This window comes from Pseudoclavibacter sp. CFCC 14310, from assembly GCF_008831165.1.
Classification (GTDB): Bacteria; Actinomycetota; Actinomycetes; order Actinomycetales; family Microbacteriaceae; genus Pseudoclavibacter_A.
The window spans coordinates 518,409-576,079 of record NZ_WBKC01000001.1; the positions used below are offsets into that span (position 1 = coordinate 518,409).

The 57,671-nt window shown below is 66.5% G+C and carries 42 protein-coding genes, 1 tRNA gene and 2 riboswitches (2 of these 45 cut by a window edge); of the genes, 18 read left to right on the plus strand and 25 right to left on the minus strand.

The features are described 5' to 3' along the window. Window positions 1-409, plus strand: partial view of a PAQR family membrane homeostasis protein TrhA gene (gene trhA / locus F8O06_RS02310; protein ID WP_158032164.1) — the 3' portion only. The gene continues 203 nt to the left of window position 1, outside the view; 409 of the gene's 612 nt are visible here — the last part of the coding sequence; its start codon lies beyond the left edge, outside the window; its stop codon occupies window positions 407-409. Window positions 410-424: 15 nt separating this feature from the next. Here trhA and F8O06_RS02315 read toward each other — a convergent pair whose 3' ends face one another. The 12 genes from F8O06_RS02315 to xseA all read right to left on the minus strand — a co-directional run bounded on the left by F8O06_RS02315 (window position 425) and on the right by xseA (window position 18,436). After that, window positions 425-5,584, minus strand: a complete 5,160-nt coding sequence (locus tag F8O06_RS02315; RefSeq protein WP_192496803.1) for an NAD-glutamate dehydrogenase — start codon at window positions 5,582-5,584, stop codon at window positions 425-427. A 336-nt stretch (window positions 5,585-5,920) separates the two neighbouring features. Then, window positions 5,921-6,502 carry a GNAT family N-acetyltransferase gene (locus tag F8O06_RS02320; protein ID WP_158037261.1) on the minus strand — a complete coding sequence of 194 codons (582 nt, stop codon included), beginning with the start codon at window positions 6,500-6,502 and terminating at the stop codon, window positions 5,921-5,923. A gap of 41 nt (window positions 6,503-6,543) precedes the next feature. Then, window positions 6,544-8,076 carry an aldehyde dehydrogenase family protein gene (locus F8O06_RS02325; RefSeq protein ID WP_158037262.1) on the minus strand — a complete coding sequence of 511 codons (1,533 nt, stop codon included), beginning with the start codon at window positions 8,074-8,076 and terminating at the stop codon, window positions 6,544-6,546. A 274-nt stretch (window positions 8,077-8,350) separates the two neighbouring features. Next, a complete protein-coding gene (locus F8O06_RS02330; protein WP_158037263.1) occupies window positions 8,351-8,734 on the minus strand; it encodes a DUF4177 domain-containing protein in 384 nt (127 codons plus the stop codon). Between the two features lie 730 nt (window positions 8,735-9,464). Beyond that, complete coding sequence (ychF, locus tag F8O06_RS02335) at window positions 9,465-10,541, minus strand: redox-regulated ATPase YchF (RefSeq protein WP_158037264.1); 1,077 nt, start codon at window positions 10,539-10,541, stop codon at window positions 9,465-9,467. A gap of 363 nt (window positions 10,542-10,904) precedes the next feature. Further along, window positions 10,905-11,462 carry a hypothetical protein gene (locus tag F8O06_RS02340; protein ID WP_158037265.1) on the minus strand — a complete coding sequence of 186 codons (558 nt, stop codon included), beginning with the start codon at window positions 11,460-11,462 and terminating at the stop codon, window positions 10,905-10,907. A gap of 677 nt (window positions 11,463-12,139) precedes the next feature. After that, complete coding sequence (locus F8O06_RS02345) at window positions 12,140-13,441, minus strand: PhoH family protein (RefSeq protein WP_225733295.1); 1,302 nt, start codon at window positions 13,439-13,441, stop codon at window positions 12,140-12,142. Window positions 13,442-14,018: 577 nt separating this feature from the next. After that, entirely contained in the window at window positions 14,019-15,410 is a 1,392-nt protein-coding gene (locus tag F8O06_RS02350) for a class II fumarate hydratase (RefSeq protein ID WP_225733338.1), read from the minus strand. Window positions 15,411-15,477: 67 nt separating this feature from the next. Further along, window positions 15,478-16,149 (minus strand): carbonic anhydrase, encoded by a 672-nt coding sequence (locus F8O06_RS02355; protein WP_158037266.1) that lies wholly within the window; start codon window positions 16,147-16,149, stop codon window positions 15,478-15,480. Between the two features lie 44 nt (window positions 16,150-16,193). Next, a complete protein-coding gene (locus F8O06_RS02360; protein WP_158037267.1) occupies window positions 16,194-16,859 on the minus strand; it encodes a DUF4245 domain-containing protein in 666 nt (221 codons plus the stop codon). After that, window positions 16,846-17,166: an exodeoxyribonuclease VII small subunit gene (locus F8O06_RS02365; protein WP_158037268.1), complete on the minus strand. Its 321-nt coding sequence runs from the start codon at window positions 17,164-17,166 to the stop codon at window positions 16,846-16,848. The genes F8O06_RS02360 and F8O06_RS02365 overlap by 14 nt, the downstream gene beginning before the upstream one ends. A 10-nt stretch (window positions 17,167-17,176) precedes the next feature. Next, complete coding sequence (xseA, locus tag F8O06_RS02370) at window positions 17,177-18,436, minus strand: exodeoxyribonuclease VII large subunit (RefSeq protein WP_158037269.1); 1,260 nt, start codon at window positions 18,434-18,436, stop codon at window positions 17,177-17,179. Window positions 18,437-18,690: 254 nt separating this feature from the next. On the opposite strand from xseA, the gene F8O06_RS02375 reads away from it, so the two are divergent. Further along, window positions 18,691-19,704, plus strand: a complete 1,014-nt coding sequence (locus tag F8O06_RS02375; RefSeq protein ID WP_225733371.1) for a 4-hydroxy-3-methylbut-2-enyl diphosphate reductase — start codon at window positions 18,691-18,693, stop codon at window positions 19,702-19,704. A gap of 169 nt (window positions 19,705-19,873) precedes the next feature. Here the strand turns inward: F8O06_RS02375 and F8O06_RS02380 are convergent, their stop codons facing one another. Continuing rightward, entirely contained in the window at window positions 19,874-21,385 is a 1,512-nt protein-coding gene (locus F8O06_RS02380; protein WP_158037271.1) for a DEAD/DEAH box helicase, read from the minus strand. Window positions 21,386-21,567: 182 nt separating this feature from the next. Between F8O06_RS02380 and F8O06_RS02385 the strand changes: the two genes are divergently transcribed. Next, window positions 21,568-22,332 (plus strand): ferritin-like fold-containing protein, encoded by a 765-nt coding sequence (locus tag F8O06_RS02385; RefSeq protein WP_192496804.1) that lies wholly within the window; start codon window positions 21,568-21,570, stop codon window positions 22,330-22,332. 63 nt (window positions 22,333-22,395) lie between these two features. Here F8O06_RS02385 and F8O06_RS02390 read toward each other — a convergent pair whose 3' ends face one another. Beyond that, window positions 22,396-22,620 carry a DUF3107 domain-containing protein gene (locus F8O06_RS02390; protein WP_158032074.1) on the minus strand — a complete coding sequence of 75 codons (225 nt, stop codon included), beginning with the start codon at window positions 22,618-22,620 and terminating at the stop codon, window positions 22,396-22,398. 207 nt (window positions 22,621-22,827) lie between these two features. Between F8O06_RS02390 and F8O06_RS02395 the strand changes: the two genes are divergently transcribed. Together F8O06_RS02395 and F8O06_RS02400 are read left to right on the plus strand one after the other, a co-directional pair. Beyond that, complete coding sequence (locus F8O06_RS02395) at window positions 22,828-26,217, plus strand: ATP-dependent helicase (RefSeq protein ID WP_158037273.1); 3,390 nt, start codon at window positions 22,828-22,830, stop codon at window positions 26,215-26,217. After that, on the plus strand, window positions 26,214-29,510 hold the full coding sequence (locus tag F8O06_RS02400) for an ATP-dependent DNA helicase (protein ID WP_158037274.1): 3,297 nt from the start codon (window positions 26,214-26,216) through the stop codon (window positions 29,508-29,510). The genes F8O06_RS02395 and F8O06_RS02400 overlap by 4 nt, the downstream gene beginning before the upstream one ends. Window positions 29,511-29,549: 39 nt before the next feature. Here the strand turns inward: F8O06_RS02400 and F8O06_RS02405 are convergent, their stop codons facing one another. Further along, entirely contained in the window at window positions 29,550-30,842 is a 1,293-nt protein-coding gene (locus tag F8O06_RS02405) for a phosphotransferase (protein WP_192496805.1), read from the minus strand. A gap of 22 nt (window positions 30,843-30,864) precedes the next feature. Here F8O06_RS02405 and F8O06_RS02410 point away from each other — a divergent pair, with 22 nt between their 5' ends. After that, window positions 30,865-32,538: an ATP-dependent helicase gene (locus F8O06_RS02410; protein WP_158037276.1), complete on the plus strand. Its 1,674-nt coding sequence runs from the start codon at window positions 30,865-30,867 to the stop codon at window positions 32,536-32,538. On the opposite strand, the gene F8O06_RS02415 is transcribed toward F8O06_RS02410, so the two are convergent. Further along, window positions 32,507-33,619 carry a hypothetical protein gene (locus tag F8O06_RS02415; RefSeq protein WP_158037277.1) on the minus strand — a complete coding sequence of 371 codons (1,113 nt, stop codon included), beginning with the start codon at window positions 33,617-33,619 and terminating at the stop codon, window positions 32,507-32,509. The genes F8O06_RS02410 and F8O06_RS02415 overlap by 32 nt on opposite strands. Window positions 33,620-33,680: 61 nt before the next feature. Then, a complete protein-coding gene (locus F8O06_RS02420; RefSeq protein ID WP_158037278.1) occupies window positions 33,681-35,045 on the minus strand; it encodes a zinc-dependent metalloprotease in 1,365 nt (454 codons plus the stop codon). A gap of 50 nt (window positions 35,046-35,095) precedes the next feature. Between F8O06_RS02420 and F8O06_RS02425 the strand changes: the two genes are divergently transcribed. Further along, entirely contained in the window at window positions 35,096-35,908 is an 813-nt protein-coding gene (locus F8O06_RS02425) for a PDZ domain-containing protein (protein WP_192496806.1), read from the plus strand. 168 nt (window positions 35,909-36,076) lie between these two features. Continuing rightward, on the plus strand, window positions 36,077-38,962 hold the full coding sequence (locus F8O06_RS02430) for a UPF0182 family protein (RefSeq protein ID WP_318655637.1): 2,886 nt from the start codon (window positions 36,077-36,079) through the stop codon (window positions 38,960-38,962). A gap of 84 nt (window positions 38,963-39,046) precedes the next feature. Here F8O06_RS02430 and F8O06_RS02435 read toward each other — a convergent pair whose 3' ends face one another. From F8O06_RS02435 to F8O06_RS02460, 6 genes are all read right to left on the minus strand, one after another. Further along, window positions 39,047-41,422: a hypothetical protein gene (locus F8O06_RS02435; protein ID WP_158037280.1), complete on the minus strand. Its 2,376-nt coding sequence runs from the start codon at window positions 41,420-41,422 to the stop codon at window positions 39,047-39,049. A 98-nt stretch (window positions 41,423-41,520) separates the two neighbouring features. Then, window positions 41,521-41,868: a TraR/DksA family transcriptional regulator gene (locus F8O06_RS02440; protein WP_158037281.1), complete on the minus strand. Its 348-nt coding sequence runs from the start codon at window positions 41,866-41,868 to the stop codon at window positions 41,521-41,523. Between the two features lie 142 nt (window positions 41,869-42,010). Next, window positions 42,011-44,725 (minus strand): ABC transporter permease, encoded by a 2,715-nt coding sequence (locus F8O06_RS02445; RefSeq protein WP_158037282.1) that lies wholly within the window; start codon window positions 44,723-44,725, stop codon window positions 42,011-42,013. A 1-nt stretch (window position 44,726) separates the two neighbouring features. Next, on the minus strand, window positions 44,727-45,515 hold the full coding sequence (locus F8O06_RS02450; RefSeq protein ID WP_158037283.1) for an ABC transporter ATP-binding protein: 789 nt from the start codon (window positions 45,513-45,515) through the stop codon (window positions 44,727-44,729). Between the two features lie 184 nt (window positions 45,516-45,699). Continuing rightward, on the minus strand, window positions 45,700-46,494 hold the full coding sequence (locus F8O06_RS02455) for a response regulator transcription factor (RefSeq protein WP_158037284.1): 795 nt from the start codon (window positions 46,492-46,494) through the stop codon (window positions 45,700-45,702). Further along, window positions 46,491-47,744: a sensor histidine kinase gene (locus F8O06_RS02460; protein ID WP_225733339.1), complete on the minus strand. Its 1,254-nt coding sequence runs from the start codon at window positions 47,742-47,744 to the stop codon at window positions 46,491-46,493. The genes F8O06_RS02455 and F8O06_RS02460 overlap by 4 nt, the downstream gene beginning before the upstream one ends. 863 nt (window positions 47,745-48,607) lie before the next feature. Between F8O06_RS02460 and F8O06_RS02465 the strand changes: the two genes are divergently transcribed. Beyond that, window positions 48,608-48,681: transfer RNA gene (locus tag F8O06_RS02465), tRNA-Met, on the plus strand. A gap of 240 nt (window positions 48,682-48,921) precedes the next feature. Here F8O06_RS02465 and F8O06_RS02470 read toward each other — a convergent pair. Further along, entirely contained in the window at window positions 48,922-49,629 is a 708-nt protein-coding gene (locus F8O06_RS02470) for a TenA family protein (RefSeq protein ID WP_158037285.1), read from the minus strand. Continuing rightward, window positions 49,626-49,737: riboswitch (TPP riboswitch) on the minus strand. It overlaps the preceding gene by 4 nt. Before the next feature lie 67 nt (window positions 49,738-49,804). Here F8O06_RS02470 and F8O06_RS02475 point away from each other — a divergent pair. After that, window positions 49,805-50,257, plus strand: coding sequence for a hypothetical protein (locus tag F8O06_RS02475; protein ID WP_158037286.1), 453 nt, complete (start codon window positions 49,805-49,807; stop codon window positions 50,255-50,257). A 205-nt stretch (window positions 50,258-50,462) separates the two neighbouring features. Next, on the plus strand, window positions 50,463-50,966 hold the full coding sequence (locus F8O06_RS02480) for an FBP domain-containing protein (protein ID WP_158037287.1): 504 nt from the start codon (window positions 50,463-50,465) through the stop codon (window positions 50,964-50,966). 2 nt (window positions 50,967-50,968) lie between these two features. On the opposite strand, the gene F8O06_RS02485 is transcribed toward F8O06_RS02480, so the two are convergent. Then, complete coding sequence (locus tag F8O06_RS02485; protein ID WP_192496807.1) at window positions 50,969-52,225, minus strand: cation:proton antiporter; 1,257 nt, start codon at window positions 52,223-52,225, stop codon at window positions 50,969-50,971. A gap of 103 nt (window positions 52,226-52,328) precedes the next feature. Here F8O06_RS02485 and F8O06_RS02490 point away from each other — a divergent pair, with 103 nt between their 5' ends. The 7 genes from F8O06_RS02490 to F8O06_RS02520 form a co-directional block, all read left to right on the plus strand. Continuing rightward, window positions 52,329-52,637 (plus strand): DUF4342 domain-containing protein, encoded by a 309-nt coding sequence (locus F8O06_RS02490; RefSeq protein WP_158037289.1) that lies wholly within the window; start codon window positions 52,329-52,331, stop codon window positions 52,635-52,637. Between the two features lie 125 nt (window positions 52,638-52,762). After that, a riboswitch (FMN riboswitch) is annotated at window positions 52,763-52,903 on the plus strand. A gap of 103 nt (window positions 52,904-53,006) precedes the next feature. Then, window positions 53,007-53,642 (plus strand): riboflavin synthase, encoded by a 636-nt coding sequence (locus F8O06_RS02495; RefSeq protein WP_158037290.1) that lies wholly within the window; start codon window positions 53,007-53,009, stop codon window positions 53,640-53,642. Continuing rightward, entirely contained in the window at window positions 53,639-54,406 is a 768-nt protein-coding gene (ribB, locus tag F8O06_RS02500; protein WP_158037291.1) for a 3,4-dihydroxy-2-butanone-4-phosphate synthase, read from the plus strand. The genes F8O06_RS02495 and ribB overlap by 4 nt, the downstream gene beginning before the upstream one ends. Next, window positions 54,403-54,918 (plus strand): 6,7-dimethyl-8-ribityllumazine synthase, encoded by a 516-nt coding sequence (gene ribH / locus F8O06_RS02505; RefSeq protein ID WP_158037292.1) that lies wholly within the window; start codon window positions 54,403-54,405, stop codon window positions 54,916-54,918. The genes ribB and ribH overlap by 4 nt, the downstream gene beginning before the upstream one ends. A 113-nt stretch (window positions 54,919-55,031) precedes the next feature. Further along, window positions 55,032-56,333, plus strand: a complete 1,302-nt coding sequence (locus tag F8O06_RS02510; protein ID WP_158037293.1) for a Mur ligase family protein — start codon at window positions 55,032-55,034, stop codon at window positions 56,331-56,333. A gap of 5 nt (window positions 56,334-56,338) precedes the next feature. Beyond that, window positions 56,339-57,340 carry a type 1 glutamine amidotransferase gene (locus F8O06_RS02515; protein ID WP_225733340.1) on the plus strand — a complete coding sequence of 334 codons (1,002 nt, stop codon included), beginning with the start codon at window positions 56,339-56,341 and terminating at the stop codon, window positions 57,338-57,340. Window positions 57,341-57,483: 143 nt separating this feature from the next. Beyond that, window positions 57,484-57,671, plus strand: partial view of a DUF485 domain-containing protein gene (locus tag F8O06_RS02520; protein ID WP_192496756.1) — the 5' portion only. It continues 181 nt past the right edge of the window; only the first 188 of its 369 coding nucleotides appear in the window; its start codon is at window positions 57,484-57,486; its stop codon lies off the right edge, out of view.

Below are 57,671 nucleotides of genomic sequence, written 5' to 3' on the forward strand. Positions count from 1 at the left end.
CCACTCGAACATCCTGCTGCTGATCGCAGGTACGTACACGCCGCTCGCAACGATGACGCTGCCGCCGACGCAGGCGAGAACGCTGCTGCTGATCGTCTGGAGCGCGGCGCTCGCCGGCATCCTCTTCAGGGTGTTCTGGATCGGCGCGCCCCGCTGGCTCTATGTGGTGATCTACCTGCTTCTGGGCTGGGGCGCCGTCATGTACGTGCCGGCGTTCTACCGGGCGAACCCGGCGACGATGATCCTCGTGATCGTGGGCGGTCTGCTGTACAGCATTGGGGCCGTGGTCTATGCGCTGAAGAAGCCGAATCCGTTTCCGAAGGTGTTCGGGTTCCACGAGGTGTTCCACTCGTTCACGGTGCTGGCCTTCGCCTGCCACGCCGTGGCGATCTACCTTGTGACGGTGTGACCACGGCCCCTCGGTTCACAGCACGGTGCGCAGCAGCCGCAGCGCCACCACGAGCGGCGAGGCGTCTCCGGTGGGAGCCTCGGAGAGTCGGTTCGCCAGCGCCCGCACACGGTCGATGGTGCCGGCATGCTGCGCCTCCCATGCATCGAGCCGAGCTGAGGCGGTGTCACGCTGGTCGCCGTGCTGCGACGCCTCGACCGTCTGCAGAGCGCTGCCCGTGATCTGGCGCAGCACCCCGTAGACGTCTTGGCGCAGCGACGAGCGTGCGAGCGTCTGCCACAGGTCGTGTCGTGGCAGACGGCTGACCAGCTGCAGCAGCTGCTCGAGGTGGTACCGGCGCAACGCCAGGAACTCGACTGCTGCCGCGTGTTCGAGTGCCGCGTCCGACGCGTCGGACCCGCCTGTGGCATCCGCCGCCGAGGGCGAAGCCTGCGCCTCGTCGACCAGGTCGACCACACCGATGAGATGCACCTCTTCGAGAGCGAATGCGCTGCGCTCGGCGACGGCGGCCGGCACCCCGGCATCGACCAGGCCGGCCTCGGTGCGTTGCTCGTGCTCACCGTGATGCAGAGCCGGCAGCTCGCTGCGCAGCCGGGCCAGCGGCCGCACGTATCGCTCGCGCAGCTGCGGCACGTCGAGTCGCTCGCTGTGCGTTTCGAGCAGCAGCCGAACGCCGCGGCCGAGTGCCCGTTTGAAGCGGATCAGCATGCCGTCCTGCGTTTCGGTCGAGACGGCGTTGTCGGTGGCCGCGATGTCGCCGAAGACGGTGTCGACCTCGAACGCCTCACGAATGACCGCCCACGCCCGCACCACCTGCGCCGGGTCGTCGCTGGTCTCTTCGATCACGCTGAACACGAACTGCACGCCACCGTGGTCGACGATGTCGTTGGCCAGAGTCGTGGCCTTGATCTCGCGCGCCAGCGGATGCCGTTCGAGCGCCTCGCCGTAGCGGGTGACCACCTCGGGCGGAAAGTACTCGCGCAGCAGCTGGTCCGTCCACGGTTCGTCAGGCACGCTCGACTCGAGAATCGCATGCTTCAGCGTGATCTTGGCGTACGAGAGCACGATCGCGAGCTCAGGCGAGGTGAGCCCCTCACCGGCGGCGATGCGTCGATCGAACTCGCTGTCTTCTGGCAGGTATTCGAGGGCGCGATCGAGCACACCGCTGGCCTCCCAGGCAGCGACCAGCCGCTGGTACGAGGGCATCAGCTCACCACGATCGCGCTCGAGGCCGAGTGCGCGGTTCTGCCGGTAGTTGTCGGTGAGCACCAGCTGCGCGACTTCGTCGGTCATCGACGAGAGCAGCTCGTTGCGCTCGTCGAAGGTGAGCACATGGCCGTCTGCCTGCGGCGACGCGAGCAGAATCTTGAGGTTCACCTCGCGGTCTGACGTGTCGACGCCGGCCGAGTTGTCGATGGCGTCGGTGTTCAGCCGGATGCCATGCTCGGCTGCCTCGACGCGCCCGGCCTGACTGAACCCCAGGTTGCCGCCTTCGCCGACCACTCGCACGCGCAGGTCGCGCCCGTCGACGCGGATCGCGTCGTTGGCCCGGTCGCCGATCTCTGCGTCTGATTCGCGGCTGGCTTTGACATATGTGCCGATGCCGCCGTTGTAGAGCAGATCGGTCGGCGCGGTCAGCACCGCCTTGATCAGCTCGTTCGGCGTGAGCGTGGCCGGGGCCTCGCCGTCGCGGTCGAGCCCCAGCGCCGCTGCGACCTCAGGGGAGATCGGCACCGCCTTCGACGCCCGCGAGTAGACGCCGCCGCCCTCACTGATCAGTTCGGGGCTGTAGTCGGCCCACGACGAGCCGGGCTTCTCGAAGAGCCGCAGACGCTCGGTCCAGGCCGCCTCGGCGTCAGGCTGCGGGTCGAGGAAGATGTCGCGGTGGTCGAACGCTGCGACAAGACGGATGCTGTGGCTGCGCAGCAGCCCGTTGCCGAACACGTCGCCAGACATGTCTCCGATGCCGACTGCAGTGAACGGGTCGGTCGCCACGTCGACGCCGAGCTCGCGGAAGTGCCGTTCGACCGAGGTCCAGGCTCCGCGGGCGGTGATGCCCATGGTTTTGTGGTCGTAGCCGTGCGAGCCGCCTGACGCGAAGGCGTCCTGCAGCCAGAACCCGTAGGCGACGGCGATCTCGTTCGCGGTGTCTGAGAAGCGGGCGGTGCCTTTGTCTGCGGCGACGACCAGATACGGGTCGTCGGGATCGTACGCGACCACGGCTTCTGGATGCGTGACCGTGCCTGCCGCCAGGTCGCGGTTGTCGGTGACGTCGAGCATGCCGCTGATGAACAGTCGGTAGGCGTCTTGGCCAGCTGACATCCACGCGCCGCGGTCGACGCTCGGGTCGGGCAGACGCTTCGGGTAGAAGCCGCCCTTGGCCCCCGTAGGCACGATGACCGCGTTCTTGACGACCTGCGCCTTGACCAGGCCGAGCACCTCGGTGCGAAAGTCTTCGCGCCGATCTGACCAGCGCAGACCGCCGCGGGCGACCTGGCCGAAACGCAGGTGCACGCCCTCGACCTCGGGGGAGTAGACCCAGAGCTCGAAGAGCGGCACCGGCTGAGGCACGCCGCTGATGCGCCGCGGCTCGATCTTGAAAGTGATCTGCGGCTTGGGTGATCCGTCGGCGGCGAACTGATACGCGCTGGTGCGCACCGTGGCGATCACCGCTTCGGTGAGCCGGCGCAGCACCGTGTCGATGTCGAGGCTGGTGATCTTCGTCAGCGCCTGTTCGATGTCGGTCTGGATGGCGAGCACGTGTTCGCGGCGCTCGTCGATCGTGCCGCCGACGGCCGGGTCGAACGACTGCTCGAACAGCTCGACGAGAGCCAGTGTGATGTCGGCGTGGTCGACGAGGGTTCTGGCGATGAACGTCGTCGAGTACGCGAGCCCGATCTGTCGTAGGTAGCGCACGTAGGCGCGCAGTACGCTGACCTCACGCCAGGTCGCACGAGTGGTGGTGACCAGGCGGTCGAGCGGGTCGGACTCGACCCAGCCCAGCCAGGCCGCCGCGAACGCCTCGACGAAGTCGGCCGCGAGGCTGTCAAGAGTGTCAGCCGCGCGCACCCCGTAGTCGTGCACGTAGACCGGGGAGTGGCCCGGGCCGGTCTGCACCACGAATGGGTGTTCGTTGACGACCTCGACACCGAGGTTCGTGAAGATCGGCAGCACCTCTGACAGCGCGATCGGCTCGTCGTGAAAGACTTTCACGTGCGCTTCGCCGTCATCGTCTCGATACAGCCGCAGGGAGAGCCGGTCGGCATGCGCGATGGCGCTCGGCGCCGGTGTGCGAACGACGCCCTCGGCCTCGAAGATGGAGGTCGGCGAGGTCTCGGCCGACGCATCCGCCGGCTTTGCCGTCACGGCTGCGGGCGCCGTGCTCAGCGCGCCCGGCAGCGCCGACTCGGGCGATGCGACCGCGTACAGATGTGGCAGATCTGCCAGCGCTTCAGCTGGTTTGAAGGCCTCGCGATAGCTGTCGGGGAACGCCTGCCGCAGCTGCCGGGCGACGGACGCCGCGGCGATCTGACCAGACCGGCTCGCCACCAGCTCGGCGAGCTGATCGTGCCAGGTGCGGGTGAGCCCGATGATGCGCGCGTGCAGAGCATCGATGTCGGCGTCGGGCAGCAGCTCGCCCGGTTTCAGACGTGCGACGAAGTAGAGTCGCGCCAGCGCCGAGTCGGACATACGCGACTCGTGCTCGACATAGGCAGCATGGTAGGTCTGCTGAAGCAGGTCTGAGATGCCCAGACGCACCTGCGTGTTGAACGCGTCGCGAGGCAGATAGACGAGTGCCGTCACGAACCGCTCATAGGGGTCGGTGCGAAGGAACACCCAGCTGCGCCGCCGTTCGGCGACCTGCCGCAGAATCAGCACGTTGTGTCGCAGCGTGTCTGTGTCGGCCTGGAACAGCTCGTCGCGGGGGTATGTCTCGAGCAGGGCGAGCACATCGCGGCCGTTGTGGCTGTCGGTGCGAAAGCCGCTGCGTTCGAGCACGTTCTGCACCTTGTCGGCGACGACCGGGATGCTCAGCACCGACTGCGTGTAGCTGGTCAGCGTGAACAGGCCGAGAAAGCGGCGCTCGCCGTCGACCCGGCCGAACGCGTCGAAGCGCTTGACGCCGATGTAGTCGAGGAATGCATCGCGGTGCACCGTCGACCGAGAGTTGGCCTTGGTGATGATGAGCACATCGCGCTCGCGGGCCTTCTCGAGGTTCTTGCGCAGCAGAGGCTTCGGCGCAGCGGCGGATGACGCGGTGACCGACTTCGGGGTCGCGGCGCCGTCGCGGGGGCGGAAGAGGCCGAGCCCGGTCCCGGTGACCCGCTGCAGGGCGTCGTTGCCGTCGACGGTGACGAGGTCGTACTCCTGATAGCCGAAGAAGGTGAAGTTGTCGTCGTCGAGCCACTCGAGGAATCGCGAGGCCTGTGCGGAGCTCTCTTCGAGCCCGAGCGGGGGAGCGGCCCGCAGCTCGGCGCTGATGCGCTGAGCCTGCGCTCGCATGAGCGGCCAGTCGTCGTTGACCAGCGTCACATCGGCCATGACCTTCTCGATCGCCTGAACGAGGGCCTGCCGCACGTCGTCGTGCGCGATCAGCTCGGTGCTGACATAGACCCACGATTCGACGGTGACTTCGTGGCCAGGCTGCGGCAGCACGAAAGACTCGGTGCGGGCGGTGGCCGTGGGCGGGCTGATCACCGACACGACCTGGCCGTCGGAGTCGCGCGTGACGACGAACGTCGGGTGCACCACCGCGTGCACATCGATGTGCTGCCGGCCGAGCTCGGCGAGCACAGAGTCGACGATGAACGGCTTGTCTGGCGTCACGATGAGCAGCGCGCCGCTGAGCTGTCCGTCTGAATCGGGAGCGGCCGGGCTGGTGAAGCGCACCAGCGACTCACCGTGGGCGCGAGTGGATGCGAGGTCGAGATGGTCTTGGACGACCTCGGCAAGCAGCGCGCCTCCGATCGAGGTCACATCCTGGTCGCCGAGCGCACGAGTGTACCTGGAGAGCAGATCGGCGAGGTCGTTCACGGCGTCGAGCGTCGGAGCGTCAGACGTGCCCTGCGTGAGGATCTTTCGAGCCTCGGCGAGCACGCTGTCGCGCGCTTCGGTGTCGGTGCCCTGCGCCTCTTCGTCGAAGTGGGTGGGGGTCGTCGTGGCTTCGCCGTTCACGTGTTCCTCCTGGATCACTCTGAATCGTTCTGAATCACTCAGTAGTCTGACACCGGGCCACAGCGAGCACGCGGAGGCCACGGTGCTTCCGGTCATGCATCACCCTACCCATTGCCACGGACGCGGGTCGTCAGGCGGCGATTCGTATATCGCCGAGATGGCCATTGCGTCGGTCGTGCAGAGAGAGTATGCGCCGCGGCGCATGTTGGCGACGGCAGTATCTGTGTGCGTGCGGATGTGTGCAGAAGGAGCGGGCGCGACGACGGAGCGGATGCGGATGCGAATGCGAATGCGAAGCCTGACCCACGGTGTCGGCCTGGCTGGTGTCCGAGCCGATCAGCCCTTGAGATCGAGGCGCATCAGAGCACGGTCGAAGTGCTGCCCGCGCAGCATGACCTGCTCATAGTGCACGACGGCGAACCCCTGCCGTTCGAAGACCGGAATCGCGACCAGACTCACGTGAGAGGTGAGCTCGGCGGCGCCGTGATCCCGGGCGCTCGCGATTGCCGCGGCCAGCAACCGGGTGGCGATGCCCTGCCTGCCATGGTCGGGGTCGACGAAGAGGTGGTCGACGTAGCCTGAGTCGCGAAAGTCGACGTATCCGACGACATGTTCGACTGGGCTCGGGGCTGCCAGACCGGGTTCGGCGACGGCCATGAGCCCCTTCTGGCTCTCGTCATCAGCGCCGGAATCGGCTGCGACCGCGACCAGCGTGTGATGCGCCGTGCGATAGGCATTCCAGCGGTGCACCGAGCCGCCGCCTGCCGCCCAGGCTGTTCGTTGCTCTGGGGTGTAGCGCGAACCGGCGGTGATTCTCACGGCACGCGAGAAGACCTCACGGGTCGCGGCGGCATCCGCCGAAGAATACGGCCGAATGCGCACTGCAGGCGCCGCAGCGGACTGCACGAAGGCGGACATAGCCGAAGTCTACCGACCCCGTCTTTCAGACGCGTGGCGGCTCAGCCACGGCGCTGCAGCCTTCCGACCAGGTTGAGCAGGCGCTCGCTCGTGCCCGGATTCAGCAGACGGAGGGTGTCGGGACGCAACGGTTTGGTGAGCACCGGTTTCAGATGCGAGAACCGGCGGAACGAGTGCACTCCGTGGTAGGCGCCCATGCCGCTGGCGCCGACACCGCCGAACGGCAGTGCGCCGATGCCTGCGTGCACGATGGCCGCACCGTTCACTTGAGCCCCGGACGAGGTGTGCTGAGCGAAGTAGGCGCGTGTGGCCGCGTCGCCGAAGACGTAGAGCGCGAGGGGCTTGTCCCAGGCGTTGATGACGCGGGCGGCCTCCGCTTTGGAGGACACGGTCAGAATAGGCAGGATCGGGCCGAAGATCTCTTCGCGCAGCAGCTGGAACGGGGCGTCGTCGCCGATCACCGTCTGGTCGAGGTTCGGGAACGTCACAACGGTCGGCTCGATGTAGAGATCGTCACGGTCGGTGCGCCCGCCGAACTCGACGTTGCCCTCTTCGAGCATTGCGGCGAGTCGATCGAAGTGGCGCTCAGAGGCGATGCGCCCGTATTCCCGGCCTGCGGCGGGGTCTGCGCCCCAGACGTCGGCGACCGCCTCGCGCAGGGCGGCGACCAGTGGTTGCACGTGATCGGGTGTCGTCAGCACATAGTCTGGCGCGACGCAGGTCTGGCCGGCGTTGGTGAACTTCGCCCAGGCCAGTCGGCGGGCCACCGCCCTGAGCTGCCGGTCGTCGTCGACCCAGACCGGCGACTTGCCGCCGAGCTCGAGCGTCACCGGGGTGAGGTTCTGGGCAGCGGCCTCCATGACGATTCTGCCGACGCGACCCGAGCCGGTGAAGACGATGTGGTCGAAGCGCTCTTTGAGCGCGTTCTGGGCGACGTCGACGGCGCCGAGCAGCACGTGCACCGCGCCGTCGGAGAAGTACTGGGGGATCAGCCGCGCAACCGTCTCGGCGGTGTGCGGCGCGTCGGGGCTCGGCACGAGCACTGCGCTGTTGCCGGCCGCGAGCACCCCGACGAGCGGGTCGAGCGTGAGGTTCACTGGGTAGTTCCACGGTGAAATCACCAGGACGACCCCGAGGGGCTCTGGCACGATCCTGGCTGATGCCGGCCAGATGAGGGGGCCGGCGCTGATCGACTTCGGGGCCATCCAGCGGCGCAGGTGTTTCTGCGCGTGTGCGGCCTCTCCGATCGTTACGTCGATCTCTGTGATGCCGGCTTCGCGGCGGCCTTTGTGCAGGTCGGCGAAGAGCGCTGCTTCGAATTCGCTGCGGTGCTCTTCGAGCAGTCGGCGCACGGCACTGACGTTTCGTCGGCGGGAGGCCAGAGACTTGGTGGAGCCTGACTCGAATGCTGCGCGTGCTGCTGCGACTGCCGTGGTGACGTCTGCCGGTGTGGCTGTTGGCACTGCTGCCTGCGTGCGTGCGGTCGTCGTGCGTGCGGGTGCGGTACGTGCTGGTGCGCGTGCGGGTGTGGTGGACGTTGTGGGTGATGTGGATTCTGGTGTGGGTGTGCTCATGGTCGGAGGCTAACGCTGTAGTAAAACGAAGCCAATCAGTTTCGAAACCGAACCAACGAATTCGCTGCGACCGATCTGTGCCGAAGCCCGGTCCACTTGGCTGGGAAAGGGGACTGCCGAAATGCGCTCAGCTGAGGGAGTCGAAATTCGACCTGTTGGGCGGCGCGCCGAACCTCGATGGGTTTGAGGTCAGAATCTCGACCTGCTTGGGTCGGGAAACTCGACCTGTCTGAGGCAGGCAGAGCCGACCGTTCAGCTGACCGCGTTCGAGGCTTCAGCACAGCTGTTCGAAGACCATCGTCGCCTGGATGCGGTCACCTCCACCGAGTCCTTTCGATCCAGACGACGCCGTTGTGATGGTGTGCAGCCGATAGCCTTTCGCCGCCTGTGCGTTGATCGCCTTTTCTAGCTCTGTGAGGTTGCCCGAGCCCGTGCCCCAGAGCTTCTCGCGAAGAATGACCTGCAACACTACGTAGTTGGGCGGGGTGGCGGCATGGGTCGGCTGAACCAGCGACGCCGCTGAGGGCTCGATCTCGTGGTGGGGCGCTGGCGCGTCCGCGTGTGCATCCGGACGCAGGGCTTCAGCCCAACGGTACCCATCCCACCATCGGTTCTTGCCCGTGCCGTCGTCGTACCAGCCTGCCGGTGTCTCAGCCATGTCGATCCTGTTCTGTGTTCTGTGTTCTGTGTTCTGTGTTCTGTGCCGCGTGTCGCGTGTTGGGGCCGTGCCGTGCCTCGGTCACGCTCTGCGCGATGCGAGTCGGTAGACCCGATGTCGAGGCGGTGATACTCGGCGCTTCGCAAACGGCTTTCTTTCGACTGTGAGTGCCGAAGCTCATGCCACGCCAGACCCCTGAAAGACGCCAGAAGTCTTCCGACGACTCTCGGATCAGCCTAGAAGACGCGGACGCTCTAGCACGCCATGAAAAGCATCGTGTCCCGTGTTCGAGTCCCAAACCTCAACCGGAATACGCCGTACTGAAGACACCGCCCTTGTGGTCGCTCGGCGTCTTGATGACGGTACAGCCATCGCTGTGTACGTCGTCGATCTTCGTCGCAGTCGCAGGGACCGGGCCTCCGGCAGCGGCCGATGCGCTGGGCACCAGTGCCTTGGGCACAGACAACGGTGCCGGGATCGGGAACGGGGTCGAGCACGGGTTGTCTGGAAGCTCTCGCCGCGCCGCGAGACTGACCCAGCATGGTCGTTCCACGCGAAGGTCTACGTCGATGATCCTGTGGGACTCGCGTTCGACTCTGACGTGCTCGGCCATCGGTACGTGACCGTGCGTCAGGTAGAGCAGGTGCGGACGGTAGACAGACTGCGTCACTCTGCGGACTGATGTCGATGACGCGGAGCCGAGTCGCGCATCCGCCGTTGCGTCGGCAGACTAGACGTTGAAGCGGAACTCGACCACGTCGCCGTCTTGCATCACGTAGTCTTTGCCCTCCATGCGCACCTTGCCCTCGGCCTTCGCCTCATGCATGGAACCTGCAGCGTCGAGGTCGCCGAACGAGACGATCTCGGCCTTGATGAAGCCCTTTTCGAAGTCGGTGTGGATCACGCCGGCGGCCTGCGGGGCCGTCCAGCCCTGGTGGATCGTCCAGGCTCGGGCCTCTTTCGGGCCAGCCGTCAGATAGGTCTGCAGGCCGAGCGCCTGGAAGCCGATGCGGGCGAGCTGGTCGAGGCCGCTCTCGTCCTGGCCGATCGTGGCCAGCAGCTCGTTTGCCTCTTCGGCGGAGAGGTCGATGAGCTCGCTCTCCATCTGGGCGTCGAGCAGGATGGCCTTGGCCGGTGCGACGACTGCCTCGAGCTCGGCCCGCTTGGCGTCATCGGTGAGCACGGCCTCGTCGACGTTGAACACGTAGACGATGGGCTTCGAAGTGAGCAGGCCGAGCTCTTTGATCTCGTCGAGGTCGATGTCTCTGGCGGTCGAGAGGGGTTCACCCTTGTCGAGGTGTGCCTTCGCGGCAAGTGCCGCGTCGAGCACCGACTTGTCGATCTTCTTGCCCTTGACCTCTTTCTCGTAGCGCGTGATCGCCTTTTCGAGGGTCTGGAGATCGGCGAGCACGAGCTCGGTGAGGATGGTCTCGATGTCGCGCTTCGCATCGACGCTGCCGTCGACATGCACGACGTCGGGGTCGCTGAAGCCGCGGCTCACGAGGGCGATCGCATCTGCTTCGCGGATGTTGGCGAGGAACTGGTTGCCGAGCCCTTCACCTTCGCTGGCGCCCTTGACGATGCCGGCGATGTCGACGAACGACACCGGCGCGGGTACGAGCTTCTCGCTCTGGAAGATCTCGGCGAGGCGGTCGAGCCGCTTATCGGGCAGGTTGACCACGCCCACGTTCGGCTCGATCGTCGCGAACGGGTAGTTCGCCGCGAGAACGGTGTTCTTGGTCAGTGCATTGAAGAGGGTCGACTTGCCTACGTTGGGCAGTCCCACGATTCCGATTGTCAGCGCCACGAGGGTCAAGTCTAGCCGGTGTGGAGCGAAGGCGTTGGGCTGGCTGCGTTGTCAGCAGGAGCACCTGGCCGGTCGCCTGAGCCGTGCAGGAGCATCTTTGTCCAGCCTCTCTGCCGTGCAGGAGCAGATGCATCGCACAGGAGCAAGTTTCGTGACTGCGATGCTCCCACTTGAGCTGAATGCTCCTGCTCGACACAACTGCTCTGAGTTGCTCCGTTGCTCCTGTTCGGAACGCAAATTTGCTGCAAAGGCGAGTGCCGACACCAAAAGCTGGGGAGAAGGACGAATACCTGTGGCAGAGCTGGGACGACGGTGAGGGCGTCGGGCTAGTGGGACGCGTCTCGCGAGAACTCAGTCGTGCGCTCAAACGGTCGGTGGAACTCTTGGTCTCAGCTTTTCAGGACAGAACCGCGCGAGCAGGGTCTCGATGCTGCTGAGCACCAGGTCCCAGTTATAGATGATCTGCGCAAAGGTAAACCGCAGCGGAATGATTCCAAGCTGAGCAGATCGCGCGGCCTTGGCGTGATCTTGGACATATCGTCCTGGTTCGGCATGGCCCCGGCCATCCGCTTCGAGCGAGACGACCCCTTCGATGAGCAGGTCAAGTCGTTCACGACTCGGCAGCCGAACCTGGATCTTGACGTCATAGCCGAGAATCCTCAGGCGGACGCGCGGGAATGACTCGATGATTGATTCGGAGTCTGCATCGCTGAAGGCCAACACCTGTCGTCCGTTCGGAGTCCGTGAAAGCTCCACGCGAATCTGGTCTTCTCTCAGTGCCGAATTCGCAGGCAGCTTGCTGTTGCGGGCGGTGTGTAGGAGTCCGTCTACGACGGCAACCGCATCTGCAAGCTCAAGCCGCTTCAGTGTGTGTTGGAGAGCCTGCTGCCAAGGAACGATTCCAAATGGAGCTTCTGGCATGGCTGCGCGGTGTACGTAGTGGGTGTGGAGGCACTCGCGCCTGACGGGTGCCGTGTGACTCACCTGCACAACATGACCGTAGGCGTCGGGAGGAATCCGACCGCCCCAGCGTGACAGCGCGTGCGGGCCGCTGAGAAGACCGCCAAGGGACACGGCTCTGAGGACGTGAGGATCTGGCGCTGGAACAGTCTGCACCCAACCTCTGCGGATGGTTCTAAGGAGTCCCTGTCGTCGTGCTCGCGCGACGTCTGCGCGTGAAACACCCTGTTGAAGGAGCCAGCGTACTTGGACGACGCCGGTAGGTACCTGAGCGAGTAGGTCTTGCATGAAACCACATTGCCCCCATCTCGCACGCAGGCGCTGGGGAGCACGTCTGATGTGGACGCCTACGCGGCATCTGCAGGTTGTGCAGAGTGCGAGTGCACCGAGTTCTCCGGGCGCCGATGCGACGTTGGTGACCCGGCATCCGCACAAATGCGATCAGCGCGGCATCAATCTCTCTCACCAGACCAGACCCTGAGACCGGCCATGCTGGCACTTGCTGTCGAACACGGGTCGAGGCCACGTCGCTTGGTCCAGCAGGAGCAGATGTGTTGAGGAGGAGCGCTTCTCACCGTACGAGTGCTCCTATACGGCACACCTGCTCCTGCTTGACGCACCTGCTCCCCGGGGCCAGGCTAGAAATCCCCGAGCACCTCGGTCACCAGGCCCGCGATCTCGCTGCGCTCGCTGCGCGTCAGCGTCACATGTCCGAAGAGCGGGTGCCCCTTCAGCTTCTCGACCACCGAGGTGATGCCGTCGTGCCGGCCGACCCGCAGATTGTCGCGCTGATTCACGTCGTGCGTCAGCACCACACGTGAGTTCTGCCCGATGCGGCTGAGCACTGTCAGCAGCACGTTGCGCTCAAGCGACTGCGCCTCGTCCACGATCACGAACGCGTCGTGCAGCGACCGCCCGCGAATATGCGTCAGCGGCAGCACCTCGACGAGCTCGCGCGCCACGATCTCGTCAAGCACCTGCGGCGACACCACGGCGCTGAGCGTGTCGAACACCGCCTGGCCCCACGGGTTCATCTTCTCGTCGCGGTCGCCCGGCAGGTATCCGAGCTCCTGCCCGCCGACCGCATACAGCGGCCGAAACACCATCACTTTACGGTGCTGCTCGCGCTCGAGCACAGCCTCCAGCCCCGCGCACAGCGCCAGCGCCGACTTGCCAGTACCTGCCCGGCCGCCGAGCGACACGATGCCGACGCTCGGGTCGAGCAGCAGATCGATCGCCAGCCGCTGCTCCGCGCTGCGCCCGTGCAGCCCGAAGACGTCGCGGTCGCCTGACACCATTTTGACCTGCCCGTCGGCGAGCAGACGCCCGAGACCCGAACCGCGTGCCGACGACAGCACCAGCCCCGTGTTCACCGGCAGACCCTCTGTGCCTTCCAGATCGACCCGATCCTCGTTGTACAGCGCCGACATCTGATCGTCGGTCATGTGCAGCTCGGCGAGTCCAGTCCATCCCGTGTCGACGACCTGCTCGGCGCGATACTCGTCGGCTGCAAGACCCAGCGCCGACGCCTTCACCCGCATCGGCATGTCTTTCGACACCACCACGACGTCGCAGCCCTCGATCGACAGATTCTGTGCGACCGCCAGTATGCGCGAGTCGTTCGTCGACCCGCTGCTCTGAAACCCGCTTGGCAGCGCTGCCATGCTGGAATGGTTCAGCTCGACGCGCAGCGACCCGCCCTCGTCGCCGATGGGCACGGCAAAGTCGAGGCGTTCGTGTTCACTGCGCAGATCGTCGAGATTGCGCAGCGCCCGACGCGCGTAGTATCCGAGCTCGGGGTCGTGCCGTTTGCCCTCCAGCTCGGTCACGACCACGATCGGAATCACCACTTCGTGCTCGGCGAACCGGAAGATCGCGTCGGGATCGCTGATCAGCACCGACGTGTCGATCACGTACGTGCGCTGCCCCGTGCCATTCAGCTCTGTGTGATCGGCTGCGGCGAACTCGCTGGGGGCGTTGTCCGTTCTGCCGTGGGCGGCACGATCGGCATTCCGGTTCGATGCCTGCACGCGGTGTGCGGATGCGATGGTCTGCCCGCCTTCGACGGTCGCGCTGGTCGACTCGCTGCGGTGGGATGTAGTGGCCACGTTGACTCCTCAGACGACTGATGCGTGAGGGGCCGCTGCCTTCCTTTCGGGAGGGGAGGCCCTACCCGCGCCGATCGGGTGATCGGTTGCCTTGAGCCTACAAGCAGAACGGCCGCGAGACCGGTTCATTCGGGGTGTGACCGCATGACGCTCTGGTGAACTCTGAGCGACGTCCATGTTGCCTGCATCTGATGCTGCAGAGCTCGTGATCGCGTCGAGTCGCTGCGCCAACGGCTGCGCCACTTTTACCGAGCCGTCGGCCTGTGAAGAAGAGATGCTCAGCACGCTCTGAACATCAGATCCGGGCTGATCAGAATGAGCGGTGATCGAGGGGAGTGCCCTGCACAGAAAACGGGGAGTGGCCGGCGCCCGATCAGGCGCCGGCCACTCCCCGCAGGAAGCGTGTGAATCAGAGGTTGGGCGAGGTCATCGACAGCACGTCGAGAGCCTTGTCAAGCTGCTCTTCGGTGATCTCGCCGCGCTCGACGAAGCCGAGAGCGATGGTCGCCTCACGCACGGTGACCTTGTTGGCCACGGCGTACTTGGCGATCTTCGCTGCGTTCTCATAGCCGATCACGCGGTTCAGCGGCGTGACGATCGACGGCGACGACTCTGCCAGCTGGCGAGCACGCTCGACGTTGACCTTGATGCCGTCGACTGTCTTGACCGCGAGCAGGTGCGTCGAGTTCGTGAGCAGACGGATCGACTCCAGCAGCGCATTGGCGATCACCGGAATCTGCACGTTGAGCTCGAAGTTGCCCGAGGCGCCAGCCCAGGTTGCAACCGTGTCGTTGCCGATGACGCGCGAGGCGACCTGCAGCACCGCCTCGGGAATCACCGGGTTGACCTTGCCGGGCATGATCGATGAGCCGGGCTGCAGATCGGGCAGGTGCAGCTCGCCCAGACCGGCGTTGGGGCCTGATGACGCCCAGCGCAGATCGTTCTGAATCTTGATCAGGCTGACCGCGATGGTGCGCAGTGCGCCCGACGCCTCGACCAGTGCGTCACGTGCTCCCTGAGCCTCGAAGTGGTCTTTCGCCTCGGTGATGGGCAGCCCGGTGTCTTCGCGCAGCAGCTCGATGACCTTCTGCGGAAAGCCCTTGGGCGTGTTGATGCCGGTGCCTGTGGCCGTGCCGCCGAGGGGCACCTCTGCGACGCGTGGCAGAGCGGCCTCGACGCGCTCGATGCCCAGACGAATCTGACGTGCGTAGCCGCCGAATTCCTGACCGACGGTGACCGGCGTGGCATCCATCAGATGGGTGCGGCCGGCCTTGACGACGTCCTTCCATTCGTCGCGCTTCGCTTCGAGCGAGCGAGCGAGCTCGTCAAGCGACGGAATGAGGTCTTCGAGCAGTGCGCCGGTGACGGCCACGTGCACCGAGGTCGGGAACACATCGTTCGACGACTGCGAGGCGTTCACGTTGTCGTTCGGGTGCACGGGCTTGCCGAGTGCCTGCGACGCGAGCGTGGCCAGCACTTCGTTGGTGTTCATGTTCGACGAAGTGCCGGAACCCGTCTGGTACACGTCGATCGGGAAGTGCCGGTCGTACTCGCCGGTGACGACCTTGTCAGCGGCGTCGGCGATCGCCTGCGCGATGTCACGGTCGAGAATGCCGAGTTCGGCGTTCGCCAGGGCGGCGGCCTTCTTGATGTGCGCCAGCGCGGCGATGTGCCGGTGCTCCAGTCCGGTTCCCGAGATCGGGAAGTTCTCGACGGCTCGCTGCGTCTGCGCGCCGTAGAGCGCGTCAGCAGGAACCCGGACCTCTCCCATGGTGTCGTGCTCGATGCGGTATTCGGTCACTGTTACAGCCTTTCTTTCTGTTCTGTGCTGCGTTGCACGTGCAGCTTCGAGGTGGATGCGGCGGGGGTCAGAGCGACAGTTCGCGTCCGGCGTTGCTCGCGGTTGTCTGTCCGATGTCGAGGCCGCGAGCGGTGATGGGCCGCACGCGTGAGGTGCTCAGATCGTAGATGGCGCCGACGACGGCGGTCTCGCCCCGGGTCACTGCAGCGGCGACGAGTTCAGAACGCTCCATGATCGCCTGCACCGTGTTCTCGACCTGCAGCTCGCCGATGTGTCGCGGGGAGGAATCGCCGTCGCGCTCGGCTTGGGTGACCGCCGGTTTGATGCGGTGCAGCAGCTCTTCGAGAAAGTAGCCGGGAGGCGTCGGCTGTGCCGGGTCGGCGGCCGCGATGGCTCCGGCGATCGCGCCGCAGCTCTCGTGGCCCATGACCATCACCAGGGGAACGTGCAGCGAGCCGACCGCGAACTCGATCGATCCGAGGATGCTGGTGCCGATGACTGCGCCGGCGTTGCGAACCACGAAGAGGTCGCCGAGGCCTACGTCGAACACGATCTCGGCAGGCACACGGGAGTCACCGCAGCCCAAGATGACGGCTTTGGGCGACTGCCCGGTCAGAAGTTCCTGCCGGCGAGCCTCATCGCGATGCGGGTGGCGACAGCGCATCGTGGCGAAGCGATCGTTGCCCTCCTGCAGGTCGTTCCACACCTCTTGGGGCGTACCAAGATCCAGCTCGCTCATGGCTCTCCTTCGTGCCGGTGTGCGGCGGTTCGTCCGATCGGGGGTCAGCTGTTCAGCGAGGTCAAAGTCGCGTCGATCAGCTGGGCGAACTCGTCGTCATCGGCTGTTCCGTTGAAGATCAGTGTAGTTCCCGAGACCTCGGTGGTCAGCGCGTAGTTGTTCTGTCCCTTCTGAAAGTCGGGGGAGTCACGCTGGTCATAGACGGTGAACGTGTGGCCGGAGAGGTCGATCTGCCCGGTCGGACGTCGGCCGTCGAGGTCTTGGCTGACCCAGGTCGGGTTCGCGCCCTTGACCTGCTCGAAACGGATGTACTGGTGTTTCGGCGTGACGAATCCGATCGTCCACACCTGCAGCTGGTTCGTCGGCTCCTGATCGATGTCGGCACGATTCGCCTGCCAACCGGAGCCCGGCTCAGGAACGGCGAGGCGCCAGTCGACGGTCGGCTGGATGCCCTGTGCCGTGCCCTGGTAGTCGACGGCAGTGTGCATCGGCGAGTCGTCTCGCGGCACCACGACGAGCATCAGCACGAGGACTCCCACGCACGCGATGATCGCCAGAATCAGATTGCGCAGCGTCTGCTGGGCGCGGTGCTTCTTGGCCGAATCAGAGGCCTGCGACGGCACCGGGCCGCGCGGAGGCTCCCCTGCGCCGGACTGTATCGATGTTGTTGCTGCTGGATCAGTGGACTCTGTCTGATCAGAAGACATCATCGTCGCCTGGGGTCGTCGCGGGCGCGCCGGTCGCGTCTTGGCCGGCTGCTCCCGGTTCAGCGGCACCGGCTGTTGCAGCGCTCTGCTGACCGGCGGCAGAGGCCTCTTGTGCGGCTTCGAGGCGCTGGCGGGCACCGGTCAGCCACTGCTCGCAGCGGTCGGCGAGGGCAGTGCCGCGCTCCCAGAGTTCGAGCGACTCTTCGAGTGTCGCACCGCCCTGCTCGAGACGGTTGACCGTCTCGGCCAACTGGTCGCGGGCGGTCTCGTATGAGAGGTCGGCGACCTCTTGTGCGTAGTCGTGAGCCATGATCGACAGTCTACTTTCTCTCTGATGCGGCGAGATGATGGTCTGAAATCTGGTCGACGGTGCTCTGCAGCTCGCCTTCGGCGAACAGCACCATGATCTGCTGCCCGACGGCCGCATCGGCCGCGTTCGTGAGCACGGTGCCGTCATCACGCCGGGCGATTGAGTACCCGCGCCTGAGCGTGGCGAGAGGCGACAGCGCGACGAGGTGCCCACGCAGAGCCTCGATCTGACTGTGCCCGCGCTCGAGCGTGCGAACGAAGAGCTCCGAAGACCGGTCTCGCAGCCGATTGACGTCTTCGGCACGTTCGTGCAGCATCCACTCGGGGTCGCGCATGACCGGGCGGCTGCGCAGCTGCACCAGTCGTTCGTGGTCGTTGCGCAGACGACCACTCATCGCGGTCAGCAGCCGAGTGCGCGCCTGCGTGGTGCGCAGCAGCTCGTCAGAGACGTCTGGCACCACGCGCTTGGCGGCGTCGGTCGGGGTCGACGCACGCAGATCAGCGACTTCGTCGAGCAGGGGGCGATCGTTCTCGTGGCCGATGGCGCTGACGATCGGCGTGTGTGCTGCGGCCGCTGTGCGCAGCACCCGTTCGTCGCTGAAGCCGAGCAGATGCTGAAAGTCGCCGCCGCCGCGGGCGATGATGATGACCTCGACCTCAGGGTCGGCATCGAGCTGCTGGATCGCGGCCACGACTTCGTCAGGCACGCGTTCGCCTTGAACGGCGGTGTGGATGGTGCGGAAGCGCACAGCCGGCCAGCGCAGGGCGGAGTTGCGCAGCACGTCTTTCTCAGCGTCTGAGTTCGCTCCCGTGATGAGTCCGATCATGCCCGGCAGAAACGGCAGGCGCCGCTTGCGGTCGGTTGAGAAGAGCCCTTCGGCGGCCAGCTGCCGGCGCAGGCGTTCGAGCCGTTCGAGCAGCTCGCCCAGCCCGGCATGGCGCAGCTGTGAGGTCACGAAGGTGAGTGAGCCGCCCTTGGGCCAGTAATTCGGTGTGAAGAGCCCGACGACGCGGTCGCCCTGACTGAACTCGCCGAGATCGATGCGTCGAGCGGTCGACGACCAGATGGCGAACGAGAACGTGGCGTCCTGCTCGAGGTCTTTGAGCTTGCCGAAGACGTTGCCGCCGCGCACGTTCCACTGGGTGATCTCGCCTTCGACCCAGATGCCGCCGAGACGGTCGATGTAGCCCTTGAGCTGTTTCGCGACTCGCGCGACCGACCAAGGTGCGTCGGCCGTCGCTGGGCCGTCGTGCTGAACCTGCTCGCTCATCGTGCTCCTGTCTCATGTCGTCCGCGCTGCGGCAGAACCATGTCTGGTTCGCCACACGGCCGACCGCTCTGCCCACACGGCCCGCCGCTCTGCCAGCAGCTCGAGCCGCCGCGCTTCCTCTGCCAGCTGGCCGCGTGCCGAGCGCGCAGTCAGCTGCTGCGGCAACGGTGGCACCGTATCATGGGGGTGTGACACCAGAAGCCGCGAACGATCCCGTCTTCGTGCCGACTCCACGCGTTCCCCGCGCAGCGCCGGTGCTGCCGGTGATCGCTGATGATGACAGTCTGCCCCCTCGACGGGTGCTGCTGGCAGCCCCACGCGGATACTGTGCAGGAGTCGACCGCGCCGTCGTGGCTGTGCAGAGAGCGCTCAAGATCTATGGCGCCCCCGTCTACGTGCGCAAACAGATCGTGCACAACAGACATGTCGTCGCAGAACTCGAGCAAGACGGGGCGGTCTTCGTCGAAGAACTCGACGAGGTGCCCGTCGGCGCCCACGTCGTCTTCAGCGCCCACGGCGTCGCGCCGAGCGTCGTCGCCGAGGCCGAAGAACGAGAGCTGCAGGCCATCGACGCCACGTGCCCGCTCGTCACCAAAGTGCATCGCGAGGCGAAGCGATACGCGAAACAGGACTACGACATCCTCTTGATCGGCCACCGCGGGCACGAAGAGGTCGAAGGCACCTCAGGCGAGGCACCCGATCACGTGCAGATCGTGAACGATCCCAGCGAGGTCGACAAAGTGGTTGTGCGTGACCCGGCGAAGACCGTCTGGCTCAGCCAGACCACGCTCTCGGTCGACGAGACCATGCGCACGGTCGAGCGGCTGCGCGAGCGCTTTCCCGAGCTGGTCAGCCCACCGAGCGACGACATCTGCTACGCCACGTCGAACCGTCAGATTGCGATCAAGAACATCGCGGCGCGCTCCGATCTCGTGCTGGTCGTCGGCTCGTCCAACTCGTCGAACACGATGCGGCTCGTCGATGTCGCCCTCGATCACGGCGCTCGGACCGCGCACCGCATCGACTTCGCACATGAGATCGAGCCGGAATGGCTCGCCGGCGTGCGCACCATCGGCATCACCTCGGGTGCCTCAGTGCCCGACGTGCTCGTCGACGAAGTGCTGGCCGCGCTCGCCGAAGCCGGCTGGCACGACGTCGAAGAGGTGCGCACCGACGAAGAGGACCTCACGTTCTCACTGCCCAAGGAGCTGCGTCGAGATCTGGCGGCCGCCGGCGAGGAGACCGGGTTGGGCGGTCGCGCCCGCTGATTCGGACGCCCGCTGACCGGACGCCCGCTGACCCGGACGCCCGCCTGCCCCCGACCGATGAGGCCGCTGAACGTGCCACGGTGAGGTGCGCAGAAACGCGGGCGATCCGAAGACGCACACACCCATCGTGCATTTCGAATCGCCCGCGCTGCGTGCAGGTCAGGTTCGGCTATTCGGCTGAGGAGCCGGTCTGCTGACCGCTGCCCTGTGCGGCTTCGCCGCTCTGACCATGGCTGCGGCGACGGCGACGACGACGGGGCTTCGTGGTCGCGCCCGTCTGCTCCTGCTTCGCCTCGTCCTGCTGCCCGGCGTTCGAACGGTGGGCATCGCGCTGCCCGTCATGGCGCCGATCGCGGTCTCCGTGCTCGCGGCCGCGCCCATTGCCGCTGCGTCCGCCACGGCGTCCGTCATGCGAGGCCTGGCCGTCGCGACCGCCGCGCCCGCCGCGATCATGACCGCCACGCGAGCTGTGACGCTCGTTGCTGCGCGTCGAGGCCTTGAGTCGACCGGTGGCGTCTTCGGGAATGCTCAGGTCGCTGAACAGGTGCGGTGACGTCGAGTATGTCTCGGTCGGCTCGGGCTGGCCGAAGTCGAGGGCCTTGTTGATCATGCCCCAGCGGGCGACGTCCTCCCAGTCGACGAAGGTGACCGCGATGCCATGCTTGCCGGCGCGGCCGGTGCGGCCCACGCGGTGCAGATAGTCTTTCTCGTCTTCGGGGATGCTGTGGTTGATCACATGGGTGACGTCGTCGACGTCGATGCCGCGAGCGGCAACATCGGTGGCGACCAGCACGTCGGCCTCGCCGTTGCGGAACTTGTTGAGGTTGCGCTCGCGCTGATCCTGGTTGAGGTCGCCGTGCACGGCGACGGCCTTGAACCCTCGGTCGTCGAGCTCGTCTGCCAGACGGCTCGCCGCGCGCTTGGTGCGGGTGAAGATGACGGTGCGTCCGCGGCCCTCGGCCTGCAGGATGCGACCGATGATCTCGTCTTTGTCGAGCGGATGCGCGCGGTAGACGAAGTGGTCGATGTTGGCCTGGGTGAGGCCTTCGTCAGGGTCGACGACCTGCACATGGATGGGGTGCGTCATGAAGCGGCGGCTCAGTGAGACGATCGCTCCCGGCATGGTCGCCGAGAAGAGCATGGTCTGGCGCACGTCGGGCAGCTTCGAGAAGATGCGCTCGACGTCGGGCAGGAAGCCCAGGTCGAGCATCTTGTCGGCTTCGTCGAGCACCACGAAGCGCACCCGGCCCAGCTGCAGAATGTGCTGCTGGTTCAGGTCGAGCAGGCGGCCGGGGGTGCCGACGACGATCTGCGCGCCATCGTTCAGTGCGGCGATCTGATCGTCATATGACTTGCCGCCGTAGATCGCGGCGATCTTGACGTCGGGGCGGTGCGAGGCGGCGAACAGCAGGTCTTCGTACACCTGCTGTGCGAGCTCGCGGGTGGGCACGACCACGAGGGCCTGCACATGGTCTTCGGGGTGCTCGCCGAGCTCCTGCAGCACGGGAAGCCCGAACCCCAGAGTCTTGCCGGTGCCGGTCTTGGCCTGGCCGATGATGTCGTTGCCCTTGAGGGCGAGGGGGATGGCCTGTTCCTGAATGGGGAAGGCCGATTCGAAGCCCTTCTCGTCAAGGGCCGAGACGATGGTGTCGTCGATGTTCAGTTCTCTGAAGGTGGTCACGTGTGTTCTTTCATCTGCGCGCCGATCGGTGCTCGCGGGTCGGGAACGACGTGTGCGTCGCGTCACCGACCGGGCACCCAAGGCGCTGATCTCCACTGCCTGTCATCAGGCATCACCGCGATTCTACCGGGTCAGCGGCCGTTTGCCATCGGGCTGCACCGACTGCGGGTACGATTAAGCGCGTGTTCAAACTCTTTCGTCGCCGCCAGAAGGGCACCGAGCTGCGTGTTCGTTCGCGCTCGGAGTCTGCCCACACGTCTCGCCCGACGAACGTGCGCATCGACTTTCTCGCCCCGGACTCCGAGGTGCTGGTCGGCACGCTCGCTTATTTCAAACTGGCGGCGTTCGAGTATCTGACCGGCGTGCTGCCGCTCATCGAGCAGCCCGACCTGCGTGCACAGACCGCTTCGGTCGCCGAAGAGCTGCTCACTCGGCATCGTCACTATCGAGGTGCGTTCGGCCAGGGAGACAGCGAGCTGGACTTCGGTGGCGTGCAGGTGCATCAGGCCGACTCTGACGAACTGTGGTCTCGGCTCAGCCCGAACCTGTGGCAGGAGGCGGTGCTCGCCGTCTATCTGGTCGACGGGTTCGCCGACGACTTCGTGGCACGGCTCGGCAAGGGTGCGAAACTGCGCACGGGCCTGCGCTGGCCGGTCGCTGAGCGCGCTGAAGCGGATGCTGCGCTTGCAGTGCTCGCACAGGAGATCGAGCGAACGGACTGGCTTGCCGATCGGCTGGCGATGTGGGGGCGTCGCCTGGTGGGCGATTCGCTGCTGTGGTGCCGCGCGCTCATGGTGCTGCCGGATCCGGTGCTGCGTGCGCTGCGTGACACATCGCTGCATCGCGATGACGAAGTGCAGCAGGTGATCTCGCAGATCGAGGCGGTGCACGCCGACCTCATCGCGGGTCACACGGCGCGCATGGAGAGGCTCGGGCTCACCGCCTAGCGTTTTCGCGTCTCTTGCCAGGTCGGCGAGCCCGCAGCCTCAGCTGCTCGGGATGCTGCCTCGTCAGGAGACGAAGCCGACGCGGCGGGTCTCCTGCGGGCCGACCTCGACGTAGGCGATGCCGGCTGAGGGCACGACGAAGAGGCGCCCCTTGTCATCGATCAGTTTGAGCACGCCGTGCTCATCGGCGATGGCCGTGCTGACCGCATCGGTCACCTCTTCCGGCTTCTGAGCCGATTCGAAGCTGAGCTCACGAGCGCTCTGTCGAACACCGATTCTGACCTCCATAGGGACTCCTCACTCTGGTCTGCGAAACGCTCATATCGAGCAGTCTCAAGACGACGACATGCGGGTCTCAGTCTAGGTCACCGCCGATCACGGGGCCGACGGAGTCAGACCTCTCCGGGGCCATTTCCGCTCTCGGCGCACAAATCCGCATGGCATCCGCGCAGAGCTCTCATGAGTCGTGTCGGAGGGGTGTCGTACCGTTGAGACATGCCCGAGATCAGATTCACCACCAGTGCCTCCGCACCAGACCGGGTGCTCGACCGATCTGTGCTCGACGCGTCGCAGCTGCAGGTGATCGAGCGCTCACAGCAGAGCCATCTTCGTGTGCTGGGCGCCCCGGGAACAGGAAAGACGACCGCGCTCGCCGCCACGGTGCTCGACGCCCTCGACCGGGGCGTGCGCCCTGAGCAGATCTTGGTGATCGCCTCGTCGAGGCAGTCTGCGGCATCGCTGTCGACGCTGATCGACGCCGGGCTGCGCGACGTGTCGGCGAGCTCGCTCGTGCGCACGGCGGCGTCGCTCGCCTTTGAAGTGCTGCGCGCGGTTGCGCTGGCGCACGGCCAGACGCCGCCACGTCTGCTGACCGGTGGTGAGCAGGATCGCCTGCTGCAAGAGCTGTTGCAGGGCCATGAGACGGCGGATGTCGCAGGCGGTTCACTGCCCTGGCCGCCGGTGATCGGGCCCGAAGTGCGCGAGCTGCGCGGGTTCCGCACCGAGCTGCGAGAGCTCTTCGGCCGTGCGCATGAATACGCAGTGACCCCACAGGGCCTGGCAGAGCTCGGGCAGACGACGAACCGTGCCGAATGGGCGGCCGGCGCTCAGCTCTTCGACGAGTACCTCGCCGTGAAGAAGGCGATCGAAGAGACCGCGACGGCCTATGACTCCAGTGAACTCGTCTCAGCAGCGGCCGAGGTGCTGGCTGACCACCCGCCTGCAGAGCTCGGGGGTCTGCGACTCGTACTCGTCGACGACCTCCAAGAGAGCACTGCCGCGCTGATCGGGCTGCTCCGGCCACTCGTGCAGCGTGGCGCCCGGCTGGTGACCTTCGGCGATCCCGATCAGGCGACCAACGGGTTCCGCGGTGGTCGCCCCGATCTCGTCGCACGTCTGCACGCCGAGATCGGCGTGCGTGCCGAGCAGGTCGTGCTCGAGAAGAGCCATCGGCTGCACGGCCAGCTTGCCCATGCCGTCAGCGAGATCATGCAGCACATCGGTACGGCATCCGCCGGCGAACAGCGCCGGGCGCTGCAGACCGCGGTCGAACGACCATCGACTGCCCAGAACCCAGAAGCTGCCCAAAGCCCAGAGGCTGTCGAAGAAATCGAGACTGCCGAGCGCCAGACTGACGCCGGGTCAGCGCCGACGACTGAGGCGAAGACAGAGCCTGCAGGCCAAGGCACCGGGAGAATCGCGGCGAAATCGTTTGCGACGTCGAGCGACGAGATCACCGGCGTGGCCGGCGTGCTGCGCCGGCGACATCTCGAAGAGCATCTGCCTTGGGCGCAGATGGCGATCGTGACGCGGTCGTCAGGCGAGCTTGAGCAGCTCTCTCGACAGCTCGCGGCAGCAGGCGTTCCGGTCTCGCTCTCGGGCGTCTCGGGAGCGCTGCGCGACGAGGCAGTGAACCTCGATCTGCTGCGCACCGTCGAGGTCGGCTGCGGGCTGCGCGAACTCGACGAACAGGTCGTCACCGAACTGCTGACCGGACCGCTCGGCGGGCTCGACGGCGTGCACCTCCGGCGTGTGCGGCGTGCGCTGCGCGAACACGAACTGGCCGGGGGTGGCGAGCGGCGCGCCTCCGAACTGCTCGTCGACGCCGTGCACAGCGGCACCGGGCTGCCGCACGCCGGGCCGCTGGCTGGGGCAGTCGCACAAGTCGACCGGCTCGCCGCCCTGCTGAGCGAGATCGCACACGGCAACGAGCGTCAGGCTCCCGCGGTCGAGCTGCTCTGGCTGGCCTGGCAGAGTGCCGGGGTCGCCGACGAGTGGCGCGAACAGGCGCTCAGCGGCGGGGTCGCCGCCGTCGATGCGAACCGCAGACTCGACGCCGTCGTCGCGCTCTTCGCCTCGGCACAGCGTCATGTCGAGCGCTTTCCCGAAGCCGATGCCGGCGAGTTCGTCGAACAGCAGCTGCAGCAGAGCGTGCCCGAAGACTCGCTCGCCCACACGGGGCGTCGTGACGCCGTGTTCCTGGGGTCGGCGTCAGCGACGATCGGCCTCGAGTTCGACACAGTCGTGGTGATGGGGCTGCAAGACGGTGCCTGGCCGAACATCCGTCAGCGCAATACGCTGCTCGGCGCCGAACACCTCGTCGAGACGGTGCGCGGTCAGCACGACGTCGACCGCCGTCGAGAGGTGCTGCACGACGAGCTGCGCATGTTCGTGCAGGCGCTGAGCCGTGCGCGCTCGCATGTGCTGCTGACCACGGTGATCGACGAAGACAACGCGCCGAGCATGATGCTCAGAATGCTCGACGACATCGTCAGCACTGAACCGGCCGAAGGCGAAGAGTACGGCTGGTACACCCTGCGCGGCGTGGTCGGCACGCTCAGACGCCGACTCAACGAGCATCCGGACGACCAGATCGCCGCTCGGGCGCTGGTCGTGCTCGCGCACGCCGATGTGCGCGGAGCATCTCCGACCGAATGGTCCGGGCTGGCCGACCTGAGCACGACCGAGCCGCTCACCGAGCTCGATCCGTTCGCCGGCGACCTCGACGCTCCGCCCGCAGACGAGACTGTCGACAGCAGCGGGAGTCAGAAGGCGGTCGCAGCGACAGCGGCAGAAGCCGTCGAAGGGCCTCTGGTGCGCGTCTCTCCCTCGTCGCTGCAGATGTTCCAGAACGATCCGCTCGCCTGGTTCCTCGGGCACATCGGGGTCGACAGCGGCGGAATGTCCACCGGCATCGGCACGCTGATACACGAGGCCTTTCAGAAGGCCGAAGAAGAGCACCACCGTGATCTCGACCGTCTGGTCGGCCAGGTGCGGTCACGGTGGGGCGAGCTCGACTTCGAGACGCCATGGCAGTCGCGCATGATGCTCGACGACGTCACCAATCGGCTGCGCAACATGCGCTCGTACATGCTCGACGCCGACAAGATCGGGGCGCGGGCGATCGCCCTCGAAGAGGGGTTCACCGCCGAGTGCGGCATCGCTGAGATCGTCGGAACCGTCGACCGCATCGAACAGCTGCCAGACGGGGCCGTCCGCATCATCGATCTCAAGACCGGCAAGCCTTTCAAAGAGGCCGAGGTGGCCGAGAACCTGCAGCTGCTGGCCTATCAGGTCGCTGTGGCCGCCGGAGCGGTCAACGGAGTCGACGCCTCGAAGCTGCAGCAGGCGATGCTCGTCTTCGTCGGCGGAGACCGCAAGAGCTACAAGCCGCTCGTGCAGGCGGCCCTCGACGCGCAGCAGCTCGCCAACGCACGTACCCTGGTCGACCAACTCGCTCGGGGGATGGCCGGCAGTGAGTTCTGGGCCGACCTCGCCCGCACGAAACAGGGAGACGGCAGCGCGGCGACCACACACATCCACACGCTCGGCGAGACCACGATGCCGGCTCGACAGCCGGTGCAGCACATTCAGGAGGTACAATGACGCAGCGAATCAGCGCGGCTCGCATCGCTGAGGCCGTCGGCATCTTTCCGCCGACTGAGGAGCAGCGTCGGGTCATCGAGCACGAGGGCGACCAGCCTGCACTGGTGATTGCCGGCGCAGGTGCGGGCAAGACCGAGACGATGTCGCGTCGTGTGGTCTGGCTGGTGGCCAACGGGGTGGTCTCTCCAGATCAGGTGCTCGGACTCACATTCACCCGCAAGGCCGCCAGCGAGCTGTCGTCGCGCATCGACGGGGCGCTGCGGGCCCTCGTGCGCTCCGGACTGGTCGACTCGGTCGACCTGAGCGAGCCGCCGTCTGTGTCGACCTACAACTCGTTCGCCAACATGCTCTTTCAGGACAACGCCCTGCGCATCGGTCGTGAGCCCGACTCGACGCTGCTCACTGAGGCCGGCGCCTGGGGGCTGGCCCACGAGGTCGTGCTCGCCTCTGACGATGAAGAGTCGCTCTACGAACTCGGCAAGTCGCCGACCCGAGTCGCCGAGATGCTGCTCACTCTCACACATGCCATGATCGACAACAACGCCGAGCCAGATGACGTGCTTCGCTTCGCGCAGGAGTTCGCCAGGCTCACCGAACTGCCGCCCAAACCGCGCGCTCGCAAGCCTGGGCCGGGCAAAGAGGTCACCGACAGCGTCTCGGCGGTGCAGAGTCTGCAGACGCTGGTGCCGCTCGCGGTCGAGTACCAGCGGCGCAAGCGCGAACGCGGGCTCATCGAGTACGCCGATCAGGTCGCCCTGGCGCTCGAAGCGATCAGGCGTGACCCGAGCGCGGCCGAGCCGTATCGGCAGCAGTTCGACGCCGTGCTGCTCGACGAATACCAAGACACGTCGGTGTCGCAGACCCGGCTGCTCAGCACGCTCTTTCATGGGCAGCGGGTCATGGCCGTCGGTGACCCGAACCAGTCGATCTACGGCTGGCGCGGAGCGAGCAGTGAGAATCTCGAGGGCTTTCACCGCGACTTCGGCACCGAGGGTGCTCCGGCGAACTTCGAGCTGGCGACGAGCTGGCGCAACAGCCGAAGCATCCTCGACGTCGCCAATGCCTTGGTCGCCGATGCCGGTGCCGATTCGTCGGTGCCCGTGGTGCGGCTGCAGTCACGGTCGGGAGCCCCAGACGGGGCGGTGCAGGTGTCGGTGTCGGCCGATCTCGAGGCTGAGGCAGATGCGGTCGCTGCCTGGATGCGCGATCGCATGTCCGACACGTCCACCGGAGCGGTGCTGTTTCGCGCGCGTGCGCTGATGCCGGTCTTCGCGCAGGCGCTGGCCCGAGCCGGAGTGCCGCACGAGATCGTGGGCTTCGCCGGCGTGCTCGAAGCGCCCGAGGTCGTCGACCTGCTCAGTGCACTGCGCGTCGTGCACAGCGCCGACGCCGACAACTCATTGGTGCGACTGCTGGCCGGTGCCAGGTGGCGGGTCGGCCCCGCCGACCTACAGGCGCTCGGCAGCCTCGCCAGACAGCTGGCGAGCTATGACGCCGATCTGCAGAAGCTGGCCCCGGCAGTGCGCGAACGGCTCAGGCAGTCGGTCGCCCGAGACGACCACGCCACGCTGGTCGACGCCCTCGATCTGATGGTCTCCGGAGGGCCTCGCGTCGAGCGTCTCATCACCCGCGCCGGGTTCTCGCGAGCAGGTGTGCATCGGCTGCATGACGCGGGTGCGCTGCTGCGCTCGCTGCGCAGTCAGGCGCACCTGCCGCTCACCGAGTTCATGCGACTGGTCATCGAACGTCTGGGCATCGACGTCGAGCTGCGAGCCAACGAGAGCCTGCGCCGACCGATGCAGAATCTGGATGCGCTGCTCGCGAAGGCGAGCGAATACATGCACAGTGCTCCGGCCAGCACCCTCGGCGGGTTCCTCTCATGGATCGCCCAGGTCGAACGTCGAGAGCGTCTTTCGATTGAAGGGGCCCAAGCGCAGCAAGGCGTCGTGCAGCTGCTGACGGTGCATGCGGCCAAGGGGCTGGAATGGGATCACGTCGCGGTTCCGCGGCTCGTCCAAGGTGAAATGCCCGCACGCCTGACTTCGACCAAGGGATGGCTGTCAGCCGGTGAGCTGCCCTACGAGTTTCGCGGTGACCGCCTCGATCTGCCCGAGCTGGCCTGGCGCACCGCGGCCGATGCCGCTGAGTTCGGCGAGACGCTCGAGGCGTTCGGCGAACACGAGAAGCGTCGTCATCTCGACGAAGAACGCCGTATCGCCTACGTCGCATTCACCCGCGGACGCGACGACCTGCTGCTCTCCTGCTCCGCCTACCGGGCCGAGCGAGCTGGAGCGCGCACGCCGAGCGTCTTTCTCAGCGAGCTGGTCGAACGCCGCGTGCTGACCGATTTCTCGGAAGAATTCACGGGGCAGCCCGAACCGGTCGACCACGGTGTCGACCAGTTTCCATGGCCACAGGATCCGCTCGGCGCACGCCGAGCATCGGTCGCTGCTGCTGCGGCGGCCGTCGGAGCCGTGGAATCGGCGCCCGACGCCGCAGCGCTGGGCGCCGATCCTGCCACGTGGCCTGACATCGGCGGTTGGAAGGTGCCGATCGAAGCGCTGCTGAAAGAACGTGCCGATGCCGGCCGTGGGCTCAGCATCGAACTGCCGAGTCGCGTCGCCGCATCGCGCATGCACGAGTTCCTCACCGACCCCGTGGCCGTCGCGGCACAGCTGTATCGACCGATGCCCACCGAACCGCACCGCGAGACCCGCGTGGGCACACTCTTTCACGAATGGGTCGAACGGCGCTACCGGGTCAGCGACCAGGAGTTCTCGCTTACGACGGAGTCTCTCTTCGACGACCTACAGCCGACGTCGGCCTTCGACGAGCAGGGCCGCCTCCGCGCCGACGGGCTCGATCCCGAGGAACGCCCCGGCACCGCGCCCACGGTGCTCGACGAACAGGCGAGCGCGCAGCTCGCACGGCTGCAAGAGACGTTCGAACGCAGCCGGTGGGCGACCGCTCAGCCGGTCGCCGTCGAGACGCAGATCCGTCTGCCGCTGGGCGACGTGCAGACCGTCTGCAAACTCGACGCGGTGTTCCGCACCGACGAGGGCTACGAAGTCGTCGACTGGAAGACCGGGCGGGCCCCGCAGACCGCGGGCGAACTCGAAGAGCGACAGATTCAGCTGGCGCTCTACCGTCTGGCCTGGGCTCAGCATGCCGGCGTCGACGTGGCCGATGTCTCGGCACGGTTCTACTACGTCGCAGACGACCGGGAGATCGCACCGTCACGTTTCTTCACGGCTGACGAGCTCGCCGAACGGTGGGCGACCATCGCCTCGTGATGCCGTGGCAGGCGCCGTGCCAGCTGCGGTTCGTGCCGGTCAGGCGCGTGTGGCGGGAGACTCCGGCGCGTCGTCTTCGACGATCGTGGCGTTCTCCTCGTTCGCCGCAGCACGGTGCGAGTCGTCGCCGTCCGTCTCGTCGGCATCGGTCTCAGCGCGGTCGCCTGCGTCCGGGGCTTCTGCGTCGTCTTCGATGACTTCGGCGACGACGACCTCGTCGGTCTCCTCTTCGATGACGATCTCGATCGGCTCGGTCACCACGATCGGTTCCTTCGGCTGCTCCGCAGAATCAGAACGATCACCGGAGTGCTCCGTGCTGTCCGTACCTCGCTCGGCACGGAAGTCGTCAGGCGTGCCTGGTCCGGCATCCGCCGTCGGGCGCTCGGCTTCGAAGATCGGGTCGGTCAGCAGCAGGCGGTAGTTGCCGTCGACCAGGTCGGCCAGATCCTGCAGCATGTGCTTGGCGTCTTCGGTGATCTTGGCGTCTTCGCTGTCGACTCCGTGCAGCAGCCACTTGGCCACCTGCAGCTCGGCATAGAGCGTGGCGCGCCGGCGCAGCGACTTGAGCGCACCCTCGCCGCGGGCCGACCCATAGGCGTCGAAGACCGCATCGACCGCCTGAAGCACAGCCGAGTGCATCAGCCATGAGAAGTCGAGGGCCGGGTCTGAGATGCGCAGCCCGCCCCAGTTCAGCACGCCTGAGACCTCGTCGGCCTCGATCAGCACCGCCTGGTCGTCGAGCTCGCCATGTACCACGGTCGGCTCGAACTCCCACAGGCCGTCGTCATCGATCGCCGCAAGCCAGCGGTCGAGCAGCGCGCGCGGCGCCAAGCGCGTCTTCTCGGCGCGCACGATGATCGTTCGCGAGCGTTCCCGAACGACTTCTGGATGCTCATGCGGCAGCCCGTAGTCGTCGACGAAGCCGGTGGGCAGCGTGTGCAGCGCTGCCAGCGCGCGGCCGAGGGATGCGGTGGTCGGGGAGTCGCGGTTGAGGTCGGCGATGTCGATGAGCACGCCCGGAATGTACGTGTAGATCAGCGCGGCCGTTCCGGAGAACTCGACGCGACCAGCCTCGCTGGGTACCTGGAAGGGCAGCCGGGTGCGGATGCCTGCGCTGAGGGCGCTGAGCGACTTCAGCTCCTCTTCGAGATGACGGTAGGCGGTCGGGGAGTTTGGCACTCGGATGATGAAGTGCCGGTTCTGGCCGTCGGCCACTACGGCAGAGTCGTAGTCACCGGTGGTGCCGGCGGTGTGCATCGCGACCGACGTGACCTCGAGGCCGGGAAGTGCCGAAGCGGCGAGTGCAGCTAATGTGAGAGGGGACCGACTCATGTGACCAGAGTAGAGGACGAGGATGCCGTCACCAGCGACCGCCACGCACAACGACCTGCTCGGCGGGCTCGACGTGCAGCAGCGGACGGTCGCCGAGGCGCTCACGGGGCCGGTGCGCGTGCTCGCTGGCGCAGGCACCGGCAAGACGCGGGCCATCACGCATCGCATCGCCTGGGGCATTCAGCAGCAGATCTATCAGCCGAGCTCAGTGCTCGCGCTCACCTTCACCAGTCGTGCAGCGGCCGAGATGCGGCTGCGTCTGCAGCGACTCGGTCTGCCTCCGGTCGCCGCCCGTACCTTTCACGCCGCCGCCCTCGCGCAGCTGAGACACTTCTGGCCTCGGGTGCTGGGCACCAGACTTCCGAACCTGCTGACCTCCAAGGCACCGGTGATCGCCGAGGCGGCGGCGGCCTGCGGCATCGAGAGCATCGACACCGCTCGACTGCGTGACCTCTCGTCGCAGATCGAGTGGCGCAAAGTTCGGTCGCTGACGGTCGAACGATATCTGCTGAGCGACCACGCCGGAGTGGACGGTCTCGCCGACGAGCAGGTCGCGGCGATCATGATGCGGTACGAACGGCTGAAAGAGCAGCGCCGCAGCATCGACTTCGAAGACGTGCTTTTGGCGATGACCGGGATGCTGCGCCAGGAGCCGGTCGTCGCCGACGAAGTGCGCGATCAGTACCGCTTCTTCGTCGTCGACGAGTACCAGGACGTCTCGCCCGTGCAGCACGACCTGCTGCGCGAATGGATGGGACGGCGCCGGGATTTGTGCGTGGTGGGAGACCCCAGCCAGACGATCTACTCGTTCTCCGGGGCCGATCCGCGCTACCTGCTCGACTTCGAGAATGAGTTCGCCGGCACGACGTCGATCGAGATGAGCCGCAACTATCGCTCGACTGCACCGATCGTGGCGCTGGCCAACCGCATCATGGCCGGCAGACCCGGGGCCGTGCAGCTGCACTCGCCGACCGCCGGGCCGACACCGATGCTCAACAGCGCCTCAGACGAGTCGCAGGAGGCCACACTGGTCGCAGCCCGCATCCGTGCGCAGATCGCCTCAGGCGAGAGCCCGGGCGAGATCGCGGTGCTGATGCGCGTCAACGGGCAGACCGCCCGCTACGAGCAGGCGCTCGCTGACGCCGGAGTGCCCTACAGGCTGCGCAGCGCCACCCCGTTCTTCGCGCGTCGCGAGGTGGTCGACACCATGCTGCTGATCGGGGTGGCCGCGGCCTCGACGCCCGAAGCGCTCGCGTTGCCGGCCGTGCTCAAAGCGATCGGCGAAGCCGGCTGGAAGGCAGAGCCGCCGTCGCAGGCCGGTGCCGTGCGCGAGCGGTGGGAGTCGCTCGACGCGATTCGTCGTCTCTGCGTCGACGCCGGCGAGCGAACGCAGCTGGCAGTCTTCAATCGTGAGCTGATCGAACGGCGTGAGCAGAAGCATCCGCCGCCCACCGAGACGGTCATGATCTCGACGATTCACGCCGCCAAGGGCTTGGAATGGGACCACGTGCATGTCGTGGGTCTGACCGACGACTACCTGCCGTTCGGCGGCGGCACCGACGCTGCGCAGATCGACGAAGAGCGGCGACTGCTGTACGTCGCGGTCACGAGAGCGCGCCGCACACTGCACCTGTCGTATCCCGAACGTGTGGCCGGTCGCGTGGTCAGGCCGTCGAGGTTTCTCTCGGAGCGCTGAGCGTCTCGTCGAAGGGCTGATCACGGCAGAGGCATCGCGGATGCGGTTCGTGCGGCAGCAGCCGTGTCTGCCCGTCGTGCACCACGACGCGTCGGTTCCAGACCTGAGAGAGCAGGTTCGGAGCGGCCGTCAGAGCATCGAGGACGCAGCGCACTGCCAGCGAAGTGGCCAGTGCGACATCAGTGGCCAGCGGGGCGAGGCGTGCACGTCGCCACATCTGATCACAGAGGAGCGCCCAGTCATCGATCTGATCGCGAGCGTGCTGATGCACGCAGCCGAGACAGCCCGTCTGGCCCGGCACGACCAGAGGCCCGACGACGATGGCGCCCGTTGCGGTGGCCCACACGCTCAGATGCACGCGATCGTCGCGCAGCAGAGGCGTCCACTGTGCGGGATGCGGCGGGCCGTAGCCGCAGATGATCGTCAGATCGTCGCGGGAGTCGCCGCCGTTCATGATCGCACAGCCGTAGAGATCGGCGATCTGCACGTCGTGCTCGTGCCACGCGCCAGGCGAGACCGGCTGGCGCAGCGCCGACTCAGCGGGCAGCTCGCGGCATCGGTCGGCCGGGTGCGGCGAGCCGTCGAGCCCGTACGGCACCGCGGGGTCGGGCAGATGGCGCAGCGACGTGCAGCCGCTCGCGGCCAGGGTGCGCAGAACGGCCGCAGGCAGCGACCCATGCCCGGTCACGGCGACCTGCGCTCGCCGAACGCGTTCGCCTGCGCGATGGTGCTCGGAGAGCGTGTGCGAGGGGCGCACACTCCACAGTCGGTGCAGGCTCAGCGGCTGCGGGGTGCGCTGGCAGCGCTCACCGAGCTGCGTGAGCAGACCTTCGACGGATGCCGGCGTCAGCCCGCCCTGCGCGCCCAGTCGGTGCAGCTCGTCGTCGGTCACACCGCCCTGCAGTGCGATGAGAAGCGACTCGATGCCGGGAGTCGTGTCGTCGAAGACGACAGGCTGCTGCAGACCGACCTGCAACCGCCCACCTGCGCGCCAGAGCAGCGGATGCTTCGGGTGCAGCTGAAGCGTCGACGGGCCGAGAGGCGGCGGTGAGGCTGATGAGGCGGGCGTTCGAGTGCTCATGCTGCGAGTATGCGAGAGAACGCTCGACGGCGCGAACGATTCTCCACAGGCTCGGCGACGACTAATCCTGCTTTGGGGCGTCGTCCTCGGACTCGTCGTCCGGCTTCGGCGAATCGGGCAGGTCGCCTTCGAGCAGACGGGCGAGATCACGATCGAAGTCAGTCTGCTCGTCGCCGCGAGCACGGCTGATGAACGCCTCGGGGGCATCCAGTTCGTCGGTGGTCGGAAGGAGATCAGGGTGCTGCCAGATCGCGTCGCGGTCGGCGCTGCCCAGTGCGTCGGTCACCTTGGACCACAGCGCTGCGGCCTTGCGCAGCTGACGAGGGCGGAACTCGAGGCCGATGAGCGTGCCGAAGGCATGCTCAGCCGGGCCGCCGATCGCTCGACGGCGGGTGACGGCCTCGGCAACAGCGGCACCTTTCGGCAGCCGACGCACGGCGGCGCCGGTCACTGTGTCGACCCAGCCTTCGATGAGTGCGAGCAGCAGCTCGATGCGCGCCAGCGCCGCGTTCTGGTCGTCAGTGCGCGGCGGGATGAGCTCGCCGCGCTGCACAGCCCCGCGCAGTGAGTCGAGATCAGAGGGGTCGATCTCGCCGCCGAGAGACTCGATGCGGCTCACATCGATCTGAATGCCGCGGGCATACGAGGTGATGGCGCTGGTGAGCTCGCTGGTCAGCCAGGGAGCGTGTCGGAAGAGCGCGACATGTGCCAGCTCACGCGTGGCCAGGAAGATCGTGATCTCTTCGACCGGCACTTCGAGACCCTGTGAGAACTCGTGAATGTTCTGCGGCAGCAGCGCCGGCTCGTTGTCAGGCATCGCGGGGATGCCGATCTCGTTGGCCGAGACCGTCTCTGCTGCGAGCTGGCCGACGACCTGGCCGAGCTGGACGACGAAGACGGTCGTCGCCATGGCGCGCATGACCTGCACGGCCTGACCCAATGAGGCCCGCATTTCTTCTGGAAGATTGCTGCGCAGCGCCTCGAGCAGAGCCTCGGCGACGCTGCCCGCAACCGGTTCGCACAGCTGCTGCCAGAACGGCAGGGTCTCACGTGCCCACTCGGTGCGGCTCATCACGCGGCCGGTCGAGACCGGTTCGAACGCGGTGGCCTCGCTCAGCCAGAGCCGAGCGATGTCGAAGGCGTTGGACGCACGGGCGCGGTCGTCATCGGTGAGCACGACCTCGGCGGCATGCGCGACCTGCTGCGCGCGCTCGCGGGCCTGCGACCAGTCGACCTGACCGGGAGGGGTTGCCGCGGCCTGCTGGATGGAGGCGATGATCGAAGCGATCGCGTGCTGGTCGATGGGGAGTCCGGCTGCCTTTGCGAGCCCTTCGGAATCACCGCTGAGGAGCTGCTTCAGCAGACGCTGGAACTCGTCGTCGGAGCCGTCGTCCTGTGGTTCGGATGGATTCTCAGGGGAAACCATGGAGACCTCCTTGGTGTTCGTCACAACGGTACACTAGTGTGATTCACGCCATGCCCATCGCTCGTCACCGCCTGAGCCGACTCGCGACCATCGTCGCCGCCGGAGCGCTGATCATCTGCGCCTTCACGCCGAGTCCCTATGTGATTCGCGAAGAGGGGCCTGCCTATGACGTGCTCGGCACGGTGACCGACGAAGGGCAGACCGAGACCAAAACGGTGCTCGACATCACCGGCGCACCGACCTATCCGACGACCGGCAGCCTGTACATGCTGACCGTTCGCGTGCTCGGCAGCCCGCGAGCTCAGCCAAACTGGGTGCAGACCGCCTCCGCCTGGGTCGATCCGACGCGAACGGTGCTGCCGCTCGACGCCGTGTACCCGCCAGGACAGACGTTCGACGACCAGGAACGCGAGACCACCGAGCAGATGACGACCTCCCAACAGGCAGCCGTCGACGCTGCCCTGAACCATCTCGGGCTCGAGGATGCCGAGAGCAAGCCACAGGTGCAGATCAGTCTCGACAAAGTCGGCGGACCGAGCGCCGGCATGATGTTCTCGCTCGGCATCATCGACAAGCTCACCCCCGGCTCGATGACCGGCGGTGAGACGATCGCAGGAACTGGCACCATCGATGCTGCCGGCCATGTCGGGCCGATCGGCGGCATCCGTCAGAAGGTGCTCACCGCTCGCGATCACGGAGCGCCTTGGTTTCTGGTCCCCGAGGCCAACTGCGCCGAACTGGCGGGCGGCATCCCCGATTCCGTGACGGTCGTCTCGGTCGCCTCGCTCGACGACGCGCTGCATGCACTCGACACCATCTCGACGACGAAGAGCGTCGCCGGGCTGCCTCAGTGCGCACGCTGACCGCCGTCAGCCTGCAGCGAAATAGGCCGCTCGACTGACCGGGTGTCAGCGGGTGCTGGCTAGAATGACATGACGCATTGACCGAGCAGCACCGGCCACCCCGCGAAGGAGCGCACCATCGTGTCTGACCCCCGTAGCCCTGTGACACACCCCAACAGAACTCGCCGGGTGGCTGTGATCAGCATCATCGCGCTGGCCGTGATCATTGCTCTGCTCTTCGCCGCCTCCGCCGTTTGGACCGATGTGCTCTGGTACCGACAGGTGGGCTTTCTCAACGTGCTGACCACTCAGTGGTTCGCCGGCGGGCTGATGGGGCTGATCGGTTTCGTGCTTCTCGCCGGACCGCTCTGGGTGAGCGTCTGGTTCGCCTTTCGCTCACGGCCGACGTATGTGCGGGTGAACGCCACACTCGATCAGTATCAGCAGGTGCTCGAGCCGCTGCGCAAGGGCATCACCTGGGGCATCCCGATCCTCTTCGGCCTGTTCGGCGCACTCTACTTCGCGAGTCGGTGGACGACCGCCGCGCTCTGGATCAACGGCGGCACCACCGGCGAGACTGACCCCCAGTTTGGGCTTGACACCGGCTTCTACCTGTTCCAGCTGCCCTTCTACCAGCAGCTGGTCGGCTACCTGCTCTTCTCAGTGCTGCTCAGCGGCATCGTGTTCGTCGCGATCTCGTATCTCTACGGATCGATCCGCATCGAGAACCGGCGCCTGCGAGTGGCCAAGGGCACGCGCGTGCAGCTCGCCGTGACCATCGCCGTCTATGTGGCGCTGCACGCCGTGCGCCTGTGGCTCGAGCGCTATCAGCAGCTGACCGACCCGCAGGGGCTGTTCACCGGCGCGGGATACTCGGGCGTCAACGCCCAGATTCCGGGCCGCACCATTCTGGTCGCCGTCGCAGTGCTGGTGGCCCTCGGGTTCGTGTTCGCCGCAGTCACCGGTCGCTGGCGCATCCCGGTCGTGGGCGCGGCCGTCCTGGTGGCGACCTCGCTGCTGATCGGCGTGGCCTACCCATGGGGCGTGCAGACCTTCGTCGTGAAGCCGAGCGAGCGCAGTCTCGAGGCCGAGTACCTGCAGCGCAACATCGATGCCACGCGTGAGGCCTATGGCATCGACAAAGTGAACGTGCAGCCCTACAACGCCGTCACCGATGCCAAGGCCGGTGCGCTGCGCAGCGATGTCGACACCACGGCGTCGATCCGCCTGCTCGACCCCGATCTGGTGAGCGACACGTTCCGACAGCTGCAGCAGTACAAGCAGTACTACCAGTTCGGCTCGAAGCTCGACGTCGATCGCTACAAGATCGACGGTCAGAGCGTCGACACCGTGCTGTCGGTGCGCGAGCTCAGCCAGCAGCCCAGCGACTCCTGGTACAACAACTCGATCGTGTACACCCATGGCTACGGCGTGGTCGCCGCCTACGGCAACCAGGTCACCTCAGACGGCAAGCCGATCTTCTTCGAGGGAGGCATTCCCACCAGCGGCGATCTCGGGTCGTTCGAGCCGCGCATCTACTTCGGCGAGAAGTCGCCGGGCTACTCGATCGTGGGCGCGCCCGAAGGCGAGTCGCCGCGCGAGCTCGACTACCCGTCGGGCAGCAGCGCGAATCCCGACGAAGGCGAGCAGAATGAGTCGAATCAGACCTACACCACGTTCTCGGGCGACGGCGGGCCGAAGCTCGACAACGGTCTGACCCGTCTGCTCTACTCCATGAAGTTCGGATCGATCGAGATTCTGACCTCGAACGCGGTCAGCAACTCCTCGCAGATTCTCTACGACCGCAGCCCGATCGATCGCGTGCAGAAAGTCGCGCCGTATCTGACACTCGACCAGGATCCCTACCCGGCGGTCGTCGACGGTCGCGTGCAGTGGGTGGTCGACGGCTATACCACCAGCGATCAGTACCCCTACTCGCAGCAGCAGAGCTACCGTCAGGCCATCAACGACGGGGCGTCATCTGCTGCTCGGCCAGCAACCGACACCATCAACTACATGCGCAACTCCATCAAGGCGACGGTCGATGCGTACGACGGATCGGTCACGCTCTACGCGTGGGATCAGGAAGACCCTGTGCTGCAGGCGTGGCAGAAGGTCTTTCCGAACACCGTCAAGTCGGCTGACGAGATGAGTTCGGCGCTGCTCTCACACGTGCGGTACCCGACCGACATGTTCAAGGCTCAGCGCAACGTGCTCGGCACCTACCATGTGACCGATGCCGGTTCGTTCTACTCGCGTGAAGACGCCTGGCAGGTTCCTGCTGATCCGCAGTCCGGCTCGGACACCTCGACGAAGCAGCCGCCGTACTACCTGTCGATGCGTCTTCCCGGGCAGACCGACACGGCGTTCTCGCTGTACAGCACCTTCATTCCGATCCAGCAGAGTTCGGGCGGCTCGCGAAACGTGCTGCGCGGCTATCTGGCCGCCAACGGTGATGGCGAAGGGGCCGACGGCAAGCGAAGCGAAGACTACGGCAAGCTGACGTTGTTGAGGCTGCCGGGCGAGACCAGCGTGCCTGGTCCTGGTCAGGTGCAGAACCTCTTTGACTCGGACAACACCGTGTCGACACAGCTGAACCTGCTGCGTCAGGGACAGACCACGGTGAGCAGCGGCAACCTGCTGACGCTGCCGGTCGGCGGCGGCCTGCTCTACGTGCAGCCGGTCTACGTGCGCTCGACGGGCGAGACCTCATACCCGCTGCTGCGCAAGATCCTGGTCTCGTTCGGTGACAAGGTCGCCTTCGAAGACACGCTCGACAAAGCGCTCGACGACATCTTCGGCGGTGACTCGGGTGCGATCGTCGGGCAGAACGGCCCCGGGCAGGCAGGGCCGTCGTCCGACGGGCAGTCTGCGGCGCCGACCGACAACGGGCAGTCCACAGACGGTGGCACGAGCACTTCGTCGAATCCAGCGGTCGCGCAGGCCCTCAAAGATGCCAAGGCAGCGTTGGACGCTCGTGAACAGGCTCGTGTCTCGGGTGACTGGGCGGCGTTCGGTACGGCCGACAAGCAGCTGCAGGACGCTCTGCAACGGGCGATCAGCGCGCAGCAGTGATGCGGCGCGCTCAGCGACGGTGAACGACGGCAGCCGGAGCCCTGAAGAAGGGGTCCGGCTGCCGTCGCCTCTGCTCTCCGGTCGTCACAGAAGCCTTCTGCGCAGCACAATGCCCGCGCCGAGAACCAGCATCGAGACTCCGGCCGCGACCCAGATCACCGGAGCCGGGACACCGGTCGCGGCGAGGGCGATCTCCGTCGCTGCCGCCGGTGCGATGTGCTCGGCAGGCGGAGCAGCTTCCCCGTCGACAGCCGGTACCGGTGCAGACACCGCCACCACGGTCTCGCCGTCAGCGCCGCACTCACCTTCGTGCAGCATGGTCGTCCGTGCCTGTTCATGAGCGTCCGACTCCCCGGATGCGCCAGCTCCGGCGTCAGACGTTCGCGTGACGGTGGTCGAGAGATGATGCCGGAACCCATAAGTGCCCGGAACCTCGATCGTCACCGGGTCAGAGACATAGTCGCCCGGCTTCGTCACCGCAATGGGCTTCGGCTGGGTCCACATCGGCGCCAGACACACTGGCTGTGCGCCTCCGTCAGTCGAATCGTCAAACCGGTACAGCGAGAACGTCAGCTCGGTGTGCACGGTCTCCGAGCCGTTCGAGGTCGGGATGGTTCCGCTCACAGTCGCGGTGTCTGTCGCTTGCTCTCCGGCGACGAGATGCTCCGCCGTCTTCGTCGTTGCGGTCGGGCGAGTGAGCGTGATCGTCTCATGGGGCAGCAGATGCCTGCCCTGCCAGCGCTCTGTGCTCGGTGATCGGTCGATGTGCTCGACCCAGTACAGGTTCGGCCAGACCTCCTCGCCTTTGAAGCGCGACCACGGCACGTCAACGGGAGCGGTCGACACCGTCTGATTGCCGATGACCGTCGTCGACACCGTGGCCAGTCGTTCGGCATCGGCGGGAGCATCCGTCAGCCCTTCGGCATGCGCCGGTTCCCGTGACATCCACAGCTCTGACACCACGGTGAGTTCGGCCGCCGGATCATTGCCGCTCACGGCGATCAGATCGGTCACCTGACCGTCCACGATCTCAGACGCCTGCGTCACCACGCTGGGCTGCCACGGGATCACCGTCTGCTCTCGCTCAGCGTGGAAGTCTGCTGAGAAGTCGCTCACGAAGCGCCCACGAAGATGCTCTGGCTGGTCGGCCACACGAAAGGAGACCACGGGATAGAACCAGCCTGACCGATCGATCACACGCTTCGATGAGACGACGAGATCGCCGGGGCCGGTCGCAACCGCCTGCACCCGGTCGAAGTGCTCCGCTTCGGCCGGCGGCTTCGGAGAACGAGGCAGCGGGCGCGGCGAGTAGTACCAGTCAACTGTGAAGGTCGCCGGAATCTGCCCTGAACCGTCGACGTAAGGCAGCCACGAGGTATCTCGACTGGTGCGAACGTGCAGAGTGTCGACGAGCGGCGCCCCGAGCTTCGGCGTCTCGTCGGCCCGAGAGCCGTCATGGTGCCAGGTCTGTGCCGTGGTGTCGGCTTCCGGCTGAAAACGATCGACGACGCCCACGCGTGACTGCGCAGAGATCGGCACGTTCTCAGCTGACGCGACGATCCGCTGTGCGCCCGTTTGAGTCGGGTGCGCGACAAGCAGGTGCGTGCTCGGAACCGCTCGAGCGACTTTCACTGTGATCTCACCGGTTCCGGTGGCCAAGATCCGATGGCTCCCGTCGGCATCGAATGAGAGGGTGTTCGTGCCGGTCTGCTCCCAGACGCCGGGGCCGGTGATCGAGGCCACCGCCTCACCAGGCATCGCTTCTCCGCTGCGCCCACGCGGGGTCTCGAGGTCGGCTGCGACCTGCTGGCCGCCGTGCTGGGAGGTGAGTCGGGGGTCGGCCAGCGTGTGCGGGCCGCCGAACCGGCCGGCCTCCTGCCACAGACGATCGGCGAGTTCGGCGGTATCGGCGGTGAGTCGTTCGCCGGCTGGAAGGGCGAAGCCGACTCCAGTGTGGTGGTGCAGGGCACGGTAGACCGCACGAGCGGTGAATTCGTCCTCTGTGTCTCCCCAAGTCGCCAGGATGTACGCCGCCCGCTCCAGCGGCTCGCCGGTGAGATCAACTCCGTTTCCGCTCACGAACGATGACTCCTGCTGCCAGTCACCATAGGTGTAGTCGGAGGCTGTCGGTGCGAAGAGATCGGGGTCGAAGGCACACCAGGCGATACGGCCGTCGTCAAGCCGGTACGACCCCATCCAGACCGGCGCGATGCCGTATTCGTACCGACCAGTATGGGTCGAACCGCCGCCGAGCGCATGTGCCGGTGTGGGCAGCAGCGGGAGCATCGGCACGAGCATGAGCAGCATCATGACCGCTGCGGCGGCGGCCGCCGACCAGTGACGGCGCACAGAGAGCTCCGGACCTGATCGCAGGCGGTCGTCGGGTGCGTTCGGCGGATGCTCGCCAGAGCCAGACTGTCGGCTGACGGCTCGTGTGGAGCGCGTGACGAATTCGTTCATGATGTGCCTTTCCGCAGACGGATGATTCGGCACGAGACTAAGAAGACAGCGCACTCTCACAGGGCGCGGGAGCGACCGCTGTGCAAGAAGTCGGCAGGTCAGGCGAGCTGTGCGCAGTCGATGCACAGCGTCGCAGCAGGGCGCACCGCCAGACGCCGCGGATCGATCGGGCGGCCGCAGCGGGCGCAGACCCCGTAGGTTCCGAGACGGGCGCGACGCACTGCATCCTCAAGCGCCACACGCTCGGCCTGAGCCGCCTCGAGCACTGCCGCAGCCTTCGACCATTCGAACGAAACCGGCACGCCCTCGGGGTCGTGCTCGTCGTCAGACTCACCGCCGGCCTGCAGACGTCGCACCTCGGCGAGCTGCGCGGCTGCCCGACGTTCGCGCTCCTGCGCAGCCACCAGCCGGTCATGCAGGTCGGCGATCAGCGCATCTGGTGTCATATCTGCGATTCTGCCACGTGCTCGGAGCGCAGCAGCGACACCGGAACAGTCCCGCGAGCGCCGCGCACGCAGACGACGGCGGTGTCACGGGAGACGTTCCCGAGACACCGCCGTCGCGCGCCTGGCGGTCTGCTGCGCAGGCCTACTCGCTGGCGAGCCCCTGGACCGGCGACAGCCTGGCCGCACGCCGGGCCGGGAGCACCGAGGCCAGCAGCCCGACCAGCACGGCGATCACCACGAACAGCAGATACTGCACCCACGGCAGCTGCCACGAGATCTCGACGCCGGTTCCGATCGTCTGCCCGAACAGAATGCCCACGCCGAGCAGCCCGTACGCCGTGCCGAGCACCAGGCCGATCGTCGTCGCCACGATCGACACCAGCACCGACTCCATGCCGAGCATCGCGCGCAGCTGACGCTTCGTGAGGCCGAGCGCTCGCAGCAGGGCGTTCTCACGCACCCGTTCGATCACCGACAGCGACAGCGTGTTCGTCACCCCGATCACCGCGATGACCACCGCGATCGCGAGCAGTCCGGTCACGATCGACAGCAGAACGTCGATGATCTGCTCATACATCAGCTTTTCGAGCTGGGCGGGCGACACGTAGTCGTCGGGCATGATCGTGCCGATCTGCTCGGCCACATGCTGCACCGCCTGGGCGTCGAGACCCGGGGCGAGCTGCATGATGATGCTGGTCGTGGTGACGGGCACTCCGATCTCACTCGCCACCCGATCGAGCGTGGGCTCGTCGACCAGTGCGCCGAAGTACGAGTTCTTCATGCCGTGCTGCAGGTGCAGAGACGCGGTTCGTCCGTCGGGCCCGGTCATGCTCATCTCTCCGCCGGGCACGCTTGCGTCGGGCAGCGCCTCGTCGACGACGGTCACTGTGTCGGGCGAGGTCGCCGGCAGAGGAGCCTTCGCCACCTGCTGCCAGGTCTGTGGATCGACTGCCTCGAGCTGGGTGAGCTGTGCCGAGGTCGGGGCGTTCTGCCCGACGAACGACGGCGAGTCGCCCACGACGATTCCCTGCACAGTGCCGACCGACTGCACGTCGTCGATCGCGGCGAGCCGCTGCACGCGATCGTCGATCCACTGCTGGTCGGTGCTCGCCTCACGACTCGGCGGCGTCAGAAACACTTTGACGTCGACCGGTCGGGCCTCGTCCACGGCCGTGAGCAGGGTCGCCTTGGCCACCGACGCGCCGGTGAACACGGTGGTCACCAGCGTGACGCCGATGAGCAGCGCGGATGCCGTTGCCGCAGTGCGTCGCGGATTCCGAGACGCGTTGAGGGTCGCCATCTGTCCCGGCACACCGGTCAGTGCGAGCAACGAGCCGATCACCCGCACCAGCGGCGGCACGATCACGATTGCGAGCAGGACCACGCCGACGATGCTCAGCGCCGAGCCGAGCACGCCGCCGCCGAGGCCGAGCAGCAGCTGCTGCTCTGCAGCGTCTTCGGACACCGGCCGGTGCGCGGTCGTCCAGCCGTACCACTGCAGTGCGGTGCCGGCGACGAAGAGCACGAGGCCGACGATCACCCGGGCGCGACCGGCGCGGGTCTTGGTCGGCGTGGCCAGTTCGGGCCGCAGCGCGGCGAGCGGCGCCACCCGCGTCGCCGAGCGCGCCGGCTGCCAGGCGGCGATCAGTGTGATCACCACGCCGGCGAGTACACCGACCACGACCGATGACACCGGCACTGACAGCTCGGTGAGCATGCTGTTGCCGCTCGAACGCGAGAGGGCGACGGCGCCCGACATCATCAGCGCCGCGACGACCACGCCGAGCACCGAGGCGACCACGCTCATCACCAGCGCCTCGAGCAGCACGCTGCCACGCACCTGCCCGCGACTGGCGCCGAGGCAGCGCAGCATCGCGAGTTCGCGAGTGCGCTGTGCGACGATCACCGAGAAGGTGTTCGAGATGACGAGCACGCACACGATCAGCGCGATCACGGCGAAGGCGAGCAGCATTCCGGTCAGCACATCGGTCTGCCCGGTGAACTGCTTGAGCTGATCGGCGACGACCTGCTCAGTGGTGCGCACCCTGACGGTGTCGCCCGCTGCCGCCGGCGTCGCCGAAGAGATCGCCCCGGCCACCGCATCCCGCGCCTGGTCGGGCGAGACGCCGGCCTTGGCCTGCACCCGGATGCTCGTCATCGGCAGCAGGTCGTCGGTGGCCGCCGGGTTCGAGGCGGCAACAGGGGGCATGGTGCTCATGAGCGCGGCCAGCAGCGAAGTCTCAGACAATGCCACTTGGGGTGCCATGCCGCTGCCCGGGGAGCTGCTCGTCTCGGTGAGCCCGACCAGCGTGACCTCGACTGGCGATCCACCCGTGCTCGCGAACCGCACCTGGTCGCCCACGTGCAGCCCGAGCTGGTCGGCGCCCTTCGCATCCATGGTCATCTGGCCGTCGCCGGTCACCCAGGCACCGGTGACCAGTGCGTGTGGGCGCAGCGGCGTCGGCAGCTGCACACTGGCAGACACGGGCTGGCTGCGCCCATCGTGCTCGAGAGCGAGCGAGGCCGTCTGATCGGCCCCGACCGCCTCGACCTGCGGCAGGTGCTGCACCGCGTGCAGCTGGCCGACGGTGAGCCGTGCGGCGGACGCTCCGCCTGCGCCCGCCTCGTCGCCACCGTCGTCGCCGTGGGCGGCGTCGTTCGAACCGGCAGGCTGCGGCTCGACGAGTACGTCGGCATTGGTCAGATCTGAGCCCAGCGTGTTCCGCAGCGTCTGCTGAAAGGAGGCGTTGAGCATGAGTGTCGCTGCGACGAACGCGACGGCGAGCACCACCGCAATGGCGACGGCGACAAGGCGCGACCAGTGTGCGCGCAGAGTGGAGAGAGTCGTGCGCAGCATCTCACGCCCCCAGCCGGCTGAGCGCCTGCATGATCTGGTCGGTGTCGGCGGCGCGCAGGTCGTCGGCGATGCGCCCGTCGACGATCACCAGCACACGGTCGGCATACGAAGCGGCGACCGGGTCGTGCGTCACCATGATGATCGTCTGACTCATCTCACGGGCGCTGCGGCGCAGCAGCGTGAGCACCTCGGCACCCGACGTCGAGTCGAGGTTGCCGGTCGGTTCGTCGGCGAAGATCACATCGGGGCGAGTGAGCAGGGCGCGGGCGATCGCCACGCGCTGCTGCTGGCCGCCGCTGAGTTCGCTTGGGCGGTGCTTCAGCCGCTTCTGCAGACCGAGGCGGTGCACGACCTCGGCGAACCACTCCTGATCGACGCGTTGCCGCGCGAGACGAGCGGGCAACGTGATGTTCTGCTCGGTGGTCAGCGTGGGCACGAGGTTGAACGACTGAAAGACGAAGCCCACCTGGTCGCGGCGCAGCTGGGTGAGCTGGCGGTCGTGCAGGCCGGTCACCTCGGTGCCGCCGATCCAGGCCTGTCCTGAGGTCGCGGTGTCGAGACCGGCGAGCACGTGCATCAGCGATGACTTGCCCGAGCCCGACGGGCCCATGATGGCGGTGAACTCGCCACGACCGAAGCTCACGTCGACGTGGTCGATGGCGGTGACCTGGGTGTCGCCGCGGCCGTAGACCTTGAACAGGTCGACGGCGCGCACGGCGGTCTCGACGCTGTCGGCTGTGCGCGCTGAGATGGTGCGAACCGGGATGGTCGGGTCTGAATCCGGGGTCATGACGCTCCTCTGTGGTGTTCGGCCGAGCGAGCCTGCTGCGACCTGATACCCACAGCATCGTCGAGCACATCGGCGTGCGCGTCATGCCGAAGGAGGATTCTCGAGAGCTCATCCTGCAGGAGGAGATTCCCCTGATCGGGGTGTGCCTGCCTGCGCTCAGCAGATCGTCGCGATTCAGCCGAACTCAGGCGCACTCAGGCGCGGGCGCCGCGATGCCCGCGTGGAAGGCCTGTACGACGGCCTGCACGCGATCCCGCGCATCGAGCTTCATCAGCACGTGGCCCACGTGCGTCTTCACCGTGGTCTCTGACAGATGCAGTCGGGCGGCGATCTCGGCGTTCGACAGCGCTTCGCTCATCAGCACCAGAACCTCGCGTTCTCGTGGTGTGAGCGTCGCGATCGCGGCGCGGGCGGATGCGGTGCTCGGGAGGTCTGCGGGCGCGGGGGAGCGGGGCGGGCGAGCTCCGGCATCCGCCGCTGCTCTGGTCTGCAGCATCGGCACGACGTGCGCCAGCAGGCGACGCGTCATCGACGGCGAGATCACGGCATCGCCGCGGCACACGGTGCGAATGGCCGTGAGCAGCTCTTCGGGGCGGGCGTCTTTGAGGAGAAAGCCGCTGGCTCCCGCCTCGATCGCCCGCAGCACGTATTCGTCGAGGTCGAAGGTGGTGAGCACGATCACCCGCGTCTCGGGGTGGTCGGCGAGCACTCGGGCCGTTGCAGCGATGCCGTCCATGATGGGCATGCGCACGTCCATCAGCACGACGTCGGCGGGGTGCGCTCGCAGCTTTTCGACGGCATCCCGCCCGTTGTCTGCCTGCACCGTGACCGTGAGATCTGGCTGGGAGTCGACCAGCATGCCCAGCCCGCCGCGCACGAGCGCCTGGTCGTCGACGATCGCGACGTCGATGTGCGAAGCGTCGTTTCGCGACGTTTCAGCCGGGCCGGTCTGTGCGCGATCGAAGGCGGGCGTGGTCATGAGGCTCCGTTCTCGTAGGGCAGCGTCGCCTGCACGCTGAAGCCGCCGCCGGCGCGCGGGCCCGCCTGCACACTGCCGTCATAGAGTGCGAGGCGTTCGCGCATGCCGCGCAGGCCGTTGCCTGCTCCGTCGTCGCTGCTCAGGGCGCCACGACCGTCGTCGTCGATCTGCAGCTGCAGCGTGTGTTCGCCCCAGTGCAGGGTCACGGTCGCCTGCGGTCCGGGGCCCGCGTGTTTGAGGACGTTGGTGAGGGCCTCCTGCACCACCCGGTAGGCCACGAGCTGGGCGCCGGCGGTGAGACGATCGGCGCGGGTGGCGTCGCCGCTGATGGTGAGCTTCGCGCGGGTTCCTGACAGCTGCACGGTGTCGACGAGGTCGGGGATGTCGGCGATGGTGGGCATCGGCCGTGTCTCGGCGCCGGAGTCGTCGTGCAGCACTCCCAAGAGGCGTCGCATCTCGTGCAGCGACGAACGGCCGGTCTCGGCGATGGTCTCGAGGGTGCGCCGGGCGATCTCGGGGTCGTTCTGCGACGCGTAGCGGGCGCCGTCGGCCTGGGTGATCATCACCGAGAGTGAGTGAGCGACGACGTCGTGCATCTCACGGGCGATGCGGGCGCGTTCGTCTGCTGCGGCGAGGTCGCGTTCCTGCTGCTGCTGAATCTCGAGACGTTCGGCGTGCTCGCGCAGTTCGCGCTGCTGACTGATGCGATTGCGGGTGATCGCACCGAGCAGCCAGGCCGCGGTGACCGATGCGGCGATGAAGCCGAAGAAGATGGTGACGGCCAGGACGATCTGGAACAGCGGTTGTGCAGGTTCCTGAATTCCCTCTGCGGAATCGGTCGATGTCAGCACCGGCATCGCGCGGTACCGCACGATGAGGGCGGCGGCACCGGCGATCGCCAGCCAGAATCCGCTGATCGAAGCCCATCGTGGGGCGTAGGCGGCCAGCGCATAGACCATCATGAGCACGAGTGCGTCGGCGGGCACCACCTGCACGCCGAGCGCGACCTGAACCACGCAGACCGAGGCCATCGCGATCGCAGCCGGCACGGTACGGGTGCGCCGCCAGATCAGCGGCAGCGTGACGAGCACTGAGAAGAGAAAGCCTGTCCAGGTGTCGTTCTGCCAGTTCGTGTGGTCGAAGGTGCTGCCAATGCCCACCAGGGCGAAGGGCAGAACCAGAATCGCAGAGAGTGCGGCGACCAACAGTGTGTCGACCAGCTGCACATGGCTCGCGAACCAGTGCAGCACGCGACCGACCATCCCTCGGCGCGGGCGATGGGCGAACGCCGTCGTCGCTGTCAGCGGTGCTGCTGCCGGCGGCGTTGCGCCTGCTGGTACTGCATCTGCTGTTGCCGCTGTTGCCGCTGTTGCGCTCACTGCTCGTGCTGCTGCCTCTGAAGATACTGCTGGAGCATTCTCGACGGGCGCTGCAACCAGAACGACTGGTGTCGGCTGGGCTTCAGCGCTCGAAGTTGTCGGTCTGCTCACACTCCCAACTGTAGGGTGCGCCCGCTGGTCCGGGGTCATCCCGCAGAAGGATGTTTCCCTGACGCACCTGTCCTTGCCGCTGCACCTGTCCTTGCCTTGTCACCTCTGCCCGCCCGTCTTGTTTTCTTGTACCCAGTCTTGGGATTTGCCGTTCGCTCCCGACCGAGGCATGGGAACTGTCGTGCAGAAGCATCGAGTCATGCCATTTGGCATGTCTGGACGCCATGGGGCGTCATTTGCGGCGACTGGCTGTAGTTGGCCGGCCTGGGATGGAGGTGTCGTGCACGAGAGGGTGTGCGGGCGGCCGCGAGTGCATAGAAGCCGTTGAATGGTGTGGATGCTCAGACATGAGTGTGTAGAAGTGGCGGGCATCGTTTGCTGATGGTCGCGGGTTTTGTACTTTCGTTGATCGGATGCCGTGGGGCGGCATTTGATATGTCAGGATTCAGCGGGGAGGGGAGAGGAAGGAGTGTCAGAACTCGGCAGAACTGATTCAGACCTCCCAGCACCGTTGCAGAACCAGCCAGTACCGATGCAGAGCCGGCGAAACTCAACCGGAACCAGGGCAGAACCGGCGCAGAGTGGACGCAGGCGCACATCGGTGCTACTGTTATCTCTTGTGCCGCGGGGTGGAGCAGTTCGGTAGCTCGCCGGGCTCATAACCCGGAGGTCGTTGGTTCAAATCCAGCCCCCGCAACAGATGCGCCGACGCGGTGCGAAGAAGGTCGGAAACCCAATTGGGCTTCCGACCTTCTGCATTTCTCGGCCGAGGCCCTACCTGCCAGCACTCACAGAGTCCGGCTGGCTGACACTCATCGGGCCCGACCTGCCAGCATTCACAAAGTCTGGCGGGCTCACACTCATCGGGGCTGGCCGGCCAGCGCTCACCGGCTGGTACTCACCAGCCCCCATGCACCAGAGCCCACCAGCCTGCAGGTCACCGCAGCTCGTACGACTGATCGAAGAAGTCGAGCTCAAGCTGCACCGTGCGTCCGAAGAACTCCCGAGCCTCGCAGGCATGAGCCGGGCCGACACGATCGAGTTCGCTGCGCAGAAACTCGACCAGCTGTCTGAACGGCGGGTTGTCGTGCAGCGTGATCCACTCTGCGTGCACGAAGCTTGCGGGTGCCTGCTCGGGTGCGCGCATCGCCCAGCTCAGGTACGACCATTCCGACACCAGCAGCACCGAGAGAATGATGGTGTAGTTCCGGGTGTCGGCGGCATCGCGAAAGACCCGTTTGAATCCGGCAGTGGCAGCCGTGTCCGGAATCTTCGCGCGGTCGGCCTCGCTCACCCCGAACTTCGCGAAGCAGCGCAGAAAGTACGTGCTCTCGTCGCCCGCCACGTCGCCGGCGAATGCTGCGAGCCGCAGTCGAGCATCCAACCTGTCGGCGCTCGCCACAGCCGCCCCGATCAGAGCCAGAAAGCCGTCGAGAAAGCGGTGATCCTGAATCAGATACCGGCACATCACCGAGTCGTCGATCGAACCGTCGAACAGCTCCGAGACGAAGCGGTGCCCGACGACCGCCTGCCAGTTGGCTGCATTGTCGTCGCGCAGCGAGTCGGTGAAGCGTTCGCCGGCGGATGCTCCGCTCGCGCGGGCAGCAGACGTCTCGTTGTGATCGGGCGTGGTGATTGCGTGCATAAGGGACTCCCATTCTTCCTTCGCCGGCATGACCCGGACAGGTTCGACGGTCGCAGGCGTCGGCAGCCCGATCTCAGCCCCGTGACCGGGGCACCCGTGTGGTACTGACGAGCGTAGCAGCAGGCGCAGGGCGCCTCGATTACGCTGGCAGAACACCCCGAGAGAAAGACCGCACATGACAGACACAGACCACACCGACGGGTTCAGCGCGAGCGAGCGTGCGGCGATGCGTCAGCGCGCCGAAGAGCTGCGCTCGATCAGCGGCGTCAAAGGCGCGGCGAAGCGGGCGCGCGAATACGAGGCGTGCGTCGCGGCGATCGAAGCACTCGACGGGCTCGACGCGGTGATCGCGCAGCGTCTGCACGTGATCGTGGCCGACGAGGCTCCGCATCTCGAAGCCAAGACCTGGTACGGGTTCCCGTCGTACGCCAGTGACGGCAAAGTCATCGTGTTCCTGCAGCCGTCGTCCAAGTTCGACACTCGGTATGCGACGCTCGGCTTCAGCGAAGACGCGCAGCTCGACGACGGTGCGATCTGGCCGACCTCGTTCGCCCTTGCGGCCTGGAACGACGCGGTGGATGCTCAGGTGCGTGCGCTGGTGCGTCGCGCTGCGGGAGCATCTGAGTAGACTGTCCGCGTGAACTACCGAGAGATGTATGCACAGCGCGAGGAGGTCGTCGGCGAAGCACTCGCCGACGACGATTAGCGCGGATGCTCCCACCGTGCCTGACATCCGGCCAGGCGCGGCGGTCGAGCGACCCTGATCACTCACTCACCATTTCTCCCGGCGAAGCGGCGTCTCTGCGATGCCGCGCGCCGTGAAAGGCATACTCATGCAGACTCTCACCGAATCCTTCATCCGCTCTTCGTTCGTCAACGCCTCACGGCGAGAGACGAAAGAGCTCACATTTCGCGACGACTTCGCCGCACTCACGGAAGAAGACTGGCAGCAGCTCGACTACCTGGGCTGGCGCGACCCGAAGTATGCGCGACGCGCCTATGTCGTGCTGCCGCGCCTCGACGGCGACCCGGTCGGCGTGCTGCTGACGCGTGCCGCGGCCGCCCCTCGCACACCGACCATGTGCCATTGGTGCCGTGACGTGCGGCTGCCGAACCCGGTCGTGCTCTGGAGCGCGAAGCGCGCCGGGGCCGCGGGGCGCCGTGGCGACACCGTCGGCACCTTGATCTGCGACGACTTTCAGTGCTCGCACAACGTGCGCAACGACCCGCCGGCGTTCTACAAGGGATACGACGTGCTCGCCGCGCGTCAGCAGCGTATCGACGACCTGCGCACACGGGTCGCAGGCTTCGCCGAGTCTCTGCTCGGCGCCGCCTGAGCTCAGCCCAGCGTGGTGACGAACGGAGTGTCTCCCGGGTCTTCGTCTCGGGAGGCACTCGCCGCGTCTCCGCGCTGACCGCCTGCGCCCGTCTGCCCCTGGGGCTTGTGCAGCGTGGCGCCGACGACGGGTCCTATGATCACGGAGAGCAGCCCGCCGCCGATCAGCGCGGCTGCCAGACCGCTGCCGATGATCTGCTGCGAGACGGCCAGTGTGGACGCGGCGACGATGATCGGCAGTGCGGTGCCGGTGTAAGCAGCCAGTGCAAACCGTGACCGGGCCGAGGAGCCTCGTGCGGCGGTGAGCATTCCGGGCAGGCCGCGCACGACGAACAGCGCGAGCGCCGAACCCACAGTGATGAGCAGAAGAATCGGCGACGCGAACAGCGCCTGCAGATCGAAGCCGAGGCCGGCGTTGATGAAGAAGATCGGCACGAGCAGCCCGAAGCCGATGCCCTGCAGTTTCGATTCGACGAACGCGGCATCCTCATGCGGGGCGTCCGAGAGCAGCACGCGCAGCACCATGCCCGCAGTGAACGCGCCCAGCAGGGTGTCGATGCCCAACAGCAGATCGAGGGCTATCAGGACGCCCATGATCATGATCACAAGGCGCAGGGCGAACTGGCTGCTGGTGTGCTGGGTCTCGCGGATGAACCGGTGGAGTCGAGCATGCGGGATGCGATTCGCCAGCCACAGCAGAAACACGGCGATCACGGCGAAGATGACGAGTACGAGCAGGGACGTGCTCAGCGTGCGCCCCGAGAGCAGCAGCGACATCATGATCAGCGGCAGAAACTCGCCGACCGCACCGTTGGCCACGACCGACGTCGCGAAGGGTGACCCCAGATCGCCCGCATCCTTCAGAATGGGCAGCAGCATGCCCACGGCGGTCGACGACAGCGCGATCGCGATGACCGGGGCGACGGCGGCTCCGGCCGCCACCGAGCCGAGGGCGAAGAGCACGGCGAAAGAGATCACCCAGGCACCTGCCGCTCGTCGCAGCGGTCGGCCGGTGATCGCGCGCACGTCGATCTCGGTGCCGGCGAGCAGAAACAGAAAGGCGCCGCCGAGTTCGGAGAGCACCGAGATCATCTCGTTCGGCTGAATGAGCCCGAGCACCGCAGGCCCGGCGATCACGCCCAGCACGATCTCGATCGCGGGCAGAGGCACTGGTGCGATCCGTCCGATGAAGCGGGTGATGAGCGTCGCGACCACGGCAAGAATGGGGAGCAGGGCGATGCTGAGCGTGAGATGCTGCACGACTCTCAGTCTATGCACAGCAGGCGAGGCAGCCTGGGTGAGCATCCGTCAGCCCTGCCTGACACAATGAAGGCAGTACGGCTTTCGCAACGAGAGGAACCTCATGACCCGTTTCGAAGAGTTCAAGGTCACCGGCGGGCAGCTGCTCGATCAGGTGAAGCAGCTGCTGCACGAGGGCAACGTGCGTTCGATCGCTGTGAAGAGCAAAGAGGGCCGTGTCATCGTGCAGTTCCCGCTGACGCTCGGCGTCGTCGGCGTCGCGCTCGCCCCAGTGCTCGCGGCGGTCGGCGCCGTCGCGGCTCTGGTCACGGAGTGCACCATCGTGGTCGAGCGCGACGAGAGCGCGCCCCCGCGCACGATCAAGGTCGATCCGGTCGATGATGCGGATGCGAAAGAAGACTCCGCCTCGTAGCGTTCGGATCGTCTGCGCTGAGGCGTTTGCGCGCTCTGTGCCATGCATCGGTGGTGCGCTCATCAGAGAGACCAGCGGGTGGTGTTGTCTGGCCTGCGCCCGCGGCGCATAATGGTGTCAGCAACAAGTGCTCACGGGGTCGGTGAAATTCCGAGCCGGCGGTGACAGTCCGCGACCCGTTCCTACTCGTCGAAGTGATGAGGCAGACGGTTGAGCCGGTGAAATTCCGGTGCCGACAGTGAGAGTCTGGATGGGAGTAAGCACTTGCGGCCTGCGACGTCTGACGTCGTCATCCGCAGCACCCGAAACGGGGTTCGATGACGAACGACGAAGTCGCACCGCATGCTCCCGTGGGCCGGGAAGGAACACATGTTCACCGGTCTCATCGAGGCGCGAGGAGTTCTCTTCGCGCTGCAGCCACACGACCGTTCAGCCGACGTCACTCTCGCAGATGTGCCGTTCGCTGCCACGCTCCGACGTGGTGACTCCGTCGCGGTCAACGGCGTCTGCCTGACCGTGCTCGAACACGACGACACGTCGTTCACCGCAGACGTGATGGCCGAGACGCTGCAGCGCACCACCTTGGGCGGGATCGTTCCCGGTACCGGCGTGAATCTCGAACGCGCTCTGCAGGCCGATGCTCGCTTGGGCGGGCATATCGTTCAGGGGCATATCGACGCCGTCGCCGAGGTGCTCGCGACCGACACGGTCGGCGAGCAGCTCGTGCTGCGCCTGTCGCTCACCCCTGACGTCGCCGACTTGGTCGTCTTCAAGGGGTCGATCGCCGTCAACGGCGTTTCGCTCACCGTGAGCGCCCGCAGCGACGACTGGTTCGAAGTGTCGCTCATTCCGCAGACCCAGCACGACACCGATCTCGGCTCGCTGAGCGCGGGAGACCGCGTGAACATCGAGACCGATGTGCTCGCGCGTCACGTGCAGCAGCTGCTGCAGGCCCAAGGAGTGCTGCAGACAACCGTGCACGATGCCCAGGAGGTCGCACGATGACCGTCACATCTCAGACCGGCGCCCCAGCCGCCACCAGCGCCATCGACCTAGATCGCATCGCGGTGACTCTGCGCTCCGCCGTCGAGGCGCTGCGTAAGGGACTCCCCGTGCTCGTCGCCGATGACGAAGGGCGCGAGAACGAAGGCGACGCCATCATCTCGGCGGCCATGGCGACGCCGGAATGGATCGGCTGGATGATTCGGCACACCTCGGGCTACCTGTGCGCACCGATGACCGAAGAACTCGCAGATCGCCTTGACCTGCCGCCGATGGTCGCGCACAATCAAGACCCCAAACGCACCGCCTACACGGTGACCGTCGACGCCGCCGAGGGCGTCACGACCGGAATCTCGGCGACCGACCGGTGCCGCACGCTCAACGTGCTGGCCGACCCGGCGTCCACGGCCGACTCGGTGCTGCGCCCCGGCCACATCGTGCCGCTGCGCGCTCGCGACGGCGGCGTGCTGGTGCGTGGCGGACACACCGAGTCGGGTGTCGACCTGATGCACCTGGCAGGGCTGCCAGCCGTGGCGGCCATCGGCGAGATGGTGCACGACGACGGCGAGATGATGCGATTTCCCGACTTGGTGCTCATCGGAGCGGAGTACGGGCTGCCGGTGCTCACGGTGGCCCAGATCGCGGCCTGGCGCCGCGCGCATCCAGAGAACGCCCCGATGAGCGGGCTGGCGGCCCCCGGAGCCACGCCCTCGATCGCAGACCAGCAGAACATGATTCAGCACGAACGAGAGCAGGTACAGGCATGAGTCGAGCAGGAGCCCCCAAGCAGCGCATCTCCGAAGCCGTCGCAGACGAGGCGGAGGGCGGCCGGAGCGGGGCATCGCACGACGTGCGCGTCACCGTCGTCGCAGCCAGCTGGCACGAGCAGGTCATGAGCGGTCTGATCGCCGGGGCCGAGCGCACGCTCAGTGAGGCGGGCGTGCGGTGGCGCACGGTGCGAGTGCCGGGCAGCTTCGAACTGCCGCTGGCCGCGCAGGCGGCCTTCGACGGCGGCGCAGATGCCGTGGTCGCGCTGGGCGTGGTGATCCGCGGTGGCACGCCGCACTTTGACTTCGTCTGCGAAGCCGCCACCGACGGGCTGACGCGAGTCGCCCTCGACAAGGGGTGCCCGGTCGGGTTCGGGCTGCTCACCTGCGATGACGAGCAGCAGGCGATCGATCGGGCCGGCGGGCCCGGCGCGTCCGAAGACAAAGGAGCGGAGGCAGCCGCAGCAGCTCTCGATTTGCAGCGGCAGCTCGGCGTGCTGCGACACGGGTGACCTGCCTGTCGTTTCATTCGATCTGTGCGGTTCGTACGAAACGACGCGGAGTAATCGGGAAACCGGGGAAGTCGCGGAGGAGATGTCGGCGGCTCCGCCTACAATGAAGAACCATGAGCAATCCCGTCGTCGTCGCAATCGGTCGCCTGACTCAGGCGGTCGCTCGCCTGCGTGGAGGCGGCTCGGCGCTGCCGGGATATGTGGTCGAGAGACTCGCCCCGCATTTCATGGATCAGACCTTGGGACAGCTGCCGCAAGGGGTGGTCTTGGTCAGCGGCACGAACGGCAAGACCACCACGACGAAGATGATCGTCGAGCTGCTGGCGGCGCAGGGGCTTCGCGTCTTCAGCAACAAGTCCGGGTCGAACTTCACCCGCGGAGTGGTCGCCAGCCTGATCAGCGAGGTCGACTGGCGAGGCGATCTCGCCGCAGACATCGCCGTGCTCGAGCTCGACGAGGCACATGCGCTGCACTTCATCGACAAGGTGAGGCCACGGGTCTCAGTGCTGCTCAACGTGATGCGCGACCAGCTCGACCGCTTCGGTGAGATCGACACCACGGCGCAGCTGCTGACGAAGGTCGCGCAGGCCACGACCGAGACGGTCGTGCTGAACCGTGACGATCCCCGAGTGCGGGCGATCGCCGACCAGGTCGCCCCTGAGACGCAGGTGCGCTACTTCGGCTATGCCCGTCAGCTCGCCGAGCTCTTTCCCGACGACGACAGCCTGCATGAGTCTCGTGACGCGCACACCGGTTCGGCTCTGGCCGTTCCCACAGCACCTGCCGATGTGCAGCTCACCGAGGTGAAAGGGCAGCAGGCCGTCTATACCATCGACGATGAGCGGTACACGGTCGATCTGCAGCTGTCCGGTGTGCACAACGCGCTGAACGCCGCGGCGGCGCTCGCCGGTGCCCGCGCTGCTGCGACCGAGGCGCATCCGCTGCGCACCCCGGGGCTGATCGCCGCCCTCGGACAGGTTCAAGCCGCCTTCGGCCGAGGCGAGACGTTCGACGTCGGCGGCAGGCCGGTTCGGTTCTCCCTGGTCAAGAACCCGTCCGGCTTCCGCTCCTCGCTGCGGTCGCTCGGCGGCCCCGATGAGGCCGTCATGATAGCGATCAACGACGACTACGCCGATGGGCGAGACATGAGCTGGCTCTGGGATGTCGACTTCAGCGCTCTGCGCGAGCGTGGGGTCAGCATGGTCAGCGGTGTGCGGGCATGGGATATGGCCCTGCGCCTGCAGTACGACCTGGTCGCAGCCGATCGCGTCGAGCCGGCCCTGAGCGCCGCTCTCGACGGTTTTCTGACCGATTCGAGCGGGCACCCGGCACGTATCTTCTGCACCTACACCGCTATGCTGCAGCTGCGTCGCGAGATGGCGCGATACACCACGGTGACTCGGATCGGAGAATGACGAGCATGAAACAGCCGTCCAAGAACCAGACATCGAAGAGCGGCGACGTCGCGAACGAGGCGCGAACGACCGAGCTGCTGATCTATCGCGAAGAGATCGCGCTGCTGTGGTCGCCGAGCGCAGCCGCTTCTGCGACGTCAGATCAGGCAGAGGCAGAATCGGCAGCAACCGACGTCGAGTCGGCTGAGGCACCGAAGTCGTCAGCCGAAGTGGTCGTGCATCGGCCTGTCGACACCTCGTTCATGGACGAACCGGTCACCTCGGTGACGCCGGGTTCAGACATCGGACGACCCGTCGACATCCTGCAGCTCTACCCAGACGAGATGAACATCTACGGCGACTGGGGCAACACCCTGACGCTGGTGCGACGGCTGGAGTGGATGGGTTTCGTGCCACGCGTGCATGATCTGCACGTGGGCGGGCCACTCCCGCGTCGAGCTGACATCGTCATCGGCGGCGGTGGGCAGGATTCCGGCCAGGCCAAGGTCTATCGCGATCTGCTCAACCGTCAGCAGTGGGTGCAGGCAATGGTCGACATCGGCACCCCCATGCTGCTGGTCTGCGGCATGTACCAGCTCTTCGGCCGAAGCTTCGACACCATCGGCGGTCAGCAGCTGCAGGGCATCGGCGTGCTCGACGTTCGTACCAAAGGCGAGAGTCAGCGGCTGGTCGGCAACGTCGTGGTCGAGAGCGAGCAGTTCGGCACGATCATCGGGTTCGAGAACCACAGCGGGCAAACGTTTCTCGGTGACGGCGTGCAGCCGCTCGGCACCGTGCACAGCGGTCACGGCGCAGGCAACAACGGGCAGGACGGCACAGAGGGTGCGCGAGTCGCCAACGTCGTGGGCACCTATCTGCATGGCTCAGTGCTGCCCAAGAATCCACGCCTGGCCGACTATCTGATCGGAGCGGCGCTTGCGAACCGCTATGGGATGATGCGCGTGCCCGAGGTCGACGACCCCTACGTCGAGCAGGCTCGCGCGGTCGCTCTGACACGCCCTCGCTGACTGATCTGAGGCAGCAGTGCGCCGTGTGACACGGCGTGTCTCACCTCACGGAACCACGTGTATACGATGCACGTATACGATTCGCCACCCCTGTTCGCTCTCGGTACATTGAGGGAAAATGACCGCCGAGGCAAGGAGGCCCCGTGGCGAACAAGGAGTTTGTCGACACACGACGAGGTGAGATCGACTACATCGCAGTTCAGGCATCGCCTGAGTTCATCAGTCTGAAGAAGAAGCACCGTCGCTTCGTTCTGCCCGTGCTGCTGGTGGCGTTGATCTGGTACTTCGGATTCGTGATCGTTGCCATCACTCAGCCCAAGCTGATGGCCAC

What these genes read in the sequence shown, in the direction of transcription:
- F8O06_RS02320 (WP_158037261.1), bottom strand. Translation starts at nt 6,502, where the DNA reads ATGTCCGCCTTCGTGCAGTCCGCTGCGGCGCCTGCAGTGCGCATTCGG.
- F8O06_RS02325 (WP_158037262.1), bottom strand. Translation starts at nt 8,076, where the DNA reads ATGAGCACACCCACACCAGAATCCACATCACCCACAACGTCCACCACA.
- F8O06_RS02330 (WP_158037263.1), bottom strand. Translation starts at nt 8,734, where the DNA reads ATGGCTGAGACACCGGCAGGCTGGTACGACGACGGCACGGGCAAGAAC.
- F8O06_RS02340 (WP_158037265.1), bottom strand. Translation starts at nt 11,462, where the DNA reads ATGCCAGAAGCTCCATTTGGAATCGTTCCTTGGCAGCAGGCTCTCCAA.
- F8O06_RS02355 (WP_158037266.1), bottom strand. Translation starts at nt 16,149, where the DNA reads ATGAGCGAGCTGGATCTTGGTACGCCCCAAGAGGTGTGGAACGACCTG.
- F8O06_RS02360 (WP_158037267.1), bottom strand. Translation starts at nt 16,859, where the DNA reads ATGATGTCTTCTGATCAGACAGAGTCCACTGATCCAGCAGCAACAACA.
- F8O06_RS02365 (WP_158037268.1), bottom strand. Translation starts at nt 17,166, where the DNA reads ATGGCTCACGACTACGCACAAGAGGTCGCCGACCTCTCATACGAGACC.
- xseA (WP_158037269.1), bottom strand. Translation starts at nt 18,436, where the DNA reads ATGAGCGAGCAGGTTCAGCACGACGGCCCAGCGACGGCCGACGCACCT.
- F8O06_RS02390 (WP_158032074.1), bottom strand. Translation starts at nt 22,620, where the DNA reads ATGGAGGTCAGAATCGGTGTTCGACAGAGCGCTCGTGAGCTCAGCTTC.
- F8O06_RS02395 (WP_158037273.1), top strand. Translation starts at nt 22,828, where the DNA reads ATGCCCGAGATCAGATTCACCACCAGTGCCTCCGCACCAGACCGGGTG.
- F8O06_RS02400 (WP_158037274.1), top strand. Translation starts at nt 26,214, where the DNA reads ATGACGCAGCGAATCAGCGCGGCTCGCATCGCTGAGGCCGTCGGCATC.
- F8O06_RS02405 (WP_192496805.1), bottom strand. Translation starts at nt 30,842, where the DNA reads ATGAGTCGGTCCCCTCTCACATTAGCTGCACTCGCCGCTTCGGCACTT.
- F8O06_RS02410 (WP_158037276.1), top strand. Translation starts at nt 30,865, where the DNA reads ATGCCGTCACCAGCGACCGCCACGCACAACGACCTGCTCGGCGGGCTC.
- F8O06_RS02415 (WP_158037277.1), bottom strand. Translation starts at nt 33,619, where the DNA reads ATGAGCACTCGAACGCCCGCCTCATCAGCCTCACCGCCGCCTCTCGGC.
- F8O06_RS02420 (WP_158037278.1), bottom strand. Translation starts at nt 35,045, where the DNA reads ATGGTTTCCCCTGAGAATCCATCCGAACCACAGGACGACGGCTCCGAC.
- F8O06_RS02425 (WP_192496806.1), top strand. Translation starts at nt 35,096, where the DNA reads ATGCCCATCGCTCGTCACCGCCTGAGCCGACTCGCGACCATCGTCGCC.
- F8O06_RS02435 (WP_158037280.1), bottom strand. Translation starts at nt 41,422, where the DNA reads ATGAACGAATTCGTCACGCGCTCCACACGAGCCGTCAGCCGACAGTCT.
- F8O06_RS02440 (WP_158037281.1), bottom strand. Translation starts at nt 41,868, where the DNA reads ATGACACCAGATGCGCTGATCGCCGACCTGCATGACCGGCTGGTGGCT.
- F8O06_RS02445 (WP_158037282.1), bottom strand. Translation starts at nt 44,725, where the DNA reads ATGCTGCGCACGACTCTCTCCACTCTGCGCGCACACTGGTCGCGCCTT.
- F8O06_RS02450 (WP_158037283.1), bottom strand. Translation starts at nt 45,515, where the DNA reads ATGACCCCGGATTCAGACCCGACCATCCCGGTTCGCACCATCTCAGCG.
- F8O06_RS02455 (WP_158037284.1), bottom strand. Translation starts at nt 46,494, where the DNA reads ATGACCACGCCCGCCTTCGATCGCGCACAGACCGGCCCGGCTGAAACG.
- F8O06_RS02470 (WP_158037285.1), bottom strand. Translation starts at nt 49,629, where the DNA reads ATGCACGCAATCACCACGCCCGATCACAACGAGACGTCTGCTGCCCGC.
- F8O06_RS02475 (WP_158037286.1), top strand. Translation starts at nt 49,805, where the DNA reads ATGACAGACACAGACCACACCGACGGGTTCAGCGCGAGCGAGCGTGCG.
- F8O06_RS02480 (WP_158037287.1), top strand. Translation starts at nt 50,463, where the DNA reads ATGCAGACTCTCACCGAATCCTTCATCCGCTCTTCGTTCGTCAACGCC.
- F8O06_RS02490 (WP_158037289.1), top strand. Translation starts at nt 52,329, where the DNA reads ATGACCCGTTTCGAAGAGTTCAAGGTCACCGGCGGGCAGCTGCTCGAT.
- F8O06_RS02495 (WP_158037290.1), top strand. Translation starts at nt 53,007, where the DNA reads ATGTTCACCGGTCTCATCGAGGCGCGAGGAGTTCTCTTCGCGCTGCAG.
- ribB (WP_158037291.1), top strand. Translation starts at nt 53,639, where the DNA reads ATGACCGTCACATCTCAGACCGGCGCCCCAGCCGCCACCAGCGCCATC.
- ribH (WP_158037292.1), top strand. Translation starts at nt 54,403, where the DNA reads ATGAGTCGAGCAGGAGCCCCCAAGCAGCGCATCTCCGAAGCCGTCGCA.
- F8O06_RS02510 (WP_158037293.1), top strand. Translation starts at nt 55,032, where the DNA reads ATGAGCAATCCCGTCGTCGTCGCAATCGGTCGCCTGACTCAGGCGGTC.
- F8O06_RS02515 (WP_225733340.1), top strand. Translation starts at nt 56,339, where the DNA reads ATGAAACAGCCGTCCAAGAACCAGACATCGAAGAGCGGCGACGTCGCG.